55 protein-coding genes and 1 tRNA gene (2 of these 56 only partly in view) are annotated in these 54,748 nt (G+C 73.7%); 22 read left to right on the top strand and 34 right to left on the bottom strand.

The window, feature by feature from the left end; genetic code table 11:
* The 6 genes from QWJ41_RS11930 to miaA form a co-directional block, all read right to left on the bottom strand.
* A protein-coding gene (locus QWJ41_RS11930; RefSeq protein ID WP_302708475.1) for an SDR family NAD(P)-dependent oxidoreductase crosses the window boundary here: on the bottom strand, positions 1-510 show its 5' portion. It extends 267 nt beyond the left edge of the window; the window shows 510 of its 777 coding nt (coding positions 1-510); it begins with the start codon at positions 508-510; the stop codon falls past the left edge of the window.
* A 36-nt stretch (positions 511-546) separates the two neighbouring features.
* Positions 547-1,401: a diaminopimelate epimerase gene (gene dapF / locus QWJ41_RS11925; RefSeq protein WP_302708473.1), complete on the bottom strand. Its 855-nt coding sequence runs from the start codon at positions 1,399-1,401 to the stop codon at positions 547-549.
* Positions 1,401-2,075, bottom strand: a complete 675-nt coding sequence (locus QWJ41_RS11920) for an MSMEG_1061 family FMN-dependent PPOX-type flavoprotein (protein ID WP_336623290.1) — start codon at positions 2,073-2,075, stop codon at positions 1,401-1,403. The genes dapF and QWJ41_RS11920 overlap by 1 nt, the downstream gene beginning before the upstream one ends.
* 23 nt (positions 2,076-2,098) lie before the next feature.
* Positions 2,099-3,958 carry a gamma-glutamyltransferase gene (gene ggt / locus QWJ41_RS11915; protein ID WP_302708472.1) on the bottom strand — a complete coding sequence of 620 codons (1,860 nt, stop codon included), beginning with the start codon at positions 3,956-3,958 and terminating at the stop codon, positions 2,099-2,101.
* 75 nt (positions 3,959-4,033) lie between these two features.
* Positions 4,034-4,570 (bottom strand): dihydrofolate reductase family protein, encoded by a 537-nt coding sequence (locus QWJ41_RS11910; protein WP_302708471.1) that lies wholly within the window; start codon positions 4,568-4,570, stop codon positions 4,034-4,036.
* Positions 4,567-5,550 (bottom strand): tRNA (adenosine(37)-N6)-dimethylallyltransferase MiaA, encoded by a 984-nt coding sequence (gene miaA, locus QWJ41_RS11905; protein WP_302708469.1) that lies wholly within the window; start codon positions 5,548-5,550, stop codon positions 4,567-4,569. Before miaA ends, QWJ41_RS11910 begins: the two co-directional genes overlap by 4 nt.
* Positions 5,551-5,597: 47 nt before the next feature.
* Between miaA and QWJ41_RS11900 the strand changes: the two genes are divergently transcribed.
* The 5 genes from QWJ41_RS11900 to QWJ41_RS11880 are packed head-to-tail and all read left to right on the top strand — an operon-like array spanning position 5,598 to position 7,129.
* Positions 5,598-5,861 carry an antitoxin gene (locus tag QWJ41_RS11900; RefSeq protein WP_302708467.1) on the top strand — a complete coding sequence of 88 codons (264 nt, stop codon included), beginning with the start codon at positions 5,598-5,600 and terminating at the stop codon, positions 5,859-5,861.
* Positions 5,858-6,031, top strand: coding sequence for a hypothetical protein (locus QWJ41_RS11895; protein ID WP_302708466.1), 174 nt, complete (start codon positions 5,858-5,860; stop codon positions 6,029-6,031). The genes QWJ41_RS11900 and QWJ41_RS11895 overlap by 4 nt, the downstream gene beginning before the upstream one ends.
* Entirely contained in the window at positions 6,028-6,588 is a 561-nt protein-coding gene (locus QWJ41_RS11890) for an NUDIX domain-containing protein (RefSeq protein WP_302708464.1), read from the top strand. Before QWJ41_RS11895 ends, QWJ41_RS11890 begins: the two co-directional genes overlap by 4 nt.
* A complete protein-coding gene (locus QWJ41_RS11885) occupies positions 6,585-6,851 on the top strand; it encodes a hypothetical protein (RefSeq protein ID WP_302708463.1) in 267 nt (88 codons plus the stop codon). Before QWJ41_RS11890 ends, QWJ41_RS11885 begins: the two co-directional genes overlap by 4 nt.
* Positions 6,848-7,129 carry a hypothetical protein gene (locus QWJ41_RS11880; protein ID WP_302708461.1) on the top strand — a complete coding sequence of 94 codons (282 nt, stop codon included), beginning with the start codon at positions 6,848-6,850 and terminating at the stop codon, positions 7,127-7,129. Before QWJ41_RS11885 ends, QWJ41_RS11880 begins: the two co-directional genes overlap by 4 nt.
* Before the next feature lie 52 nt (positions 7,130-7,181).
* Here QWJ41_RS11880 and QWJ41_RS11875 read toward each other — a convergent pair whose 3' ends face one another.
* Both QWJ41_RS11875 and miaB read right to left on the bottom strand, forming a co-directional pair.
* The gene (locus tag QWJ41_RS11875; RefSeq protein ID WP_302708460.1) at positions 7,182-8,081 is read right to left on the bottom strand and encodes a hypothetical protein; all 900 of its coding nucleotides are present in this window, start codon (positions 8,079-8,081) and stop codon (positions 7,182-7,184) included.
* Between the two features lie 55 nt (positions 8,082-8,136).
* A complete protein-coding gene (gene miaB / locus QWJ41_RS11870; protein ID WP_302708459.1) occupies positions 8,137-9,636 on the bottom strand; it encodes a tRNA (N6-isopentenyl adenosine(37)-C2)-methylthiotransferase MiaB in 1,500 nt (499 codons plus the stop codon).
* On the opposite strand from miaB, the gene QWJ41_RS11865 reads away from it, so the two are divergent.
* The 5 genes from QWJ41_RS11865 to QWJ41_RS11845 all read left to right on the top strand — a co-directional run bounded on the left by QWJ41_RS11865 (position 9,635) and on the right by QWJ41_RS11845 (position 14,664).
* A complete protein-coding gene (locus tag QWJ41_RS11865; RefSeq protein ID WP_302708457.1) occupies positions 9,635-11,290 on the top strand; it encodes a CehA/McbA family metallohydrolase in 1,656 nt (551 codons plus the stop codon). The two genes, miaB and QWJ41_RS11865, sit on opposite strands and share 2 nt — an antisense overlap.
* A 52-nt stretch (positions 11,291-11,342) precedes the next feature.
* Positions 11,343-12,122, top strand: a complete 780-nt coding sequence (locus tag QWJ41_RS11860; protein ID WP_439117323.1) for an amino acid ABC transporter ATP-binding protein — start codon at positions 11,343-11,345, stop codon at positions 12,120-12,122.
* 47 nt (positions 12,123-12,169) lie between these two features.
* A complete protein-coding gene (locus QWJ41_RS11855; RefSeq protein ID WP_302708455.1) occupies positions 12,170-13,051 on the top strand; it encodes a glutamate ABC transporter substrate-binding protein in 882 nt (293 codons plus the stop codon).
* A gap of 81 nt (positions 13,052-13,132) precedes the next feature.
* Positions 13,133-13,774 carry an amino acid ABC transporter permease gene (locus QWJ41_RS11850; RefSeq protein ID WP_302708453.1) on the top strand — a complete coding sequence of 214 codons (642 nt, stop codon included), beginning with the start codon at positions 13,133-13,135 and terminating at the stop codon, positions 13,772-13,774.
* Complete coding sequence (locus tag QWJ41_RS11845) at positions 13,771-14,664, top strand: amino acid ABC transporter permease (protein ID WP_302708452.1); 894 nt, start codon at positions 13,771-13,773, stop codon at positions 14,662-14,664. Before QWJ41_RS11850 ends, QWJ41_RS11845 begins: the two co-directional genes overlap by 4 nt.
* 27 nt (positions 14,665-14,691) lie before the next feature.
* Here QWJ41_RS11845 and QWJ41_RS11840 read toward each other — a convergent pair whose 3' ends face one another.
* From QWJ41_RS11840 to QWJ41_RS11825, 4 genes are all read right to left on the bottom strand, one after another.
* Complete coding sequence (locus QWJ41_RS11840) at positions 14,692-15,168, bottom strand: hotdog fold domain-containing protein (protein ID WP_302708451.1); 477 nt, start codon at positions 15,166-15,168, stop codon at positions 14,692-14,694.
* 39 nt (positions 15,169-15,207) lie between these two features.
* Positions 15,208-15,567 carry a metal-sensitive transcriptional regulator gene (locus tag QWJ41_RS11835; protein WP_439117322.1) on the bottom strand — a complete coding sequence of 120 codons (360 nt, stop codon included), beginning with the start codon at positions 15,565-15,567 and terminating at the stop codon, positions 15,208-15,210.
* Positions 15,568-15,637: 70 nt separating this feature from the next.
* Positions 15,638-16,024 (bottom strand): VOC family protein, encoded by a 387-nt coding sequence (locus QWJ41_RS11830; protein ID WP_302708450.1) that lies wholly within the window; start codon positions 16,022-16,024, stop codon positions 15,638-15,640.
* Positions 16,024-16,821, bottom strand: a complete 798-nt coding sequence (locus QWJ41_RS11825; RefSeq protein WP_302708448.1) for a trans-aconitate 2-methyltransferase — start codon at positions 16,819-16,821, stop codon at positions 16,024-16,026. The genes QWJ41_RS11830 and QWJ41_RS11825 overlap by 1 nt, the downstream gene beginning before the upstream one ends.
* A gap of 256 nt (positions 16,822-17,077) precedes the next feature.
* Between QWJ41_RS11825 and QWJ41_RS11820 the strand changes: the two genes are divergently transcribed.
* Positions 17,078-17,563, top strand: a complete 486-nt coding sequence (locus QWJ41_RS11820; protein WP_302708446.1) for a MarR family winged helix-turn-helix transcriptional regulator — start codon at positions 17,078-17,080, stop codon at positions 17,561-17,563.
* 114 nt (positions 17,564-17,677) lie between these two features.
* Here the strand turns inward: QWJ41_RS11820 and QWJ41_RS11815 are convergent, their stop codons facing one another.
* The 9 genes from QWJ41_RS11815 to QWJ41_RS11775 form a co-directional block, all read right to left on the bottom strand.
* On the bottom strand, positions 17,678-19,471 hold the full coding sequence (locus tag QWJ41_RS11815; RefSeq protein ID WP_302708444.1) for an ABC-F family ATP-binding cassette domain-containing protein: 1,794 nt from the start codon (positions 19,469-19,471) through the stop codon (positions 17,678-17,680).
* Positions 19,471-20,379, bottom strand: coding sequence for a 4-(cytidine 5'-diphospho)-2-C-methyl-D-erythritol kinase (locus tag QWJ41_RS11810; RefSeq protein WP_302708442.1), 909 nt, complete (start codon positions 20,377-20,379; stop codon positions 19,471-19,473). The genes QWJ41_RS11815 and QWJ41_RS11810 overlap by 1 nt, the downstream gene beginning before the upstream one ends.
* A complete protein-coding gene (gene rsmA, locus QWJ41_RS11805; RefSeq protein ID WP_302708440.1) occupies positions 20,376-21,269 on the bottom strand; it encodes a 16S rRNA (adenine(1518)-N(6)/adenine(1519)-N(6))-dimethyltransferase RsmA in 894 nt (297 codons plus the stop codon). Before rsmA ends, QWJ41_RS11810 begins: the two co-directional genes overlap by 4 nt.
* 124 nt (positions 21,270-21,393) lie before the next feature.
* A complete protein-coding gene (locus tag QWJ41_RS11800) occupies positions 21,394-22,545 on the bottom strand; it encodes a resuscitation-promoting factor (protein ID WP_302708438.1) in 1,152 nt (383 codons plus the stop codon).
* Positions 22,546-22,859: 314 nt separating this feature from the next.
* Positions 22,860-23,753: a TatD family hydrolase gene (locus tag QWJ41_RS11795; RefSeq protein WP_302708437.1), complete on the bottom strand. Its 894-nt coding sequence runs from the start codon at positions 23,751-23,753 to the stop codon at positions 22,860-22,862.
* Positions 23,750-24,598, bottom strand: coding sequence for an alpha/beta fold hydrolase (locus QWJ41_RS11790; protein ID WP_302708436.1), 849 nt, complete (start codon positions 24,596-24,598; stop codon positions 23,750-23,752). Before QWJ41_RS11790 ends, QWJ41_RS11795 begins: the two co-directional genes overlap by 4 nt.
* Entirely contained in the window at positions 24,595-25,446 is an 852-nt protein-coding gene (gene rsmI / locus QWJ41_RS11785; RefSeq protein ID WP_302708434.1) for a 16S rRNA (cytidine(1402)-2'-O)-methyltransferase, read from the bottom strand. The genes QWJ41_RS11790 and rsmI overlap by 4 nt, the downstream gene beginning before the upstream one ends.
* Position 25,447: 1 nt before the next feature.
* A tRNA-Thr gene (locus QWJ41_RS11780) sits at positions 25,448-25,520 on the bottom strand.
* 49 nt (positions 25,521-25,569) lie between these two features.
* Positions 25,570-26,283: an SDR family NAD(P)-dependent oxidoreductase gene (locus tag QWJ41_RS11775; protein ID WP_302708432.1), complete on the bottom strand. Its 714-nt coding sequence runs from the start codon at positions 26,281-26,283 to the stop codon at positions 25,570-25,572.
* 75 nt (positions 26,284-26,358) lie between these two features.
* On the opposite strand from QWJ41_RS11775, the gene QWJ41_RS11770 reads away from it, so the two are divergent.
* A complete protein-coding gene (locus QWJ41_RS11770; protein WP_302708431.1) occupies positions 26,359-28,257 on the top strand; it encodes a glycoside hydrolase family 13 protein in 1,899 nt (632 codons plus the stop codon).
* A gap of 23 nt (positions 28,258-28,280) precedes the next feature.
* Complete coding sequence (locus QWJ41_RS11765; protein ID WP_302708429.1) at positions 28,281-29,585, top strand: DUF4032 domain-containing protein; 1,305 nt, start codon at positions 28,281-28,283, stop codon at positions 29,583-29,585.
* A gap of 141 nt (positions 29,586-29,726) precedes the next feature.
* On the opposite strand, the gene QWJ41_RS11760 is transcribed toward QWJ41_RS11765, so the two are convergent.
* From QWJ41_RS11760 to QWJ41_RS11735, 6 genes are read right to left on the bottom strand one after another with little or no spacing between them, the layout of a single operon-like run.
* Positions 29,727-30,356, bottom strand: coding sequence for a hypothetical protein (locus QWJ41_RS11760; RefSeq protein WP_302708427.1), 630 nt, complete (start codon positions 30,354-30,356; stop codon positions 29,727-29,729).
* Positions 30,357-30,359: 3 nt separating this feature from the next.
* On the bottom strand, positions 30,360-32,189 hold the full coding sequence (locus QWJ41_RS11755; protein ID WP_302708425.1) for a choice-of-anchor P family protein: 1,830 nt from the start codon (positions 32,187-32,189) through the stop codon (positions 30,360-30,362).
* A complete protein-coding gene (locus tag QWJ41_RS11750) occupies positions 32,186-32,893 on the bottom strand; it encodes an ABC transporter ATP-binding protein (RefSeq protein WP_302708424.1) in 708 nt (235 codons plus the stop codon). Before QWJ41_RS11750 ends, QWJ41_RS11755 begins: the two co-directional genes overlap by 4 nt.
* Positions 32,890-33,765, bottom strand: coding sequence for an ABC transporter ATP-binding protein (locus QWJ41_RS11745; RefSeq protein ID WP_302708422.1), 876 nt, complete (start codon positions 33,763-33,765; stop codon positions 32,890-32,892). Before QWJ41_RS11745 ends, QWJ41_RS11750 begins: the two co-directional genes overlap by 4 nt.
* Entirely contained in the window at positions 33,746-35,785 is a 2,040-nt protein-coding gene (locus QWJ41_RS11740) for an ABC transporter permease (protein WP_302708421.1), read from the bottom strand. The genes QWJ41_RS11745 and QWJ41_RS11740 overlap by 20 nt, the downstream gene beginning before the upstream one ends.
* Positions 35,782-37,284: an ABC transporter substrate-binding protein gene (locus tag QWJ41_RS11735; RefSeq protein WP_302708419.1), complete on the bottom strand. Its 1,503-nt coding sequence runs from the start codon at positions 37,282-37,284 to the stop codon at positions 35,782-35,784. Before QWJ41_RS11735 ends, QWJ41_RS11740 begins: the two co-directional genes overlap by 4 nt.
* 296 nt (positions 37,285-37,580) lie before the next feature.
* On the opposite strand from QWJ41_RS11735, the gene QWJ41_RS11730 reads away from it, so the two are divergent.
* Both QWJ41_RS11730 and QWJ41_RS11725 read left to right on the top strand, forming a co-directional pair.
* The gene (locus QWJ41_RS11730) at positions 37,581-39,230 is read left to right on the top strand and encodes a GMC family oxidoreductase (RefSeq protein WP_302708418.1); all 1,650 of its coding nucleotides are present in this window, start codon (positions 37,581-37,583) and stop codon (positions 39,228-39,230) included.
* Positions 39,227-40,780 (top strand): aldehyde dehydrogenase family protein, encoded by a 1,554-nt coding sequence (locus tag QWJ41_RS11725; RefSeq protein ID WP_302708417.1) that lies wholly within the window; start codon positions 39,227-39,229, stop codon positions 40,778-40,780. The genes QWJ41_RS11730 and QWJ41_RS11725 overlap by 4 nt, the downstream gene beginning before the upstream one ends.
* A gap of 114 nt (positions 40,781-40,894) precedes the next feature.
* Here the strand turns inward: QWJ41_RS11725 and QWJ41_RS11720 are convergent, their stop codons facing one another.
* From QWJ41_RS11720 to cysS, 3 genes are read right to left on the bottom strand one after another with little or no spacing between them, the layout of a single operon-like run.
* A complete protein-coding gene (locus tag QWJ41_RS11720; RefSeq protein WP_302708415.1) occupies positions 40,895-42,718 on the bottom strand; it encodes a metallophosphoesterase in 1,824 nt (607 codons plus the stop codon).
* Positions 42,705-43,661 (bottom strand): 23S rRNA (guanosine(2251)-2'-O)-methyltransferase RlmB, encoded by a 957-nt coding sequence (gene rlmB / locus QWJ41_RS11715; protein ID WP_302708413.1) that lies wholly within the window; start codon positions 43,659-43,661, stop codon positions 42,705-42,707. The genes QWJ41_RS11720 and rlmB overlap by 14 nt, the downstream gene beginning before the upstream one ends.
* Positions 43,651-45,093, bottom strand: a complete 1,443-nt coding sequence (cysS, locus tag QWJ41_RS11710) for a cysteine--tRNA ligase (protein WP_302708412.1) — start codon at positions 45,091-45,093, stop codon at positions 43,651-43,653. Before cysS ends, rlmB begins: the two co-directional genes overlap by 11 nt.
* Positions 45,094-45,305: 212 nt before the next feature.
* Here cysS and QWJ41_RS11705 point away from each other — a divergent pair, with 212 nt between their 5' ends.
* Positions 45,306-46,622 (top strand): C39 family peptidase, encoded by a 1,317-nt coding sequence (locus QWJ41_RS11705; protein WP_302708410.1) that lies wholly within the window; start codon positions 45,306-45,308, stop codon positions 46,620-46,622.
* 35 nt (positions 46,623-46,657) lie between these two features.
* Here QWJ41_RS11705 and QWJ41_RS11700 read toward each other — a convergent pair whose 3' ends face one another.
* Entirely contained in the window at positions 46,658-48,238 is a 1,581-nt protein-coding gene (locus QWJ41_RS11700) for a molybdopterin-dependent oxidoreductase (RefSeq protein WP_302708408.1), read from the bottom strand.
* A 136-nt stretch (positions 48,239-48,374) separates the two neighbouring features.
* Here QWJ41_RS11700 and ispF point away from each other — a divergent pair, with 136 nt between their 5' ends.
* From ispF to QWJ41_RS11685, 3 genes are all read left to right on the top strand, one after another.
* A complete protein-coding gene (ispF, locus tag QWJ41_RS11695) occupies positions 48,375-48,845 on the top strand; it encodes a 2-C-methyl-D-erythritol 2,4-cyclodiphosphate synthase (protein WP_302708506.1) in 471 nt (156 codons plus the stop codon).
* Positions 48,846-48,920: 75 nt separating this feature from the next.
* The gene (locus QWJ41_RS11690; protein WP_302708406.1) at positions 48,921-49,835 is read left to right on the top strand and encodes an alpha/beta fold hydrolase; all 915 of its coding nucleotides are present in this window, start codon (positions 48,921-48,923) and stop codon (positions 49,833-49,835) included.
* A 98-nt stretch (positions 49,836-49,933) separates the two neighbouring features.
* Entirely contained in the window at positions 49,934-50,713 is a 780-nt protein-coding gene (locus QWJ41_RS11685; protein ID WP_302708404.1) for an IspD/TarI family cytidylyltransferase, read from the top strand.
* Here QWJ41_RS11685 and QWJ41_RS11680 read toward each other — a convergent pair.
* Complete coding sequence (locus tag QWJ41_RS11680) at positions 50,700-51,395, bottom strand: glycosyltransferase family protein (RefSeq protein ID WP_302708403.1); 696 nt, start codon at positions 51,393-51,395, stop codon at positions 50,700-50,702. The genes QWJ41_RS11685 and QWJ41_RS11680 overlap by 14 nt on opposite strands.
* Before the next feature lie 86 nt (positions 51,396-51,481).
* Positions 51,482-51,967 (bottom strand): CarD family transcriptional regulator, encoded by a 486-nt coding sequence (locus QWJ41_RS11675; protein WP_179615410.1) that lies wholly within the window; start codon positions 51,965-51,967, stop codon positions 51,482-51,484.
* A 235-nt stretch (positions 51,968-52,202) separates the two neighbouring features.
* On the opposite strand from QWJ41_RS11675, the gene QWJ41_RS11670 reads away from it, so the two are divergent.
* The 3 genes from QWJ41_RS11670 to QWJ41_RS11660 are packed head-to-tail and all read left to right on the top strand — an operon-like array spanning position 52,203 to position 54,504.
* Positions 52,203-53,096, top strand: a complete 894-nt coding sequence (locus QWJ41_RS11670) for a UbiA family prenyltransferase (RefSeq protein ID WP_302708399.1) — start codon at positions 52,203-52,205, stop codon at positions 53,094-53,096.
* 41 nt (positions 53,097-53,137) lie between these two features.
* Positions 53,138-53,758 carry a hypothetical protein gene (locus QWJ41_RS11665; RefSeq protein ID WP_302708398.1) on the top strand — a complete coding sequence of 207 codons (621 nt, stop codon included), beginning with the start codon at positions 53,138-53,140 and terminating at the stop codon, positions 53,756-53,758.
* Complete coding sequence (locus QWJ41_RS11660) at positions 53,755-54,504, top strand: phosphoglyceromutase (RefSeq protein WP_302708397.1); 750 nt, start codon at positions 53,755-53,757, stop codon at positions 54,502-54,504. Before QWJ41_RS11665 ends, QWJ41_RS11660 begins: the two co-directional genes overlap by 4 nt.
* A 119-nt stretch (positions 54,505-54,623) precedes the next feature.
* On the opposite strand, the gene phoU is transcribed toward QWJ41_RS11660, so the two are convergent.
* Positions 54,624-54,748 carry the end of a phosphate signaling complex protein PhoU gene (gene phoU, locus QWJ41_RS11655; RefSeq protein WP_302708395.1) on the bottom strand. Its footprint extends 535 nt past the window's final position, so only the last 125 of its 660 coding nucleotides appear in the window; the start codon falls outside the window, past its right edge; it ends in the stop codon at positions 54,624-54,626.

The raw sequence follows: 54,748 nt of genomic DNA, 5'->3' as shown, positions 1-54,748 counted from the left end.
CACGACGCCGCCCTTGGAGGAGGAGTACGCCGCCTGGCCGATCTGGCCGTCGAAGGCCGCGACCGAGGTCAGGTTGGCGATCGCGCCGCGGCAGCCGTCGGCGTCGGGCTCGTTGCGGCTCATCGCGGTGGCCGCGAGGCGGGTCATGTCGAAGGTGCCGATCAGGTTGATCGCGATCACCTTCGTGTACGCCGCCAGGTCGTGCGCCGAGTCGAAGTCGCCGTCGCGCCCGATGGTGCGCTGCGCCCAGCCGATGCCGGCCGAGTTCACGACCGCGCGCAGCGGGGCGATCTCGGCCGCGGCCTCGACGGCGGCCTTGATCTGGTCGGTGTTCGTCACGTCGACCTGGGCGAAGACGCCGCCGATCTCGGCAGCCAGGGCCTCGCCCTTGTCTTCCTGCAGGTCGGCGATGACGACGGTCGCGCCCTTGGCGGCGAGCTGGCGGGCGGCGGCGGCGCCGATGCCCGACGCGCCGCCGGTGACGATGGCAGATGCTCCGGAGATGTCCATGGCGCGCAACCTATCGCCCGGCCCGGCCGTGGAGGGCTAGAGGTCGGTGGTGCCGCGGGCGACGACGACCGCGGGGCCGGTCATCAGCACGTGGCCCTGCTCGTCGAGGGCGATGGTGAGGGTGCCGCCCGGCAGGTCCACCCGGTACGCGCCCGCTGCGGCGTCCAGCGCGCCGTCGGCCTCGGCCGCGGCCACCATCACCGCGCAGGCGCCGGTGCCGCAGGAGGACGTCTCGCCCGAGCCGCGCTCGTGCACCCGCATCGCGACGTGCCGCGGGCCGCGGCGCACCACGAACTCGACGTTGACCCCGTCGGGGTAGGTCCCGGCGTCGTGGCCCGGCGCCTCCAGCAGCGACCCGGCATCGTCGAGGGAGTCGACGAAGGCGACCGCGTGCGGGTTGCCCATGTCGACGTGGCGCGCCGACCAGCTGCGGCCGTCGACGCTGACCTCGGTGCGCCCGACCAGCCGGGGTGCGCCCATGTCGACGGTGAGGCCGTCCTCCGGGGCGCCGCCGGCCTGGGTGACGACCTTGATGCCGTCGCGGCTGCCGACCGGGATCGGCGTACCGGCCTCGACCAGGCCCTCCTGCAGCAGGTGCAGGGCGAAGACGCGCACCCCGTTGCCGCACATCTCCGAGACCGAGCCGTCGGCGTTGCGGTAGTCCATGAACCACTCGGCGCCCTCGGCGAGCGCGGCGGCGTCGGGGTCGGTGGCGGCCAGCGCGGCGGTGCGCACCACGCGCAGCACGCCGTCGCCGCCGATGCCGGCGCGCCGGTCGCACAGGGCGCGCACCCGCTCGACGTCGAGGGCGCCGTGCACGGAGCCGTCGTGGTCGGGCAGCAGCACGAAGTCGTTGCGGGTGCCGTGGCCCTTGAGGAAGGGGTAGGTCATCAGTAGAGCCTCGTGGCGTAGGAGGGGCCGTAGTAGTCCTCGAGCTCGGCGGGCGTGCGCCCGCCGGCCTCGACGGGCGGTTCGGCAGCAGTCGCCAGCACCGCGCGCCGGGGCACGTGCGCCTCCGGCTCCCAGGTGGCCGGCTCCCACAGCCGCGAGCGCAGGAACGCCTTGGAGCAGTGGAAGAAGACCTCCTCGACGTCGACGACCACGGCCAGCACCGGCCGCTGCCCGCGCACCACCAGCGCGTCGAGGAACGGCGCGTCGCGCACCAGCCGCGCCCGCCCGTTGACCCGCAGCGTGTCGCCGCGACCGGGGATCACGAAGTCGAGGCCGACGTGCGGGTTGACCAGGATGTTGCGGTAGCCGTCGGCGAGCCGGTTGCCCGGCCGCTCGGCGATCGCGATGGTCCGGTCGTCGACGACGTGCACGAGGCTGCCGGCCGGGTCGCCCTTCGGCGAGACGTCGCAGCGCCCCTCGGCGTCGGCGGTGGCCAGCATGCAGAACGGCGAGGCGGCCAGCCACGCCCGGTCGACCTCGAGCAGGGCGTGGTGCACCTTGGCGCGCACCACCGCGGTCGGCTCGCCGAGCAGCTCGACGAGCTCATCGATGTCGGCGACCTCGCGCCAGGCGCGGTGGTCGCGGCGGTCGACGTCGAGGGGTGGGCTGCTCACGCCGACACGGTACGCCGCTCCGCTCACGGTCGCGGCTCGAGCACCCGCGCGTCACCCCCGCCCCGTCGCTCCGGCTCGGCCACGGCGGTCAGCAGGCCACCGGGCCCGAAGCCGATCGCGGTCGCGGCCCCGATCTCGGCGGCGCTGGTGAACGCGTCGCCCGCCGGGCGCAGCTCGTGGCCCAGGGCGCGCAACCCCTCGCCGTACGCGTCGATGAACGCGGGCTCGGCGGTGACCGCGGCGGTGTTGCGCTGCGAGCCGCGGGGGTCGGCGACCGCTGCGGGGAGCTCGAGCCCGCGGTCGAGGTGGTCGACGAGCAGCTGCAGCACCGTGGTGATGATCGTGGAGCCGCCGGGCGAGCCGAGCGCGAGCACGGGCGTGCCGTCGGGCTCGGTGACGATGGTGGGCGACATCGAGCTGCGCGGGCGCTTGCCCGGCTCGATCCGGTTGGGGTCGTCGGCGTCGTAGGTGAGGCTGAAGTCGGTCAGCTCGTTGTTGAGCAGGAACCCGCGCCCCGGCACCACGATGCCCGACCCGCCGGTCTGCTCGATGGTCAGCGTGTAGGAGACGACGTCGCCCCACCGGTCGGCGACGGTCAGGTGGGTGGTCTCGACGTTCTCGGTGTCCGGGGCCGTCGCGCCTCGTGGCCGGGCACCGTCGGAGCAGGTCCCGTCGGCCTCGTCGACGTCACCGGCCGCGACCGGCTTGGTGGCGGCCTGCCCGGGGTCGATGAGGCAGGCGCGCTCGGCGGCGTACGTCTCGGAGAGCAGCTGCTCGTCGGGCACGTCGACGAACTCGCGGTCGCCCAGGTATGCCGCCCGGTCGGCGAAGGCGAGCGCGCTCGCCTCGAGCAGGTGGTGCAGCACCTGGGTCTCGCTCATCGACTCCAGGTCGAAGGTGTCGAGGATCTGCAGCGCCTCGCCCACGGTGCTGCCGCCGCTGGAGGAGCCGCCCATCCCGTGCACCCTCAGGCCGCGGTAGTCGGCGGTGACGGGCTCGGGCTGCAGCGTGCGGTAGCGGCGCAGGTCGCGCGGCCTCATGTGGCCGGCCGGCACCGGCAGGTCGGTGTCGCGCACCACCGGCGGCTTGCGGGTGGTCTTCGCGATCCTCGCCGCCAGCCGGCCGCGGTAGAACGGGTCGGTGCCCTTGCGTGCGATGAGCTCGTAGAGCCGCGCGAGATCGGGGTTCTCGAAGACACTGCCCACCGCGGGCGGCTCGCCGCCGGGCAGGAAGAGCCGCCGCGAGCTGCGGAAGGCCGCGAACCGCTCGGCGTTGTCGGCCGTCTGGTCGCGGAAGGTCTGGTCGACCACGAACCCGCGGCGCGCCAGCCTGGCGGCCGGCACCAGCGAGCGGCGCAGGGAGCGGGAGCCCCACTCGCGCAGCGCCGTCTCCCAGGTGGCCAGGGTGCCGGGCACGCCGACCGACACGCCGCTGGTGACCAGCTCGGGGGTGAACGGGTAGGGCTCGCCGGTCTCGGGGTCGATGAACGCCTCGCGCGGCATCTTCGACGGCGCGGTCTCGCGGCCGTCGATGGTCGAGACCTCGCCGGTGCGGCCGTCGAGGTGCACGAAGTAGCCGCCACCCCCGACCCCGGCGGAGTAGGGCTCGGTCACGCCGAGCGCGGCCGCGGTGGCCACGGCGGCGTCGACCGCGTTGCCGCCCTGGCGCAGCACCCGCAGGCCGATCCGGGTGGCCTCGGGGTCGACCGAGGTGACCGCGCCACCAGTGCCGACGGCGGTGGGGTTCTTGTCGGGCGGGCGGGGCTCGACGGCGCCCGAGGGCGCGGCGCCGGCCAGCAGCGAGAGGGGGAGCAGGGCGGCGGTCGAGACCGCGAGCAGGCGGGTGGGTCGCATCGTTCCTCCGAGCAGGACGAGCAGGATCAAGGGCCTCCACGGTGCGCCCCTCCCCCGCCGACGTCAACGCCCGTGGGGGTGCACCGGGGGTGCGGCGCGGGCGCCTCAGCCGGGCGGGCGCACGACGTCGTAGCGGGCACAGGCGAAGTCACCGTTGCGCGCCAGGTCGACCAGGCGCAGGTCGAGCGCCTCGGTGAGCAGCGGCCTCCCGGCGCCCAGCGCCACGGGCGCGATCGACACGATGACCTCGTCGAGCAGGCCGGCGGCCGCGACCTGCGAGGCCAGCGCGCCGCCGCCGACCACCCACACACCGCTCCCGCCGGCCGCCGCGAGCACCTCGGGCCACACCTCGCTGACGTCGCCGCTGGCGAAGCGCACGTCGGCTCCCTCGATGCGCGGCAGGTCGCGGTGGGTGAAGACCCAGCAGGGCTGCTCGTAGGGCCACCCGCCCGGGTCGTGGGTGCGCACCCACTCGTAGGTCGTCGAGCCCATCAGCAGCGCGCCGATGCCGGAGATGAACGCCGGGTAGCCCATCGGGCCGTCGTCGTCGATCTGCTGGCGCATCAGCCAGTCGAGCGAGTCGTGCTCGTCGGCGATGAACCCGTCGAGCGTCGAGGCCACGTAGTACGTCGTGCGGGTCATGGACCGATGCTGCCACCGCTCGCCGACACGCGCTCGACGGCGGCCAGGGCGAGGTCGACGCGGGCCGGGTCGTCGTGGTCGACCCACACGATGCGCGGGTCCTTGCGGAACCAGGAGTCCTGGCGCCGCGCGAAGCGCCGGGTCGCGACCACGGTGCGCTCCATCGCCTCGGCGAGGCCCAGCTCGCCGCCGACGTACGCCGCCACCTCGCGGTAGCCGATGGCGCGCGAGGCGGTGCGTCCGCGGGCCAGGCCCTCACCCAGCAGCCGCTCGACCTCCGCGACGAACCCGTCGGCGAACATCTGCTCCACCCGTTGCTCGATGCGCGCGTCGAGGGTCGGGCGGTCGATGTCGACGCCGACCTGCACGGTGCGCGGGTCGGTGTAGACCAGGCGCGGCAGGGAGGCGCTGAAGGGCCGTCCGGTCAGCTCGACGACCTCGAGGGCGCGCACCACGCGGCGGGTGTTCTCGGGCTCGATGCGCCCGGCGGCCTCGGGGTCGAGGCTCGCGAGGCGGGCGTGCAGCGCGCCGCTGCCGTGCTCGTCGGCCTCGGCCTCGAGGCGCGCGCGCAGCGCCTCGTCGGTGCCGGGGAACTCGAACTCGTCGAGCACCGCGCGGGTGTAGAGCGCCGAGCCGCCGACCAGCACCGGCACCCGGCCGCGCCCGCGCAGCGCGGCGATGCAGCCTCGCGCCACCGCCTGGAAGTGCGCCACGTTGGCCGGCTCGTGCACCTCGAGCAGGTCGAGCAGGTGGTGCGGCACCCCACGCCGCTCGGCGACCGGCAGCTTGGCGGTGCCGACATCCATGCCGCGGTAGAGCTGCATCGCGTCGGTGTTGACCACCTCGCCGCCGAGCCGTTCGGCGAGGTCGAGCGAGAGCCCGCTCTTGCCGGAGGCGGTCGCCCCGACGACCGCGACCACGACGGGCACGGGGGCAGGTGTGTTCCCCATCCCCTCGGGCGTCCCGGCCGACTGCGACATGTGACTAGTGTGGCAACGACCCCAGCCGCACCGACCAGGAGGCCGAGATGGGTTTCTTCGACAAGGGCAACATCGCCAAGCTGCGCGGCAAGGTGACCGAGGCCGTCGACAAGCACGGCGACAAGATCTCCGACGGGATCGACAAGGCCGCCTCGGCCGCCGACAAGCGCACTGGCGGCAAGCACAGCGACAAGATCGCCAAGGGCGTCTCGAAGGCCAAGGACGGCCTCGACAAGCTCGACGGCAAGAACGACGACATGCCGCCCGACAACCCGCCCACCACCTACCCCCGGACGGAGGACACGCCGTGACCGCACCCGTGCCCGAGGAACGCCACGAGAGCCCGCTGCCGACCGAGGAGGACCCGCCCGGCGAGCACGAGGGCGAACTGCCCGGCGACGACGCCGAGCGCCCCGTCGACCCGGCCCCGGCCGAGCACGAGCGCAACGCCGAGAGCTCCGAGGACCAGCCCAGCCAGTGAGCAGCCCCGCGCCCAGCCCCGTCGACACCGACACCGACCCGCACCACGGGCGGTTCGTGGTGGTGCCCGCCGCCTACGTCTTCCTGCTCCGCCAGGGCGACGAGGGGCCCGAGGTGCTGCTCCAGCTGCGCCGCGGCACGGGCTACATGGACGGGCACTGGGCCGCGGCCGCCGCTGGCCACGTCGAGCGCGGTGAGACGGCGTACGACGCGGCGCACCGCGAGGCGCGCGAGGAGATCGGGGTCAGCGACCTCGACCTCGACTTCGTCACCGCCATGCACCGCACCCGCGGTGGCGAGCCGATCGACGAGCGGATCGACTTCTTCTTCACCGCCTCGACCTGGCGCGGCGAGCCGCGCGTGGTGGAGCCGGAGAAGTCCGCCGGGCTGCGCTGGTGCGCCCTCGGCGGGCTCGACGCGCTGCCCGACCCGGTGGTCCCGCACGAGCGGGCGGTCCTGGAGAGCCTCCGCCGGGGCACGACCACTCCCTACAGCACCTTCGGCTTCGACGCCGCCACCCGCGACGCCGAGGCCCCCGAGGAAGGACGCAGCAGATGAACGACGAGAAGAAGGACGGCGAGGTCGATCTCGGCCCGATGCCGACCCCGCACGCCGAGGAGCCGGACCTGGTGCCCGGTGGTGTCGACGCCTTCGGCGAGCTGAGCGACGAGCCGGTGGTCCCCGACCTGTCGGCCAGCGCCAACCCGGCCACCGAGGACGCCCCCGCCGAGACCAGCGAGGGCGAGGACACCCGCACCAAGGCCACCGACAAGGCCGACGAGGCCGACGACGTGGAGCCCACCGAGGAGTCCCCCGCATGAGCAGCCCGACCGACCCGCGCACCGGGCGCGAGCCCGACGACCCGCGCCACTCCAACGACGAGCTCGCCGGTGACATGGGCGTCAGCAGCGAGCGCGAGGGCCACACCGGCCCCGGCCAGCACGCCACCGACGGCGTCAACGACACCTCGCTCTCCGACGAGCACGGCGTCCCCGACCCCGACAAGCCCGAGAAGACCCGGGGCGGCGAGGAGCCCCAGCCCGAGGGGCTCACCCCGAAGGCCGGCTACTCCTCGATCGACCCCCGCAGCAAGGACTGACCGGCGGGACCGTCGTAGTCGCAAGGACCGAACGGTCCGGAGTTGATGCCGCTCAGGCGGCGCCGCAACCCCGCCCGCACCGTTCGGTCCTTCTGGCTACGACGGCTCTCAGCACGGCCACCACTCGCTCGGGGTGCAGCATCACCTCTTCCCACGAAAAGCACAGCACCAGCCACCCTGCCGCCACGAACGCGTTGTAGCGACAGGCATCGCGATGCAGCGCCGCCCGGTCGCCGTGCCACTCGAAGGAATCAGCCTCCAGCGCGACCTTGAGGCGCTCGTCCACCAGGTCGGGGCGTCCCAGCCAGCCGGGGTCTCGCACCGATACCTGGGCCCGCACCACCAGTCCCGGGACGTCGAGGCACAGGGCTCGCAGGACGGACTCGAAGGGATTGGCCGCCAGGCCGGTCGCCTCTGCGGCCACCCGGCGCGCGGCAGACGACCCGGGACCCCGGAGGTCGCGCGTCAGCACTCGCAGCGCCGTGCCCCCGTACCCGTCACGCAGCGCCGAGTCGGCCACCGCCAACGCCTCGGGCAGTGGGAGGGAGCGCAGGCAGTCGACGAGGGTCCGTGCAGGTGTGGTCACGCCGTCGGCGATCTCGCCGACTCCGAGGTCGGTTCGGTGCAGTGTCAGTCCGCGACGTTGCGCCCCTGACAGCGTGCGCCCCTTGGGCAGGGTCACGTCGGGGGCCGTGGGCGGCGTGGCCACCGCCCACCCGTGCAGCAGCGCGGCGCTGCGGTGCGAGACGACCCCGCTGACCCGGTGCGCCGCCGCCCGGGCCTCGTCGGTGGCAGGCAGGGCGTAGCGGCCGCGGGCGAGTGCCACCACGTCGCCGGCGGCGATCGCGGCGTCGACGGCGCGCCGGGAGCAGGCACGCACCAGCACCGCCCGGGTGGCCACCCCACCCAGCGCCGTCAGGACCTCCGCCACGGAGAGGCACTCGTCGTCCACGCACCGAGCATGCGGCGGCGCGACGTCCGGCGCACCCGCTCCTCCACAGGGAGGGTCAGCGGCAGGCGGGGGCGTCGGGGAGCGGGGCGGGCACGCCGACGGTGGGCATGCCGAGGCCGACGCCGGCGGGGGTCGGGGCGGAGGTGCGGGCCTGCCACGCGTCGCCCGAGCGGGTACGCCGCACGGAGACCACGCGATCGGCGACCAGGTGGTGCGGAGCGGCGTAGGTGACCTCGACGGTGACCATGTCGCCGGGGCGCACCTCCTCCTGCGGGGCGACGAAGTGCACCAGGCGGTTGTCGGGGGCGCGGCCGGAGAGCCGCAGCGTCTCGGCGTCCTTGCGGCCCTCGCCCTCGGCGACCATCAGCTCGAGCGTGCGCCCGACCATCTTCTTGTTCTCCGACCAGGCGATCTCGTTGACCAGGTCGACGAGGCGGCCGTAGCGGTCCTTGACGACCTCGGGCGGGACCTGGTCGGGCAGCGTCGCGGCGGGGGTGCCGGGGCGCTTGGAGTACTGGAAGGTGAACGCGGAGGAAAGTCGCGACTCGGCGACCACGCGCAGCGTCTCGGCGAAGTCCTCCTCGGTCTCGCCGGGGAAGCCGACGATGATGTCGGTGGTGATGGCGGCCTCGGGGATCGCCGCGCGCACCCGCTCGATGATGCCGAGGTACTTGGTGGAGCGGTAGGAGCGCCGCATGTCCCTGAGCACCTTGTCGGAGCCCGACTGCAGCGGCATGTGCAGGCTCGGCATCACGTTGGGGGTCTCGGCCATCGCCTCGATGACGTCGTCGGTGAACTCGGCCGGGTGCGGGCTGGTGAAGCGCACCCGCTCGAGGCCCTCGATGTCGCCGCAGGCGCGCAGCAGCTTGGAGAAGGCCTGCCGGTCGCCGAACTCCACGCCGTAGGCGTTGACGTTCTGGCCCAGCAGGGTCACCTCGGAGACGCCCTCGGCGACCAACGCGCGGATCTCGGCGAGGATGTCGCCGGGGCGGCGGTCCTTCTCCTTGCCGCGCAGCGCCGGCACGATGCAGAACGTGCAGGTGTTGTTGCACCCGACCGAGATCGAGACCCACGCGGCGTACGCCGACTCGCGCTTGGTGGGCAGCGTGGAGGGGAAGACGTCGAGGGACTCCAGGATCTCGACCTGGGCCTCCTCCTGCACCCGCGCCCGCTCGAGCAGCACCGGCAGGGAGCCGATGTTGTGGGTGCCGAAGACCACGTCGACGTACGGCGCCCGGTCGGTGATCGTGGCGCGGTCCTTCTGGGCCAGGCAGCCGCCGACGGCGATCTGCATGCCGGGTCGCGCAGCCTTGATCGGCGCGAGGTGCGAGAGGTTGCCGTAGAGCTTGTTGTCGGCGTTCTCGCGCACCGCGCAGGTGTTGAAGACGACGACGTCGGCCTGGTCGCCCGCCTCGGCGCCCTGCTTGTCGAAGGGCGCGTAGCCCGCGTCCTCCAGCAGCCCGGTCAGGCGCTCGGAGTCGTGGACGTTCATCTGGCACCCGTAGGTCTTGACCTCGTAGGTGCGGGGCGCGGCGGTGTCGGGGGTGGCAGTCATGGCGCCTCCAGGGTACGGCGGCGCGGCGGGCCGACCCGAATCCATCACCCGCCCCCGCGCCGCTCGTTGGAGCGGTGTGTGCGACCACTCCTGCTCCCCCGCCCCCACGCCCCGACGAACCGTCCTCGGCGCGGGCCTGGGTGCAGGCCTGGCGGGCGCCTCGGCCGTGCTGGTGCCGCCGACCAGGGCCATCGCTGCTGACGGGGACACCGCGGCCGGGATCGTCTTCCGCGGCCGGTTTACCGGCGTCGGCGACCCCGACTGGCACTACCTGCCGGTCAAGGTGCCGCGAGGCACCACCCGCATCGACGTGCGCTACGACTACGACAAGCTCGAGACCGGCGCGGGTGTCTCCTTCAACATCATCGACATCGGCATCTTCGACGCCTCCGGCAAGGACCTCGGCGACGCGGCCGGCTTCCGCGGCTGGTCGGGCGGGGCCCGCGACTCCTTCAGCATCAGCCGCACCCGCGCGACGCCGGGCTACCTGCCCGGCCCCATCACGGCCGGCACCTGGCACGTCGTGCTCGGCCCCTTCACCGTCGTGCCGCCGGGCGTCGAGTGGAGCGTCACCGTGACCCTGCACCGCGGGTCCCGGGGCCGGCGCTTCCGCCCCCGGCCCGCGCCCCGCCGGGTCCGCGGCACCGGCCCCGGCTGGTACCGCGGCGACCTGCACACCCACACCGTGCACTCCGACGGCCGGCACACCCAGCGCAGCCTGCTGGCGCTGGCCCGCGAGGCAGGGCTCGACTTCCTGGCCTCCACCGAGCACAACACCACCTCCGCGCACCTGACCTGGGGCCGCCACGTGCCCGACGACTTCCTGGTCATCCCCGGCGAGGAGGTCACCACCCGCGCCGGGCACTGCGTCACCCTCGGCCAGCCCGCCGGCGCCTGGATCGACTGGCGCTACCGGCCCGAGGACGACCAGCTGGACCGCTTCACCGAGCGGGTACGCCGCCTCGGCGGCATGTCCGTCGCCGCGCACCCGTTCGTGCCGACGGCCGGCTCAACGTGGCAGTACGGCTACGACGACGTCGACGCGGTCGAGCTGTGGAACGGCCCGTGGACCCTCGACGACCAGACCGCGCTGGCCCAGTGGCACGCGCTGCTGGTGGCCGGTCGCTTCGTGCCGGCCGTCGGCTCCTCTGACAGCCACCACGACGGCCAGCAGGTGGGCCGCGCCCAGACCGTGGTGCACGCCGAGCAGCTCTCGGTGGGCGCGGTCGTGCGCGGGCTGCGCCGCGGACGGGCCTGGCTGGCGGAGTCCTCTCAGGTCGAGCTAGTCCTTGAGGCGAGCATCGACGGACGCACCGCCAGCTGCGGCGAGAGCCTGGGCGCCGCCGCGACCGACCTGGTCGACGTACGCCTCGAGGTGGGCGGGGTGCCCGGCTGCCTGGCGCAGGTGTGGGGCCCGCTGGGTCCGCTGGCGGGGGCGGCGAGCGACGACGAGGGCCGCGCCGAGGTGTCGCTGCAGGTGCCCGCGGGGGTGGCCCCCTTCGTCCGCGCCGAGGTACGCCGCACCGACGGGACACCCGCCGTGAACCCGATCGAGGGCGTGCCCGCGCTGCCCGCGGTGGCCCTCAGCAACCCCGTGTTCCTGGGCACGAGGCCCCGTCGCGTCCCGAAAAGCAATGAAGATGTGACCACCTGAGAGCAGCCTGAGCGTGGCACGAAGGGGCCACAGGTGGCTAGGGTCACTCGGTATGACGGCTGAGCAGACCTCGTCGAGCCCCAGCGCTGCCAGGGGAGAACCGCTGGTCGTGCTCGACCACGTCGACAAGTGGTTCGGTGATCTGCACGTGCTGCAGGACATCCACCTGAGCGTCGCCCGCGGCGAGGTCGTCGTGGTCATTGGGCCCTCGGGCTCGGGTAAGTCGACGCTGTGCCGCGCCATCAACCGCCTCGAGACCATCGACAAGGGCGAGATCTCGCTCGACGGCCAGCCGCTCCCGGCGGAGGGCAAGGAGCTCGCCGCGCTGCGCGCCGAGGTCGGGATGGTCTTCCAGAGCTTCAACCTCTTCGCCCACAAGACGATCCTCGAGAACGTCACCCTCGGCCCGATCAAGGTGCGCGGCATCAAGAAGGCCGATGCCGACAAGCGCGCGATGGAGCTGCTGGAGCGGGTCGGCATCGCCCACCAGGCCAAGAAGTACCCGGCGCAGCTCTCCGGCGGCCAGCAGCAGCGGGTGGCGATCGCCCGGGCGCTGGCGATGGACCCCAAGGTGATGCTTTTCGACGAGCCCACCTCGGCACTGGACCCCGAGATGATCAAGGAGGTCCTCGACGTCATGGTCGACCTCGCCGAGCAGGGCATGACCATGGTCGTGGTCACCCACGAGATGGGCTTCGCGCGCACCGCCGCCGACCGGGTCGTCTTCATGGCCGACGGCGCGATCGTGGAGGAGAACACCCCCGAGGAGTTCTTCACCAACCCGCAGAGCGAGCGCGCCCAGGACTTCCTCAGCAAGATCCTCAAGCACTGACAGCAGCACCAGCACCACCCAGCCACACCGACAAAGGAGATAGAACGATGCGTCTGACCAAGTTCACGGCCGCCTTCGCGGGCGTCGTCCTCGCCGGATCCCTCGCGGCCTGCGGCGGTGACGACAGCAGCAGCGAGCCCGAGGTCGTCACTGACGCGGAGTTCGAGGCCGGCACCACCATGGCCGAGCTGAAGGAGGCCGGCACCATGACCGTCGGCACCAAGTTCGACCAGCCCGGCTTCGGCCTGCTCGGCCTCGAGGACACTCCCGAGGGCTTCGACGTCGAGGTCGCCAAGATCATCGCCGGCGCGATGGGCATCGCGCCCGAGGACATCGAGTGGAAGCAGGCCTCCTCCGACATCCGCGAGCAGGTGATCGAGGACGGCGAGGTCGACATGGTCGTGGCGACGTACACGATCAACGAGGAGCGCGCCGAGCGGATCACCTTCGCCGGCCCGTACTACGAGGCCGGCCAGATGTTGATGGTCAACGCCGACAACGACTCGATCGAGGGCCCCGAGGACATCGCGGACAACCCCGACATGAAGGTCTGCTCGGTCACCGGCTCGACGCCCTCGGAGCAGATCCGCGAGTACCTGGCCTCCGACGACCAGCTTGTGCTCTTCGACATCTACGACAAGTGCAAGGACGCCCTGGGCAACGGCCAGGTCGACATCGTGACCACCGACAACGTGATCCTGCTGGGCTACGTCGACGAGAGCGACGGCGAGTTCAAGCTCGTCGGCGAGCAGTTCACCGAGGAGCCCTACGGCATCGGCATCGAGAAGGGCGACACCGAGTTCTGCGAGTTCATCAACCAGACGCTGCAGGACAACGAGGAGGCCTACCTGGCCGCCTGGGAGTCCACCGCCGGCGAGGTCGAGGGCACCGAGACCCCCGAGCTCCCCGAGCCCGCCCCCTGCGCCTGACGCTCACCTGATGCACCCCTGACCGGTGGGGGCGCGGCTCGCGCCCCCACCGGCTCACCGAGAGGAACCACTGTGGACCCGGTGCTCGACAACCTGGACCTCTACTGGGACGGGTTCCTGCGCTCGCTGAGCATCATCGGCTGGAGCCTCGTGGGCTCGCTGCTGCTCGGCACCCTGATCGCCGCCTTCCGGGTCTCCCCCGTCGCCTCGCTGCGGGCCTTCGGCTCCGCGTGGGTGACCGTGGTGCGCAACTGCCCGCTGACCATCGTGCTCTTCTTCATGGCGTTCGGCCTGCCCGAGCTCGGCATCAACACCAGCTTCTACGTCTTCGGCGTCGGCGGCCTGATCATCTACACCTCCGCCTTCGTCTGCGAGGCGATCCGCTCGGGCATCAACTCCGTCTCGGCCGGCCAGGCCGAGGCGGCGCGGGCCATCGGCCTGCCCTTCACCCAGACCCTGACCCAGGTGGTGCTGCCGCAGGCGCTGCGCGCCACCGTGCCGCCCCTGGGCAGCGTGCAGATCGCGATGTTCAAGAACTCCGCGGTCGTCGGCGCCTTCGGTGTCGGCGGTGACCTGTGGAGCGCCGGCCGCAACCTGACCAGCGCCCAGGGCTACGCCTACATCCCGGTGCTGACCGGGGTCGCGATCGGCTACCTGGTGATCACCCTGACCGGCGGCGCGCTGCTGGCGGTCATCGAGCGCAAGGTGGCGATCGCACGATGAGCCAGACCTCGGTCCTCTACGACGCGCCCGGGCCCCGCGCCGTACGCCGCGCGCGGATCGGCACGGCGCTGGCGATCCTCGCCTTCCTCGGCCTCGCCGTGCTCGTCGTACTGCGCCTGGCCGACCGCGGCCAGTTCGACGCCGAGCTGTGGAACCCCTGGATCAACCCCTCGGACGACACCTTCAGCCAGGTGTGGGAGCTGGTGGGCAAGGGCCTGGCGGCCACGCTCATCGCGGCGTCGCTGGCGATCGTGCTCTCGCTGGTCGTCGGCGTGCTGCTCGGCGTGGCGCGGATGATGCTCGGGCGCGGCTTGCGGGTGCCGGTCGTGGCCTGGATCGAGCTGTTCCGCGGCCTGCCGGTGGTCGTCACCATCGTCTTCGTGTGGCGGGCCATGGTGGAGATCGGCATCGACGTCGGCCCGCTGCCGGGCGAGCCGGCGCTGTGGTACCTGGTCATCGGCCTGACCCTCTACAACTCGGTGATCATCGCCGAGATCCTGCGTGCCGGCGTCGGCTCGCTGCCCAGCGGTCAGCGCGAGGCGGCCCTGGCCGTCGGGCTGACCAACGGCCAGGCGATGCGCTCGATCCTGCTGCCGCAGGCCTTCCGGGTGATGCTGCCCGCGCTGATCAGCCAGCTCGTGGTGGTCCTCAAGGACACCTCGCTGGTCGCGGTGATCGGGCTGGGCTACCTCGAGCTGTTGCGTCGCGGCAACCAGATCTCGCAGAACCTCGACAACCCGATCCAGTCGCTGCTGATCGTGGGCACGATCTTCATCCTGATCAACTACGGCCTGTCCAAGCTCGCCGAGTACGTCGAGCGGCGGATGGGGCGCGCGAGCGTCTCGTCCGCGGGCGCCGACGACCAGGTCCCGGCCGGCCAGGGCGCCTGAGCCCCGGCGCGGCCGCCGGCGTACGCCTCAGGCCTTGGGGGTGACCCAGAGCCGGATGACGCCCTCGACCACGACCGCGCCGTCGTCGCGCACGCCGCGCACCCGCACGGCCAGGTCGGGGTCGTCGGAGGTCCACTGCTCGGGGTCGGTCTCGGCGATGCAGGTGATGTCGCTGGTGGCCTTGGCGGTGTAGGCCACCTCCATCCCCTTGGGGATCCAGCGCTTGTCGGCCGGCACGCTCGCCTCGGCGAGCGCCCCCATCACGGCCTCGAGTCCGTTGCACAGCGCGATCGCGTGCACGGTGCCGATGTGGTTGTGCACCCGGCGGCGCTTGGGCAGCACCAGCTCGGCGTGGTGCGGCTCGATGACGGTGAAGCGCGGGCGGATGGTCGCGAAGTACGGCGCCTTCTGCGCGAAGGCGACGGAGAAGACGCGCGCGCCGACCGTGGAGCCGACGACGGGCAGGGAGGTGGCGCGCTGCCACAGGGCGAGGACGGGGTTCATGGCGCACACATTACCGCTCGGTAACTTGCGGCCACCTGTCTAGGCCAGGGAGAGGAACCAGCGCTCGAGGCGGTCGAGGTCCTCGGCCTGCAGCGTCTCGCCCTCGGCGACCTGGCGACGCAGGTCGGCGGAGATGATCGCGAAGCCGGCGCGGTCCAGCGCGCGGGAGACGGCCTTGAGCTGGACGACCACGTCGGAGACGTCGCGCGACTCCTCCAGCATCCGCAGCACGCCGCCGAGCTGGCCCTGGGCCCGCTTGACGCGGTTCTTGACCGCGGTCATGTCGACCGAGGCCACCGCGGGCGCCTCGACGGGCGCGGCCTCGACGGGCTCGACGACGGGCTCGGTGGGCTGGGCGGGCTGGGCGGCCTCGACGGTCAGGCTGGTGGTCGCACTCATGAGCAGGCCCCTCTGGCTGGCGCACCCCCGGTCGGGGCGTCGTGTGCACAACGCCGCAGGTCGGGCCGGGTTACGCCGGCGCCACCAGCTCCACGCGGTTGCCGTGGGCGTCGCGCACGTGGGCCCGCTCGTGGCCGTCGAAGGTGTGCCGCTCGGCGAGGTCGACCTCGAAGCCGAGCCCAGCCAGCCGGTCGGTGGCCGCGTCCATCTCGGGCACCGAGTCGAGCACCAGCGCGGGGTGCGCCTTGCGCGCCGGGGTGAACGGCTCCTCGACGCCCACGTGCACCTCGGCGCCGACGGCGCCGTGATCGTCGTACGCCCGGAACCAGGCGCCGCCGCGGGCCCGCAGCGCCACCGGCTTGTCGACCTCGGTCATCCCCAGGCCCTCGGCCCAGAAGCGGCGCGCGGCGTCCTCGCCGCCGGGCGGGCAGGAGACCTGCACGTGGTGCAGCCGCATCACCGCGCGGCCTCCGAGCTGGGGGCCGGCTTGTGGGCGACCACGAACACGCGCCGGAACGGCAGCACCACCCCGGCCGGGCCGGGCGGGTAGGCCTCGCGCAGCCGGCGGCGCAGCTCGTCCTCGAAGCCGGGCCGCAGGTCGTCGGGCAGCGCCTGCAGCGTCGGGCGCGCACCGGTGGCGCTGACCCAGGTGAAGACCGGGTCCTCGCCGGTCAGCACGTGCAGGTAGGTGGTCTCCCAGGCGTCGACCTGCGCGCCCAGCCGGGCCAGCGCGTCGAGGTACGTCGCCGGGTCGTGGCTCGAGGGCACCGCCGCGTCGCGGGTGTGCTCGGCGTACGGCGCCTCCGCGGCCAGCTCGGTGCGCAGCGTGTGGCTGGGCTGGTCGAAGTTGCCCGGCACCTGCACCGCCAGCCAGCCGCCCGGCCTGACCCGGTCGAGCAGCGTCGGGAGCAGGTCGAGGTGGCCGGGCACCCACTGCAGCGTGGCGTTGGAGACCAGCACGTCGACGGCCTCTCCCCCGGTGTCCAGCCACTCGCGCAGGTCGGCCTGCTCGAAGTCGACTCCCGCGACGTCGCGCCGGGCCGCCTCGACCATCTCCCGGCTCGAGTCGAGGCCGACCACCCGGGCCCCGGGCCAGCGGGCGGCCAGCAGCGCGGTCAGGTTGCCGGGGCCGCAGCCGAGGTCGACGACGGTGCGCGGAGCCTCAGCCCCGACCCGCGCCACCAGCTCGACGAACGGGCGGCCGCGCTCGTCGGCGTACGTCAGGTAGCGCTGCGGGTCCCAGGTGTGCACCATGGCTGCTCCAAGTCTCTTGACGTCAAGATAGTTTCATCCTGCTCCTGGTTTATCTTGATGTCAAGAGACTTTGTTCGGCTGGTCTGGGTCGTGGTTCGGGTCGTGGTTCGGCTCGTGGCCCGTGGACGCGCCCTGGCGCGTCCCCAGGCACACGACCCAGGCCACGACTCAGGCCACGACTCGGACCACGACCCACGCCAACCAGCCGCAGCAGGTCTCTTGATGTCGAGAATCTCGACAGGCGTAGAGTGCCCCCATGCGGGACGAGGTCGACGAGCTGGTGGAAGCGTGGGCGCGCGAGCGCTCCGACCTCGACCTGGGCCCCGTCGAGGTGTTCAGCCGGATCAGCCGACTCTCGCGCCACCTCGACCTGGCCCGCCGCGCGGCGTTCAGCGCCGAGGGCATCGAGTCGTGGGAGTTCGACGTGCTGGCGGCGCTGCGCCGCGCCGGCACGCCGTACGAGCTCTCCCCGGGCCGGCTGCTGCGCGAGACCCTGGTGACCAGCGGCACGATGACCAACCGCGTCGACCGGCTCGTCGCGCGCGGCCTCGTCGAGCGGTTGCCCGACCCGGCCGACCGGCGCGGCGTGAAGGTGCGGCTGACCCCCGAGGGCAAGAGCACCGTCGACAGCGCCTTCACCGCCCTGCTCGAGGCCGAGCGCGGTCTGCTCGCCGACCTCCCCGACACCGACCGCGAGCGCCTGGGCGACCTGCTGCGCACCCTGCTGAAGCCCTTCAGCTGAAGGCCTCGCCGCTGACGGTTTCCCCGGGTACCCGGGGAAGCTGGATGCGTTGGGGTGAAATTTCACCCCAACGCCTACGGGATCCCCGGGTACCCGGGGAAACCGCAGCCCGGGCTACTCCAACAGCTCGGAGGCCTCGAGCCACTCCAGCTCGAGCTCGTCCTTCTCAGCCGCCAGGGCGCTGAGCTCGGCGCCGAGGGTGGCGACCTTGGCGTGGTCGGAGGCGTGCTCGAGCACCTGGGCGTTGAGCTCGGCCTCGCGGGCGTCGAGGCGCTTGATGGCCTTCTCGACGCGGGTGACGGCCTTGCGCGCGGCGCGCTCCTCGGCCGAGCCGGGCTTGGCCCGCTTCGAGGTCGGTACGTCGCTGCCGCCGGCCCCCGCGCCCGAGCCGGTGCCCGCGCCGGTGGGGGCCATGCCCTGGGCGCGTCGCTCGAGGTACTCGTCGACGCCGCGGGGCAGCATCGAGACCTGGCCGTCGCCGAGCAGCGCCCAGACCGAGTCGGTGACCCGCTCCAGGAAGTAGCGGTCGTGGGAGACCACGACCAGGGTGCCGGGCCAGGCGTCGAGGAAGTCCTCGAGCACCTGCAGGGTGTCGATGTCGAGGTCGTTGGTGGGCTCGTCGAGGAGCAGCACGTTGGGCTCCTCCAGCAGCAGCATCAGCAGCTGGAAGCGGCGCCGCTCGCCACCGGAGAGCTCCCCGATGCGCGCGGTGAGCTTGTCGCCGGTGAACCCGAAGCGCTCCAGCATCGAGGTGGCGCTGATCTCGCCGCCGTCGGTCTTCACGACCCGGCGGTAGGACTCGACCATCGGCAGCACCCGCACGTTGGGGTCGAGGTCGTCGAGCTGCTGGGTCAGGTGCCGCATCGCGACGGTGCGCCCGCGCTTGACCTTGCCGGCGGTGGGCTCCAGGTCGCCGGAGAGCAGCGAGAGCACCGAGGTCTTGCCGGCGCCGTTGACGCCGACCAGGCCGACCCGGTCGCCGGGGCCCAGGCGCCAGGTGGCGCCGGTGAGCAGGGTGCGCTCGCCGCGCTGCAGGTCGACGTCCTCGACGTCGAGCACCTGCTTGCCCAGCCGCTGCGTGGCGAACTTCTGCAGCTCGAGCCGGTCGCGCGGCGGGGGCACGTCCTCGATCAGGGCGTTGGCGGCCTCGATGCGGAACTTCGGCTTGGCGGTGCGGGCCGGGGCGCCGCGGCGCAGCCAGGCCAGCTCCTTCTTGGCCAGGTTGGCGCGCCGCGCCTCGGAGGCCGAGGCCTGGCGGGCGCGCTCGGCCTTGGCCAGCACGTAGGCGGCGTACCCGCCCTCGTAGGCGTCGACGACGCCGTCGTGGACCTCCCAGGTCCACTGGCACACCTCGTCGAGGAACCACCGGTCGTGGGTGACCACGACCATCGCAGAGGCGCGCTTCTTGAGGTGCCCGGCCAGCCAGGCGACCGCCTCGACGTCGAGGTGGTTGGTGGGCTCGTCGAGCACGATGAGGTCGTGGTCGCCGAGCAGCAGCGCGGCCAGCGAGCAGCGCCGGCGCTCGCCACCGGAGAGGCCGAGCACGGGCCGGTCGAGCGCGACCCCGGCGAGCAGCTCCTCGACGACCTCGCGGGTCTTCTGGTCGGCCGCCCACTCGTGGTCCTCGAGGCCGCCGAGCACGGCCTCGCGCACGGTGTGGGTGTCGACCAGCTCGTCGCCCTGGTGCAGGTAGCCCACGTGCAGGCCGCGGCTCATCGAGACCCGCCCGGAGTCGGGCTCCTCGAGGCCGGTCATCACCTCGAGCAGGGTGGTCTTGCCGTCGCCGTTGCGACCCACGATGCCGATCCGCATGCCCTCGCCGACGCCGAGGGAGACCTCGGTCAGCAGCGGGCGCACGCCGTAGGACTTGGAGACCTTCTCGAGGTTCAGCAGGTTCGCGGCGGCCATCAGACGTATTCCACCACGTGCGCGCCGGCGACCGGCGCCGGGACCACCGACGTACGCCGGTGCCCGCGCTCGGCGAGCTCGGCGTCGACGGCCTCGGCCTGGTGCCGGTCTCCGCACAGCAGCAGCACGCTGGGCCCGGAGCCCGAGAGCAGCGCGGCGTGCGCGCCCGCGGCCAGGGCGTCGTCGAAGGTGGCCGAGAGCTCGGGTCGCAGTCGCAGGGCGGGCTCCTGGAGGTCGTTGCGCAGCAGGCGGGCCAGCTGCTCGACGTCGCCGCTGAGCAGCGCGTCGTGGAGGGCGGAGGGGATCTCGGGGGCCGGTACGTCGCGCCCGGCGTGCAGCTCGTCGAAGGCGCGGTAGACGCCGGGGGTGGCCAGGCCGTCGTCGTTCTCGACCACCACCCACCACCAGGAGCCGTTGTCGGCGACCGGGGTGACCAGCTCGCCGTGCCCGCTGCCGACCGCGGTGCCGCCGAGCAGCGCGAACGGCACGTCGCTGCCCAGCCCGGCGGCCAGGCGCAGCAGCTCGTCGTCGGGGGTCTGCAGGTCCCAGAGCCGGTCGAGGGCGACCAGGGTCGCCGCGGCGTCGGCGGAGCCGCCGGCCATCCCGCCGGCCACCGGGATGCCCTTGCGGATCTCGACCTTGGCGGCCCGGTCGATCCCGTGGTGGGCGGCCAGGGCGCGGCCGGCGCGCAGCGCGATGTTGTCGTCGTCGGCGGGCACCTCGGCCAGGTCGATCCGCCCGTCGCCGCGCAGGTGCACCGACCACTCGAGCTGGTCGGAGACCGTGACGTCGTCGTAGAGCCCGACGGCCTGGTAGAGGGTGGCGAGGGGGTGGAAGCCGTCCTCGCCCAGGGGCCCGACGCCGAGGTGGAGGTTGATTTTGGCGGGGGCCCGGACGGTGGTGCTCATCCGGCAGCCTCCTGGGGGTCCTGGGGGTCCTGGCTGGCCAGCGCCTCGGCGATGCGCACGTAGTCCTCCACCGTCAGCGTCTCGCCGCGGGCCAGCGGCGAGACTCCGGCCTGCTCGAGGGCGGCGTCGACCCGCTCGGCGGGTGCCAGCGAGCGCAGCACCCCGCGCAGCGCCTTGCGGCGCTGGGCGAAGGCGGCGTCGACCACGGCGAAGACCTGCTCGCGGGTGGCGGTCGTGGCCGGCGGCTCGCGGCGGGTCCAGGCCACCAGGCCCGAGTCGACGTTGGGCGCGGGCCAGAAGACGTTGCGCCCGATCGCGCCGGCGCGGCGCACGTCGGCGTACCAGGCGGCCTTGACCGACGGCACGCCGTACACCTTGGAGCCGGGGCGGGCGGCGAGCCGGTCGGCGACCTCGCTCTGCACCATCACCAGGCCCCGCTCGAGGGAGGGAAGCAGGGCGAGCAGGTGCAGCAGCACCGGCACCGAGACGTTGTAGGGCAGGTTGGCCACCAGCGCGGTCGGCGGCGGGCCGGGGACCTCGGTGATGCGCATGGCGTCGCCCAGCACCACCTCGAACCGCTCGGCCTGGGCGGGGGCGTGCTCGGCGATGGTGCGCGGCAGCCGCCCGGCGAGCAGGTCGTCGAGCTCGATGGCCACCACCCGTCCGGCGACCTCGAGCAGCGCCAGGGTCAGCGAGCCCAGCCCGGGGCCGACCTCGACGACGACGTCGCTCGCGCCCACCCCCGACTCGCGCACGATGCGGCGCACGGTGTTGGGGTCGATGACGAAGTTCTGGCCGCGCTGCTTGGTGGGGCGCAGGTCGAGCTCGGCCGCGAGCAGACGCACCTCCGCCGACCCGAGGAGTCTCGGGCCGGCGGAGGTGTCAGTCATGGGGTCAGCCTAGGGGTGGGTGTGCGGGGGCTTGTCAGCCGACTCCTGCACTTGTCAGGTGTTGCAACACCCACCCAGTGCAGGAGTCCCCGGCTGGCCGGGGACTCCTGCAGGGGGTCGAACGTCAGCGGGGCAGGCCCAGCTTGGCCGAGCAGGACGGCCAGGCGCCGTACCCGCCGCGGGCGTCACGCAGGCGCGTGGCGACGGCGATCTGGGTCTCGCGGCTGCTGGTGTGGGGGTAGCCCGCACCGCCGTAGGCGCGCCAGGTCTGCAGGTTGAACTGCAGCCCGCCGTAGTAGCCGTTGCCGGTGTTGATGGCCCAGTTGCCGCCCGACTCGCACTGCGCGAGGCTGTCCCAGACCGAGCTGCCGGCCGCGAAGTTCGCGGCGGGGGCGGGCTCGGAGGGGCGCTCCTTGGTGCCGACCTCGACGACCCGGTCGACGGGCTGGCGGGTGACGGTGGCCGTGACGAGCTTGCGCGCCACGACCTGGCCGTTGCGGATGGTGACCGCGTACGTCGCCTCGCGGGCGCCGGCCTTGCCCTCGCGGGCCACCTGCTCCTGGTCCTCGAACATCGAGGAGTCGCTGCGCTGGACGGTCTCGAAGGCGATCGCCTCGGTGACCTTGCGGGTGTCCTTCTTGATGTCGGTGAAGACGATCTTGTCGCCGTCCTCGACGCGCTTGCCGAAGCCGGGCTTGGCCTGGTCGAGCTTGTGCACCTTGACGCCGAGCTCGTCGAGGGCGTCCTCGACGGTCGAGGCGGTCAGCGTCTTCTTGACCGGCTTCTTGCCGGCGATGACGAAGGTGAGCTTCTTGGCGGTCACGACCTCCAGCGACGCGCCGGAGCGGTCGAGGTCGCCACCACGGCTCAGCGACAGCTCGGCGCCGTCGAAGCCGCGGCCGATCTGCTCGAGCGCGGAGTCGACGTCGGTGGCGGTGACCCAGTGCGTCTCGGTCTCGCCGTCGACGGTCAGCTCGAGGGGGCGGCCGTAGCGCACGCTGATCTCGCTGCCCTCCTCGATCGGGTCGTCGAGCGAGGGCGCGACCTGGTCGTGCTCCCCGAGCTCGATGCCCTCGTCGGCCAGGACGTCGCCGACGGTCGCGGCGCGGGCGCTGATCTCGCGCTCCTCACCGTCGACGGTCAGGGTGACGGTGTCGGCCATCGCGGTGTAGCCGAGGGTCGTGCCGGCCACGGCGAGCACCACCACGGCGGTCAACGAGACCATCCAGGCGCGGCTGCGGGCCACGGTCGAGGCAAGGTTGCTGAAACGTCGCACAGTTCTCCAGGGTCGTGATCCCCGGGTCTCGACCCCCACCGGCTCCCGTCGGCACAGCACCTCTACGATCGTGGCGCTGGAGTGACGGGTGTGCAGGACGGCGGCGTTCGAGAGCCGCCTGCGGCACCGGCGGGACCATGGCGATCCCGGCTGTCAGTACTCCACCACACCAGAGGCACCGGCGTCCGCCAAGTCCTCGCCCCCCGACGTGAGCAGGCTCTCGTCGGCGTGATCACCCCTCCTCACCGGGTGTCCGCGCAGGTCATCCGCGGGTTCCGCGCCCTCCCGACCCCCTCACGAGGGCCGTCGCGGATTTACCGTCCGGTCGGCGTGCCGGCGCCCCACGTGCCGCCGAAGGCGGCCTCGGTGGCGGCGTCGATGCCCGCGCAGAGCTCCTCGAGGTCGGCCCCGCGCACCTCGGCCATGGTGCGCACCGTCAGCGGCACCAGGTAGGAGGCGTTGGTGCGCCCGCGGTGCGGGTGCGGGGTCAGGTACGGCGCGTCGGTCTCGACCAGCAGCCGGTCGAGGGGCACCAGGGCCAGCGCCTCGCGCAGCGGGTCGGCGTTCTTGAAGGTCACGGTGCCGGCGAAGGACAGGTGCGCGCCGCGGTCGAGGCAGCGCCGCGCGAAGTCGGCGTCGCCGGAGAAGCAGTGCATCACCCAGCGCTCGGGGGCGCCCTCCTCGTCGAGGACGGCCAGCACCTCCTCGTGGGCGTCGCGGTCGTGGATGACCAGGGTCTTGTCGAGCCGCTTGGCGATGTCGACGTGGCGGCGGAAGGACTCCACCTGCGCGGCGCGGCCCTCCTCGCCGGTGCGGAAGTGGTCGAGGCCGGTCTCCCCCACCGCGCGCACGCCGGGGTGCGCGCCGGCCAGCTGCTCGATCTCGGCCAGCGCCGCGTCCAGCTGGCCCGCGGCGGCCAAGCGTGGCGCCTCGTTGGGGTGCAGCGCGACGCCGGCGACCAGGGCGTCGTACGCCGCTGCCGCCTCGACCGCCCAGCGCGCGCCGGGCAGGTCGCACCCGATCTGCACGACGCGGGTGACCCCCACCGCGGCGGCCGCGGCCAGCGCGTCGGCGACCGGGAGCGCCGCCTCGTCGCCGCGCCCCATGTCGAGGTGGCAGTGGTTGTCGACGACCGGGTGCGGCAGCGGCGCCGGCACCGGGGGCAGGTCGTCGCGCGGCGGGGTCGGCCCCGTGCCCGGCGAGCTCACGTGCCGCTGATCCGCTCGAGGACCGCCTCGGCCGCGGCGTCGGGCGCCTGGGCGGGGATCCAGTGGGTGACGCCGCGCAGCACGACCAGCTCGTAGGGCGCGTCGACGTAGTGCTCGGTGGCCTCGACCCCGCTGCGGTCGAGGAAGGAGTCGCCGTCGGACCAGACCATCGTGGTCGGCACGGTGACGTGGCGCGGCACCTGGCGGCGGTCGAGCAGGCCCAGCGCGCGGTACCACATCAGCCCGCCGCGCAGCGCGCCGTGCTCGACGATGCCGGTGCGGAACTGCTCGACCTCGGCGGCGCTCATCCCGCCGCGGCGCAGGATGCGCGCGGCCAGCGCCGGGCGGGCCAGCACCCGCTCGGCCAGGCCGCGGACCTGGAAGACGCCGACGTACCAGGAGCGCAGCGGCTGCAGCGAGCCGCGCATGGAGCGGGCGAAGGCGCCGGGGTGCGGCACCGAGAAGGCGGTCAGGGTGCGCAGCAGCTCGGGGCGGGTCTGGGCCAGCGACCAGGCCACGATCGCGCCCCAGTCGTGCCCGACCAGGTGCACCGGCCCGCCGACCCGCTCGACGAGGGCGGCCACGTCGGCGGTGAGCAGCTCGAGGCGGTGGTCGCGGCGGCGCGGGGGCCGCGCGCCCGGGGAGTAGCCGCGCTGGTCGGGGGCCAGGGTGCGGAAGCCGTGGGCGTGCAGCCGGGCCGCGACCTGGTGCCAGCTGGAGGCCCGCTCGGGGAAGCCGTGCAGCAGCACGACCACGTCGCCGTCGAGGGGGCCGTCGTCGATGACGTCGAAGACCAGGCCGTCGTGGGTGTAGGAGGAGATCCGCTCCAGCGTGCGCCCGCTCACCGCACGTGCACCAGCTGGTAGACCTCGCGCTTGGGCACCCCGGCCAGCCGGGCCACCTCGGCGATCGCTTCCTTGCGCGTCATGCCCTGATCCTCCCGCTCGGCGACGGCCGCGACGAGGGCGGGGGGCTCGGTGGAGATCGCGGCGCTCGGGGCGGCGCCGGTGACCACGATGGTGACCTCGCCGCGCACCCCCTCGGCGGCCCAGCCGACCAGCTCGCCCAGCGGCCCGCGGCGCACCTCCTCGTGGGTCTTGGTCAGCTCGCGGCACACCGCGGCCACCCGGTCCTCGCCCCACGAGGTCGCCATCGCGGCCAGCGCGGCCTCGGTGCGGTGCGGGGCCTCGAAGAAGACCATCGTGCGCTCCTCGTCGCGCAGCGAGTCCAGGCGCCGCGAGCGCTCGCCGGCCTTGCGGGGCAGGAAGCCCTCGAAGCAGAACCGGTCGACCGGCAGCCCGCTGACCGCCAGGGCCGTCAGCACCGCGCTGGGCCCCGGCACCGAGGTGACCCGCACCCCGGCCTCGACGGCCGCGGCCACCAGCCGGTAGCCGGGGTCGGAGACGCTGGGCATCCCGGCGTCGGTCACCAGCACCACCCGCTCGCCGGCCAGCAGCGCCTCGAGCAGCGTGGGCGTGCGCGCCTGCTCGTTGCCCTCGAAGTAGGAGATGACGCGCCCGCCGAGCTCGATGCCCAGGTCGGTGGTCAGGCGCCGCAGCCGGCGGGTGTCCTCGGCGGCGACCACGTCGGCGCCGGACAGCTCGGCGGCCAGGCGGGGCGGCGCGTCGCCGGCCTGGCCGATGGGGGTGGCGGCCAGCACCAGCACGCCGTACGGGACGGGATGCTCGCTCACGAGCCGGTGACAGGGGTCGAACCTGCGACATCCTCTTTACAAGAGAGGTGCTCTGCCAACTGAGCTACACCGGCGGGGGCGCCCAGCCTAGCCAGGCCCGGCCGTGCGCGGGCCGAGCGGGGCTCAGCTCATGCCGCCGTCGTGGGCCACCACCGCGCCGGTCATCATCCGGGCGTCGCCGGAGGCGAGGTAAACGATGGTCGAGGCGATCTCGTCGGGGGTCGAGGCGCCGCCGGGCAGCATCGCCAGCAGCCGGTCGGAGACCCGCGGGTCGAGGTCGGCGGGGTAGGTCTCGGCGACCCTGGCCACCAGCGGGGTGTCGACGGTGCCGGGGCACACGGCGTTGACGCGGATGCCGTCGGGCGAGAGCTCGAGGGCCAGCGAGCGGGTGAGCTGGGTCAGCCCGCCCTTGGCGACGGCGTACGCCGCGGCGTAGGGCTGCGGGATCCGTCCGGCCACCGACGAGACGTTGACGACGCAGCCCCGGCTGGCGCGCAGGTGCGGCAGCGCGGCCTGGATCAGGAAGAACGGACCGCGCACGTCGACGGCCTGGATGCGGTCGAAGACCTCCTCGGTGACGGTCTCGAAGCGGCCGAACTGCACGATGCCGGCGACGTTGGCCAGCACGTCGATGCCACCGGCCTCGGCACAGGTGGCCACGGCGGCGTCGACCGCGTCCTTGTCGGCGACGTCGCACTTCACGAAGGTGACCCCCTCGGGCACGCTCGTGGCGATGTCGAGCCCGAAGACGGTGTCGCCGAGGGCGCGGAACCTCTCGGCGGTGGCGAACCCGATGCCGGAGGCGGCCCCGGTGACGACGACGACGCGATTGCTCATAGCCGCAACCTAGAACACGTTCTAGTTCCTCGGCAAGGGTGAGGACCTGCGGCCCGACCCTGGGATCATGGCGCCATGGACGCCCCCCTCCTGCACGAGCCGCACCACGACGGCTCCGCGCTCTACCTCGACCCCGAGACCCCCGCGCCCGGCTGGCCCGTGCGGGTGCGGCTGCGCACCTGGGTCGGCGACGAGGTCGAGGCGGTCTGGCTGCGCACGACGTACGACGCCGAGCCGGTCTTCCACCGCTGCGCCGAGATCACCCGCGACGAGACCGGCGACGCCCCCGCCGAGGGCGGCTCGGTGTGGTGGGAGGGCGAGCTGCCGGTGCACAACCCGGTCACCCACTACCGCTTCCTGCTCGCCGGCCCCGGCGGCACCCAGCGCTGGCTGACCGCCGCGGGCGTCGTCGAGCACGATACCCCCGACGCCTTCGACTTCCGCGTCTCCAGCCACGCCGCGCCGCCCGAGTGGGGCCGCGAGGCCGTGGTCTACCAGGTCTTCCCCGACCGGTTCGCGCGCTCCGCGGCCGCCAACGAGCGCGAGACGCCGCCGTGGGCGGTGCCGGCGGCCTGGGACGACGAGGTGGTCTTCGAGGGCTCCGACCCGCGCACTCCCCTGCAGCTCTTCGGCGGCGACCTCGACGGGGTCACCGAGCACCTCGACCACGTCGCCGCCCTCGGCGTGAGCGTGCTCTACACGACCCCGGTCTTCCCCGGCGAGTCCAACCACCGCTACAACGCCTCCACCTTCGACGGCGTCGACCCGCTGCTCGGTGGTGACGAGGCCTACGCCCGGCTCTCGGGCGCGGTGCACGAGCGCGGGCTGCGGCTGCTCGGCGACCTGACCACCAACCACACCGGCGACACCCACGAGTGGTTCCGCGCCGCGCTGGCCGACCCCGAGGGGCCCGGTCGCGGCTGGTACTGCTTCCGCGCCGACGGCTCCTACGAGTGCTGGATGGGCCACCACACCCTGCCCAAGCTCGACCACACCGACCCGGGGCTGCGCGAGGCGATGACCGAGGGGCCCGACAGCGTCGTGGCGCGCTGGCTGCGCCCGCCGTACGACGTCGACGGCTGGCGCATCGACGTGGCCAACATGACCGGGCGGCTCGGCGCCACCGACGTGGCCCACGACGTGGCCCGCACCGTGCGCGCGACCGCGCAGGCCCAGCGGCCCGACGCGCTGGTCATCGGCGAGCACAACCACGACGCCTCGACCGACCTCGACGGCGACGGGTGGCACGGCACGATGAACTACTCCGGGTTCTCGTGGCCAGTGTGGTCGTGGCTGCGCGACGAGGCCTCGCCGGCGCGCGCCTTCGGCCGGCCGCTGCCGGTGCCGCGGCGCGGCGGCGCGCTGGTGGCGCGCACGATGCGCGAGTGGACCGCCCGGCACGGCTGGCGGGCCACCACCTGGTCGTGGAACATCCTGGGCTCCCACGACTCCGCGCGCATCCGCACCCTGGTCGGCTCCCCCGAGCAGCACCGGGTCGCCGCCGGGCTGCAGTTCACGCTGCCCGGCGTGCCGATGCTCTTCGCCGGCGACGAGATCGGGCTCGAGGGCGTCAACGGCGAGGACGCGCGCCGCCCGATGCCCTGGGGCTCCCCCGCGACCTGGGACCGGCAGACCATGGGCACCTACGCCGCGCTCGCGCGGGTGCGCGCCGAGCACCCCGCGCTGGTGCGCGGCGGGCTGCGCTGGGCCCACGCCGACGACGACACCCTCATCTACGTGCGCGAGCACCCCGCCGGCTCGGTGCTGGTCTGCGCCCGGCGCGCGCCCGGCGAGGCGATCAGCCTGCCCGCGGCCGCGCTGGCGCTGCCCGCGCTCGACGGGGCCCCGGCCCGCCCGGTCGGCGACCCCGCGCCGCTGCTGGCCACCGAGGGCGCGCCGGCACCACTCGTCGTACGCGACGGGGAGCTGGAGGTGCCCGCCGGCGGGCCCGGCGTGACGCTGTGGCGGCTCTGAGCGGGCGGGCCTAGGCTCACCGGATGGCCCTGCGCATCGTCGCCAGCCGACCCGACCCCGCGATCATCACCCTGCCCTGGGCGACGCCGCTCGAGGAGTGGGGCGAGGAGCACGTGGTGCCGCTGCCGCGCGGGCTCTCGCGCCACGTGGTGCGCATCGTGCGGCTGCGCGAGCGGGTGTACGCCGTCAAGGAGACCGTCGAGCCGATCGCGTTCCGCGAGTACCGGCTGCTGCGCGACCTGCAGCGGATGGGGATGCCCGCGGTGGTGCCGCAGGGAGTGGTCGCCGGGCGCCTCGACGCCGACGGCGAGGAGCTGCCGGCCGCGCTGATCACCCAGCACCTGCGCTTCTCGCTGCCCTACCGCAGCCTCTTCAGCCACGGCGCCGGGCGCGAGGACCTGCCGCGGCTGGTCGACGCGCTGGTGGTGCTGCTGGTGCGCCTGCACCTGGCCGACTTCTACTGGGGCGACGTGTCGCTGTCGAACGTGCTCTTCCGGCGCAGTGCCGAGGGGTTCGCGGCGTACCTCGTCGACGCCGAGACGGGCGAGCTGCGCCCCAGCCTGTCGCGCCAGATGCGCGAGCACGACGTCACCGTGGCCACCGAGAACGTCTTCGCCGAGCTGCTCGACCTGCAGGCCAGCCTGCCCGAGGGCGGCTCCATGGCCCGGGCCATCGAGCCGCACGAGGTCGTCGAGCTGCTCCAGCGCCGCTACGACGAGCTGTGGAGCGAGCTGACCGGGCACGAGGAGTTCTCCGCCGGCGAGCTGTGGCGCATCGAGCGGCGCCTGGAGCGGCTCAACGACCTCGGCTTCGACGTCGACGAGCTCGACATCGTCACCGACTACGACGGCGACCAGGTGCGCATCCAGCCCAAGGTGGTCGAGGCCGGCCACCACCGCCGCGAGCTGCAGTCGCTGACCGGCCTCGACGTCGAGGACGCCCAGGCCCGCCGGCTGCTCAACGACCTGGCCGCCTTCACCGCCACCTACGACCTGGGCCGCGAGGACCGCCAGCTGGTCGCCAACCGGTGGCTGACGAAGATCTACGAGCCGCTGGTCGCGCTGATCCCCGACGAGGCGCGCGGCAAGCTCGAGCCGGCCCAGTTCTTCCACGAGGTGCTGGTGCACCGGTGGTACCTCTCCGAGCGCGCGGGTCGCCCCGTCGACATCTTCGACACCGCCCGCGACTACATCGACAACGTCCTGGGCTCCAAGCCCGAGGAGGCGCTGGCCGCCGACGAGGACCCCACCTCCGACGACCCCGACCCGGACGAGACGCCCCCCGACCCCGCCGACGCGCCGACCGACGCCGGCGGCGTACGCCGCTGACGCCCACGGGTCAGGTCGGGCCAGGTCCTTGATGTTCCACCGGGTACCCGATGGAACTGGCGTCGCCTGGCTGGATCTTCAGCGTGGTGACAGGAGGTTCATCGGGTACCCGATGGACCTTCGGCCCCGCGCCCAGAGGGGTCAGGGGCGGCAGACGCGGCAGGTGGTGAGGTGGCCGTTGTGCTCGCCGACGGGGTGCAGGTCGCTGCGGTGGGCGATCAGGGCGCAGTCGCGGCGGTGCATGGTGGTGCCGTCGCCAGCGGTGACCGGGAGCGCGGAGACGTCGACCCCGTCGTCGCGGGTGGCCGCGGCGCGCGAGGTCACGTCGGCCAGCACCAGCAGGGTGTCGGCCAGGCGCTTGGAGGACTCGCGGCCGTCGTCGGCGATGCGGGCCAGCCAGGCCCCGAAGTAGAGGAAGCCGCCGCAGAAGGTCAGCCCGAGCCCGAGCAGGCCGCCGGAGACCAGGTAGGAGATCTGGTCGTACTCGTAGGGCGTGTTCGCCGCGCCGTACCAGCCCAGGATGATCACCACGAGGCCCAGCGGGAGCAGCACCGCGCCGGCCCAGAAGAGCACCACCTGCAGCAGCCGGTAGTTGTTGTTCTTCAGCGGCGCCGCGCCGTTGCCGCCGCCGCGCGAGCCGGCCCGGGGCAGCGAGCCGAGCGACGAGGCGCCGGTGCGGGCACCGGAGGCGGGTGCAGCCGGGGTGGCGGGGGTCGCGGGGGCGGCCACGGCGGTGCCGGTCGGGGTGGGTGCGGGGTTGACGGTGGTCATCGCTCAGGCCTTTCGGAGGTCGGGGAGGCCGCTGTCGAGGCCGTGGGGACAGGCGCCGCCGCCCCCGAGGGCCATCACCCCGAGGCGGCGCAGGTAGGAGCCGGCGACCGTGGCGGCCGCGATGGCGCCGAGGAGCAGGGCGCCGGGGATGGAGAAGAGCGGCGGCAGCCCTGCGGCGGGGGCCGCGTCGACCAGGTCGCCGTCGGCGGAGTCGCCGCCGGGCACGGCCGGCTCGCCGGCGGTGCCGGGAGTGCCGGGGGTGCCAGCGGTGCCGCCGCCGGTGCCGGCGCCACTGGTCCCGCCGCCGCCGGTCGGGCTGGTCGGGTCGCCGCCCCCACCGGTGGTGTTGTTGTCGGGCACCTCCCCGATCGGGATGTCGACGGGCTGCGAGGTGTCCACGACGCTGGTGGCGTTGCCGAGCGTGATCACGAACTTCGGCGCCAGGTTGAGCGCGGCGCCCAGCACGCTCTTGAGCTGCCCGGCCTCCTCGGGGATCTGGTTGATCAGGTCGGCGAGCGCGTTGAGCGGCAGCGCGTCGAGCTGGCGGCGCAGCACCCCGGAGTCGATGACGACCTGGATGCCCTGCACCGTGCTGGTCGCCTTGTCGCCCTCCTTCTCGTACGACGGCTGCGGCAGCAGCAGCTGGATGCCCAGCGCCTCGAGCGCCGCGCCCGCCTCGTCGGGCAGGCCCGGCACCGGTGCGGCCTGGCCGGCGGCCTCGAAGCCGTCGGCGCCGAAGCGGAACTTCTGCCCGGCGATGGTCAGCACGCCGTAGTCGGCGCTGCCGCCGGTGGTGCCCTTGGCGCCGTCGCTGCCGGCCACGGCTCGGGCGGTGATGCCCGACAGGGTCACCACGCCGCCCAGCAGGCTGACGTCGCCGACGGCCGAGCGCGAGACCGCGCGCACCTCGGTGGGGTCGTTGGTCACGACCGACTCGGCGGCGTACCCGCCGAGGTCGACGAGCGCGGCGAGCTCCGCGGGGATCTGGCACTCGACCTCCTCGTCCTCGGCACGCTCCTCGGCCCGCGCCCGCGCCCGTGCCGTACGACGCTCGCGTGCGGTGGGGGCGCCGGCGTCGGAGCGCGAGCCGCTCGGCCCGCCGAGCACGCCACCGCCGCCGCCGGTCAGGGAGCCGGCCAGCCCGTCGGTGAGCGAGCCCAGGCCGGGGATGCCGGGCAGGCCCGGGATCTCGGGGAGGCCGGGCAGCCCGGGCGCACCCGGGCCGTCGCCGCCGTCACCTCCGTCGTCGCCGCCGTCCTCACCGGACGCGCCGGGCTCGCCGAGGCGGCAGTCGGTGGAGTAGCCGACCTCGGCGAAGGTCTTGGACTCGGTCGCACGGGTGCGGTTGACGACGCCGGGGAAGGGCTCGTCGGCCTGGCGCTCGGGGCCGGTCGGGTGGTTGGAGTTCACCTGCACGGGGTAGCCATCCTCGGCGAGCGGGGCGACCAGCTCGGGCGGCAGGCCCAGGTTCTCCAGGATGGTCTTGAACCCCTCCCCCACGGCGTCGCCGGGCCACATGAAGCTGGCCCGCCCGCGCGAGGTCGAGGAGTCGGCCTTGACCACGCTGTAGCCGAGGTTGAGCTCGGCCTGCGGGGTGGCGGGGATCGGGATGGTGGGCTCGTAGATCTCGATGCGCACCGGGGTGGCAGTGGTGGTCGCGGCGTACCCGGCGAACGGCGGGTCGCCCTCGGAGGCTCCCACGACGGCGCCGGCCGGGGCGGAGGCCAGCGGCAGCCCGGCACCGACCAGCGCGGTGGCGGCCAGCGAGAGCAGCACGCGGCGGGCCGCGGCGCCCGGGCGGCGCGCGGACGAAGCGGTGGTCTGGCGGCTCATGCCGCACCTCCCAGGATGACGTCGGACATGGTCTCGAGGATCTCGGCGGGCTCGCCGGTGGCCACGACGCGGCCACCGCTCATCACCGCGGCGTAGTCGGAGACCCGCAGCGCGGTGCGGGCGAACTGCTCGATGCACAGGATGGAGACGCCGGACTCGGCGATCTGGGCGACGGTGTCGTAGAGCTCGTCGACGATCAGCGGCGCCAGGCCCATCGACAGCTCGTCGAGCAGCAGCAGCGCCGGGTCGGAGGCCAGGGCCCGCGACATCGCCAGCATCTGCTGCTCACCGCCCGACATGGTGCCGGCGAGCTGGCCGCGGCGCTCGAGGAGGCGCGGGAAGTAGGTGAACGCGGTCTCGAGGACCGCCTCGGCCGAGACCCCGGCGTACGACATCAGGGTCAGGTTCTCGGCCACGGTCAGGTTGGGGAAGACCGAGCGGCCCTCGGGCACGGTGCACAGCCCGAGCCGGGCGAGCTCCTCGGGGCCGGCGCCGTGCACGTTGACGCCGCCGAGGTGCACGTCGCCGGAGGAGGCCGACTTCTGCCCCGAGATGACCTTGATCAGGGTCGACTTGCCGGCGCCGTTGGGCCCCAGCAGCGCCATCACCGCGCCCTTGGGCACCGCCAGGTCGACCCCGCGCAGCACCTCGATGCGTCCGTAGGCGGCGTGCAGGTCGACGACCTCGAGGATCGGGACGCTCATCGGGCACCTCCGGGCAGGGGGCCGGCGCCCACGGGCGGCAGCACGGTCGTGTCGTCGCTGAGCACCGGCAGGTCGGTGCGGGTGCTCTCGGCGGGGTGCTCGGCCGACCCGACGTGGGCCGGCTCGGCCTCGTCCTCGGGCGCGTAGCCGAGGTAGGCCTTCTGCACCGCGGCGTCGCCGCGGACCTCCTGGGGGGTGCCGGAGGCGATCACCGACCCGAAGTCGAGCACGTGGATCTCGTCGCACACGCCCATCACCAGGTCCATGTCGTGCTCCACCATCAGGATCGCGCGGCCCTCGGCGGCCAGGTCGCGCAGCAGGTCGCCGAAGTCGTCGGTCTCGGTCTCGTCGAGGCCCGACGAGGGCTCGTCGAGCAGCAGCAGCTTCGGGTCGCCGGCCAGGCAGCGGGCCAGCTCGAGCAGCCGGGCGGTGCCGGTCGGGATCGAGTCGGCGCGCTCGTCGGCGTACGCCGCGATGCCCACCCGCTCGAGCAGCGCGTCGACCCCGCCCCGGGAGGACGAGCCGAGCCCACGCACCGCGCCCAGCACGCCGCGGTGGATGTCGGCGGCCACCCGCACGTTGTCGCGCACGCTGAGCGACCCGAAGGCCTCGAGGCGCTGGAAGGTGCGGCCCATCCCCCGCTTGGAGCGGCGGTGCACCGGCACCGAGGTCACCTTGCGCCCGTCGAAGCGCACCGCACCGCGGGTGGGCTTCTGCAGGCCGGAGATGACGTTGAAGCAGGTGGTCTTGCCGGCACCGTTGGGCCCGATCAGACCGGTGACCCGGCCCGCCTCGGCGGCGAAGCAGGCCTCGTTGACGGCGGTGACCCCGCCGAACTGGACCACGACGTGGTCAACCTCGAGGAGCGGCATGCGCACCCACCTCCCGGCTGGGGTCTGCGATGAGGGGGACGTCGACCGACCCGTCGGCGTGCAGCCCGACGCTGGTCAGGGACGGCTCGGCGCCGGCGTTGGCCTCGGCCTCCGCGTGCATCCGCCGCTGGGCCTCGCCGGGGGCGGGCAGCACGGGGATGCGGGCGCGGACCTTGGTGCCGAAGCGCCGGTCGAGCAGGCGCCCGAGCTTGAAGAGCTGGTTGGCCAGGCCGTTGGGGTCGCGGCCCAGGGCCACCGCGCCGAAGCCGATGACCGCGAAGATCAGCCCGGCCGCCGAGGGGTTGGAGGACTGGAAGACCGGAAGCAGCATCAGCCCGACCCCGCCGAGGGCGGCGCCGGTCACCGAGGTGACGCCGAAGACCACGGCCAGCAGCAGCAGCGGCAGCGAGTTGAAGTACTGGAACTCCGCGGCCCCGACGGAGCCGCGCAGCCCGGCGTAGAGGGCACCGGCGAGACCGGCCATGCCGGCCGAGAGGCCGAAGAGGCCGACCCGGAACCAGCGGGCGTCGAGGCCGAGGGTGCCGCAGGCCGCCGGGCTGTCGCGCAGCGCGATGAGCATCCGGCCCAGGGTGCCGCGGCGCAACCACAGCAGGGCCAGGCCCATCAGCACGAAGAACAGCGCCATCACCCACACGTAGGCGGCGGTCGAGCCGATCGTGACGCCGAGCACGGAGAGCCGCTCGGCGCCCAGGGTGCCGTTGAAGCCGAAGGCGAACTCGGCCTGGAAGACCATCTTCTCCATGATCACGCCGAAGGCGAGGGTCGAGAGCGCCAGGTAGAGGCCGGTCAGCCGGATCACCGGCAGCGCCACCAGCGCCCCGACCCCGGCGGCGATCAGCGCCGAGAGCGCCAGCCCGACGAGGTTGGCCTGCTCGAGCTTGACGTAGGCCAGCGCGCCGACGCCGGCGAAGGTCAGCTGCGCCAACGACACGTGGCCGCCGTACCCGGTCAGCAGCACCAGCGAGAGCATCACCATCGCGTACGTCGCCGCGGTGCCCAGCAGCAGCAGCTTGGACTCGCCGAAGGCGGTGGCCAGGAAGGCCACCCCCAGCAGCAGCGCGCCGCCCCAGCCCAGCGCCCGGAACAGCGAGGGCTGCGGCGCGGAGACGATGCCCTTGACCTGGCCGATGCGCAGCTGGGCCTGGGGCATCGCGACGATGACGACGAAGAGGAACAGCGCCGGCACCACGTTGCGCACGCTGTTGAGCAGGCCGTCGGTGGGCAGGTAGCCCGAGGCGTAGGAGGTGATCAGGCCCAGCGACATCGCGCCCAGGAAGGTCAGCGGCAGCGACTTCAGGCGCCCGAGCATGGCCGCGGCGTAGGCGTTGATGACCAGCAGGGTCAGCGCGTAGTAGTCGAGGCCGACGGTCGAGACCAGCAGCACCCCGGCCAGTGCGGCCAGCGAGGTGCCGACGGCCCAGGACAGGGCGGCGACCTGCTCGGGCTTGCCGCCGAAGAGCTTGAGCAGCTCGGGGTTGTCGACCGAGGCCCGCATCGCGGTGCCGATGCGGGTGCGGTTGAGCAGCACGTAGAGGCCGACCGCGACCACGCCGGACAGCGCGATCGTGATGATCTGGTGGGCGGTGACGAAGATGCCGAAGAGCTCGACGTCGCTGCCGGGGAAGAACGGCTGCACGCTGCGCGGCTCGGGCGGCCAGATCTGGGTGGCCAGGCCGATGCACCCAACCAGCAGACCGACGGTGACCACCAGCGAGACCGAGACCGGGCCCTCGCCGAGCCCGCGGGTCACGAAGCGCTGGATGAACCAGCCCACCCCCGGCGCGACCACGAAGAGCACCAGGAAGAGCGCCAGCCACAGCGGCATCCCCTGCCGGACGCTGAAGTCCCAGAAGACGAAGGACATCACCATGCCCAGCGCACCGTGCGCGATGTTAAAGACCCGGGTGGTGCTGTAGGTCAGCACCAGCCCGCTGGCCGCGATCGCGTACGCCGCCCCGCTGAACAGGCCGAAGAGCGTGAACGCCAGGAACGAGCTCATCGGACGGTCGTGATCCCGTTGCAGGTGTACTTCGAGCCGCCCACCGGCACCCAGCTGCCGCCCTTGACCTGGATGAAGCGCCAGCACTCGCCGGTCTGCTTGGGCCCCACGACCTGGCGCGAGTGCAGGTCGTTGGCGGTCCAGGCGTTGACCTTGCGCAGCGAGTCGACGAGCGAGGCACGGTCCAGCCGCCCGCCCAGGCCGACCGACTGCTCGACGAAGAGACGGGCCGCCGACCAGGCGAAGACCCCGAAGAAGGTGGGCTCGGCGCCGGGCTTCACCTGCTGCAACCAGCTGAGGTAGAGCTGCGTCTCGGGGTTGGACCCGGCCTCCTCGAAGGGCACGAAGTTGGTGAACACGGTGGCCCCCTCGACAGCGTCGCCGCCCTGCAGGAACTCGCGGGTGTAGGCGGTGGGGTCGAGCATGTAGACGTCGGGCTCGAAGTTCTGCTGCTGCATGGCCTGGGCGAGCTTGGCGGCCTGCGAGGCGGCCCCGATGAACTGCACGTAGCCCACGTCGCGGTCCTTCATCTGCTGCACGTAGGGCGCGTAGTTGAAGTCGGAGACCTCGATGGCCTGCTCGTAGACGAACTTCATGCCGCGCTGGGTCATCGCCCGGAGCTGCAGCTTGCCGTTCTCGGAGGCCGCCCCGGCGTTGATGTAGAGCATCGCGGCCTTCTGCGAGGCGGCCTTGAAGTTCTTCAGGACGTAGTCGGGCACGGCGTTCTGGAACTGGGTGGCCACCGTCGACTGCGCGCCGAAGCAGGTGTCGCAGGCACCGCGGGTGCCGGTGACGGCCGCCGAGCGGATGTCGGGCAGGCCGCACTTCTCGGCCTCGGCCGCGCCGCCGGAGTCGAAGGCCGACATCGATCCGATCATCGCGAAGGTGTTGGAGCAGGCGTCGGCGTAGGCCTGCTGGTTGCCGCCGGAGTCGGTGCGCGAGTCGTAGTTCTTCAGCGCCAGCGAACGGCCGCAGATGCCGTCGGGGTTGGTCTTGTTGTAGAAGGCCACGTAGGCCTTGGTGGCGTCCTGGGCCGCCTCGAAGAGCCCCGGCACCGGTCCGGAGATGTCGGCGGCGTTGCCGATGGTGATGGTGGAGTCGGTGATGCCCGGCCCGTTCTTGAAGCCGTCGCACGACGCGGCCTTGCCGCCCCCGTCGGCCGAGCTCTCACCACCCGGGTCGGTGGTCGAGCCGCCGCTGCCGCCCGAGGAACCGCCGGACGAGCCGCCCGAGGAGCCGCTGGAGCCGGAGCTGCCCGAGCTGCCGCTCGAGCCGTCGGTGCCCGGGACGCCACCGGCGCCCGGGTCGCCGCCGGCGACGGTGCCGTCGTCGCCGACCACTGAGCCGTCGACGGCGGTGCCGCCGAGCGTGCCACCGGCCCCGACGACGTCGTTCGGGTCGAGGTTGGAGCCACAGGCGGCGAGCACCAGGCAGAGCGAGCCCGCCGCGACGGCCGTGGCGGCGCGTCGGACGTCTCGCAGGGACCGTCGAGCGGACACCGGACCTCCAAGAACTAGAACGTGTTACTGATTCTCAACGAGTGTGCCCTACAAAGGTGACGCTGCCCACAGCGAATTGGAACGAGTTTCAGGCGATCCCACCCCGGGAGGGGTTGTCGACACGCGTCAGGTCGTGGGGGAGGTGGCCCCGCGGCACCTCCTGAGGCGCAGGACGGCCCCGCGACGGCGCGTCATCGTCCACCACCGTGGACACCCCGTTGTGACGCGGACCACCCCGACATACCGTCGGCACGGACGCGCAGGGCATCGGGCCCGGGCGCGAGGAGAGAGGGCCGATGAGCGTGCGGGAGAGCTTCGACTACGTGGTGGTGGGCGCGGGCAGCGCCGGGGCGGTGCTGGCCGCCCGGCTGACCGAGGACCCGACCACCACGGTGCTGCTGCTGGAGGCGGGCGGGCCGGCGGAGTCCGACCACATCTCGGTGCCGGCGGCCTTCCCGAACCTCTTCAAGACCCGGTGGGACTGGAACTACCAGACCACCGAGCAGAAGCAGCTCGGCCGACGCGCCTACTGGCCGCGGATGAAGGCGCTCGGCGGCTGCTCGTCGATGAACGCGATGATCTACATCCGCGGCAACGCCGCCGACTACGACACCTGGCGCGACGACCACGGCGCGCACGGGTGGGGCTACGACGACGTGCTCCCCTACTTCCGCCGCGCCGAGGCCAACAGCCGCCACGGCGGGCCCTTCCACGGCCAGGACGGCCCGCTGCACGTCGAGGACCGCCGCTACACCCACGAGCTCACCGAGGCCTGGGTCGAGTCGGCGGTCGTCTCGGGCATGGCCCGCAACGACGACTTCAACGGCGCCAGCCAGGAGGGCGCCGGGCTCTACCAGGTCACCTGCCACCAGGGCCGGCGCTGGTCGACGGCGCGCGCCTACCTCGACCCGGCCGCCGACCGGCCCAACCTCACCGTGCGCACCGGCGCGCTCGCCGAGAAGGTCGTCGTCGAGGGCGGTCGCGCCGTGGGCGTGCAGTACCAGCACGGCCGCGGCAGCCGCACGACGTACGCCGCCGCCGAGGTGCTGCTGTGCGGCGGGGCGGTCAACAGCCCGCAGCTGCTGATGCTCTCGGGCATCGGCCCCGGCGAGCACCTGCGCGAGGTCGGGGTCGAGGTGGTGCTCGACCAGCCCGCGGTCGGCGCCAACCTGCACGACCACCCCGCGCTGCCGCTGGTCTTCGAGACCCGCGGCACCACCGACCTGGCCGAGCTCAACACCCTGGGCACCTTCGCGCGCGCCAAGCTGATGGGCCGCGGCCCGCTGACCTCCAACGTCGGTGAGGGCGGCGGCTTCTGGCGCACCCGCGAGGGCCTGCGCGCCCCCGACCTGCAGGCCCACGTCGCGCCCAGCGGCTTCTGGGACAACGGGCTGCACGAGCCGACCAGCCGCAAGGTCACCGTAGCCCCGACGCTGGTGCACGTGGCCAGCCGCGGCTCGCTGCGGTTGCGCTCGGCCGACCCGCGCTGGCACCCCGACATCGATCCCGGCTACTACGACGACCAGGCCGACCTCGACGCGATGACCGCCGGCGTACGCCGGATGCTCGACGTGGTCGCCACCGGCCCGCTGGCCGAGCTGGTCGCCGGGCCCGGGCTGCCGACGATGCGCTGGGGCACCGACCCCACCGACGCCCAGATCGAGGAGCACCTGCGCGCCGAGACCCAGACCCTCTACCACCCCGTCGGCACCTGCGCGATGGGTGACGACGAGCGTGCCGTGGTCGACCCCGAGCTGCGGGTGCGCGGCATCGAGGGCCTGCGCGTCGTCGACGCCAGCGTGATGCCGATGGTCACCCGCGGCAACACCAACGCCCCCACCATCATGATCGGCGAGAAGGCCGCCGACCTCGTGCGCGGCCGCGTGCCGGTCGGCGCCACGAGCACCGGCAGCCCCGTCGGCACCGCCAGGAAGGACCACCGATGAGCGAGCACACCCAGGAGCAGGACCGGCAGAAGCTGGAGTCCTTCGACCCCGCGACCGGCGACGTGGTCGGCGTCCACGCCGTCGACGACACCGCCTCGGTGGAGGCCGCCGTGGCCCGGGCCCGGGCCTCGGCCGGCTGGTGGGCCGGCATCGGCTTCGACGCCCGCGCCGAGGTGCTGGCCCAGTGGCGCGCGGTGCTGACCCGCCGGATGGCCCAGCTGGCCGACGTCGTGCACGCCGAGACCGGCAAGCCGCACGCCGACGCCCAGCTCGAGATCGGCCTGGCCATCGACCACCTGGCCTGGATCGGCTCGAAGGCCGAGAAGGTGCTGGGGCGCCACCGGGTCTCCTCGGGGCTGCTGCTGGCCAACCACGCCGCGTCGGTGGAGTACCTGCCGCTCGGCGTCGTGGGCGTGATCGGACCCTGGAACTACCCGGTCTTCACGCCGATGGGCTCGATCGCCTACGCCCTGGGCGCCGGCAACACCGTCGTCTTCAAGCCCAGCGAGCTGACCCCCGGCGTGGGGGTCTGGCTCGCCGACAGCCTGCGCGAGGTGGTGCCCGACCAGCACCTGCTGCAGACGGTCATCGGCTGGGGCGAGACCGGCACCGCGCTGTGCCGCGCCGACATCGACAAGCTCGCCTTCACCGGCTCGACCGCCACCGGCAAGTTGGTGATGGCCACCTGCGCCGAGAACCTCACACCGGTCGTGATCGAGGCCGGCGGCAAGGACGCGCTGATCGTCGACGAGGACGCCGACCTCGAGGCCGCCGCCGACGCCGCGGCCTGGGGCGCCTTCTCCAACGCGGGCCAGACCTGCATCGGCGTCGAGCGGGTCTACGTGCACGAGAAGGTCGCCGACGACTTCGTGGCCCGGCTCTCCGACAAGGCGAAGGCGCTGCACGCCGGTGTCGACGCCGACGCCAAGCTCGGCCCGATGACGATGAGCAGCCAGCTCGAGGTGGTGCGCAGCCACGTCGACGACGCGCTGGCCCGGGGCGGGCGCGCCGTCGTCGGCGGGCCCGAGTCGGTCGACGACCGCTACGCCCAGCCGGTGGTGCTGGTCGACGTGCCCGAGGACTCCCTGGCCGTCACCGAGGAGACCTTCGGCCCGACCGTCGTGGTCAACCGGGTCAGCTGCATGGACGAGGCCGTCGAGCTGGCCAACGCCGGCAAGTACGGCCTCGGCGGCGCGGTCTTCTCCGGTCGCCAGGGCCCCGACATCGCCCGCCGGCTGCGCTCGGGGATGACCTCGATCAACTCGGTCATCGCCTTCGCCGGCGTGCCCTCGCTGCCCTTCGGCGGCGTCGGCGACTCCGGCTTCGGGCGCATCCACGGCGCCGACGGCCTCAAGGAGTTCACCTACGCCAAGGCGGTGACCCGCCAGCGGATGAAGCCGGTACTCAACCTGACCACCTTCGAGCGCACCGACGAGCAGGACACCCTCTTCGTCACCATGCTCACCGCGCTGCACGGCCGCGCCAGCCAGATCACCAAGCGCCCGCTGCGCGAGCGGGTGGCGGCGGTGCGGGAGCGCCGCCGGGGCTGAGCCCGGCCGAGGGAGTTTTGTCGGCCGGCCGATGAATCTCCTGGGTGGCCGATGAAGCTTCATCGGCCACCCACCAGCTCTGTCGGCTGGCCGATGAATCTCCCGCGGGCCGGCTCAGCCCTGGTCGATCTGCGGGTCGAGCTCCGGGGCGGTGCCCTCGCCGATCCCGTCGTCGAGGCCGTCGTCGGGGCCGTCGCCGGGGGCGATCGGGCCCGGGGCGGGACCGTCGGTGGGCTGGTCGTCGGGGTCGGGCTCCACGGCCAGCTCGTCGAGCTCGACGTAGTCGTCGACGACCCAGACGCCGTTGGTCTGCAGGTTGACGGTCTGGATGCCGACCGGGCTGCCGTCGCGGTAGGTGATCAGCGAGACCTGCGCCTCGCGGCGGATCTTCGAGCCGAGCGCGATGGCGTACGCCGCCCCGCCCGTGGTGCCCATCGTGAACCGGTAGCCCACCCGCGGCCCGATCTCCTCCGCGCGCTCCTGTCCGCTCTCGTCGTCCGCGTCCGCGTCCGCGCCGGCCTCGGCCCCGGTGTCGGGCTCGTCGGCGGGCTCGTCGGAGAGCTCGTCGGCCACCACCGGGTCGGGGCCCTCCTGCACGTGCAGGTGGCCGCCCACGACCAGGTCGACGCAGCCGCGGCGCAGCGCCTCGGAGGCCAGGTTGGCGTCGTGGACCAGCACCGTGTCGATCGGCTCGTCGGCGGCGCAGGCGGCGTCGGCGAGGCGCTCACCGACGTCCTCGAAGCTCAGCCCGCCTTCGTCGCGCCAGCTGCCCAGCCCGCTGGCCCGGGGGTCGGCGACACCGAGCAGGGTGCCGCCGCCGGGGCCCTCGACGACCTCGCCGTCGAGCATCGTCCAGCCCTGGTCGGCGAGGTACTCGACGACGAAGGTGCCGTTGTCGTGGTTGCCGGCCACGCCCCAGCGCGGCTGGTCCCCGAAGGCGGCCGAGACCGAGTCGAGCGAGAACGCCTCCCAGCTCGAGCCGGTGGAGGTGTCGTCACCGCCGTTGAGCACCCCGCTCGCGCCTGCGCGGTCGCCGACGGCGCGGGCCACCGCGTCCATCTGGATGTTGTCGTGGCGGTCGCTGACCATGGTCACGACCACCTCCCCCTCCTCGGGGGTGCGCAGGTCGAGCTCGCCGGCCGCCTCTGCCGCCTCGGTGTAGAACGTCTGCGACTTGTCGTAGGTGTTGACGGCCGACTCGATCAGGCGCCGCGACTGGTTGGTGGTCAGGTCGGCGCGGATCTCGACGCCGTCGACCTCCTCGGGCAGCGGCACGCCGGCGCCGACGAAGTCGGCCAGCGGCACCCACTCGCGCTCGTCGTCGGCGGCCTCGACCGCGTCGTCGGCGGGGGTCCAGGGCTGCCAGAGGCCCAGCACCATCGCCACCGCCAGCACCGCCGCGAGCACGCCGTACGGCGTGGGCAGCGCCACCAGCAGCTGGCGGCGCCGGTCGCGGCCGAGCAGCAGCCAGACCAGCACCGGCACCGCGCCGATGACCAGGCCGCGCAGCAGCGCGTCGAGGGCCATGTCCTCGATCGCCGAGCGCAGCTTGGCCTGCGGGCCCTCGGGCGCCGAGGCGATCAGCGCGTAGCGCTGCACCAGCTCGTCGGTGCTGGCGGCCTCGGTCTTGCCCAGCTGCACCTGCACGCCCAGCGGCAGGTCGGAGGCGATGCGCAGGTCGGGCAGCACCGGCCCGGTGAGCAGCTCGACCTGCCCGTTCAGGGTCGGGCGGACCACCGACTCGTGGCTCGCCAGGCTGACCTCGCGCTCGCTGCTGAGGAACAGGAAGCCGGCCGCGAGCAGCGAGCCGCCCAGCCAGACCGCGAGGAACCCGAGCACCACCGCGCCGCGCACGGTGTGCCCGAGCAGCCGGCCGCGCAGGCCCCGCTCGGCCGCCGGGTCGGCGACCTGCGGGGAGGCGGGGTCAGGCTCGGGCACGGGCGATCGCGTAGAGGGTCACGCTGGCGGCGACGCCGGCGTTGAGGGATTCCAGCTGGTTGGCCATCGGGATCGAGACCAGCTGGTCGCAGTTCTCGGCGACCAGGCGGGAGAGGCCGTTGCCCTCGGAGCCGACCACGACCACCAGCGGGCCGTCGGCCAGGTCGAGGTCGGGCAGGTCGACGTCGCCGTCGGCGGCCAGGCCCACGACCATGCAGCCGGCGTCCTGGTACTCCTTGATCTGGCGGTTCAGGTTCACCGTCTGCGCGACCGGGATCCGCGCGGCGGCGCCGGCGCTGGTCTTCCACGCCGAGGCGGTCATGCCGGCGGCGCGACGCTCGGGGATGACCACCCCGTGGGCGCCGAAACCGGCCGCGCTGCGCACGATCGCGCCCAGGTTGCGCGGGTCGGTGACCGAGTCGAGCATCACGATCAGGGCCGGCTCGCCCATCTCCTTCGCGCGCTCGATCAGGTCGTGCGGGTCGGCGTACTCGTAGGAGGGGATGCGGGCCGCGAGACCCTGGTGCACCGCACCCTGGGTGAGCCGGTCGAGCTCGCCGCGGCCGACCTCGAGCAGGCTGATGCCCTTGTCGGCGGCCAGCGCGAAGACCTCGCGCAGGCGGCCGTCGCGCTCGGCGCCCTCGGCGACGTACACGCCGGTGACCGGCACGCCCTCGCGCAGCGCCTCGAGCACCGAGTTGCGCCCGGCGATCCACTCGGCGTCGCTGCTGCCGCGGCGCTTCTGCGAGCCGCCCTTCGACTGCGAGCGGTTCTTCTCGGCGCGCTTGGCGGCCTTGTGCGCCTGGTGGTACTCGCGGTCCTTGGCCTTCGGCGTCGGGCCGCGGCCCTCGAGGCCGCGCTTGACCCGGCCGCCGGAGCCGGCGGTGGGGTTGCCCTTGCCGGACTTCTTGATCGCGCCCTTGCGCTGGGAGTTACCGGCCATTGATGAGGCTCCACTTCGGTCCGTCGGGGGTGTCCTCGACCTCGATGCCCGCCGCCTTGATCTGGTCGCGGATGGCGTCGGCAGCGGCGAAGTCCTTCGCCGCGCGCGCCTGGGCACGCTGGTCGAGCAGGCCGCGGACGAGGGCGTCCACGGCAGAGGTGAGCTGGTCGTCGTGGCCACCGGCCGGGCCCCACGCGGGGTCGGCCGGGTCGAGCCCGAGCACGCCCAGCATGGCGCGCACGGAGGCCGCGTTGCCGCGCAGCGCGGCCGAGTCGGCCCCGGCCCCGGCCCCACCAGCACCGTCGGCGAGCAGCTTGTTGCCCTCGCGGACGACGTCGAAGACCGCGGCCACCGCGGCCGGCGTACCGAGGTCGTCGTCCATCGCGGCCACGAAGTCGGCGCAGTGCATGCCGGTCGCGGGGACGTCGCCGACGACGGCGCGGGCGCGCTCGAGGTAGGCCTCGATGCGCCGGAAGCCGACCGCGGCCTCCTCGAGGGCCTCGAAGCTGAACTCGACGTGGCTGCGGTAGTGGGCCGAGACGATGTAGTAGCGCAGCTCGATGCCGCGGAAGCGCTGGAGCACCGACGGGATCGTCAGGCTGTTGCCCAGCGACTTGCTCATCTTCTCGCCGGCGGTGGTGATCCAGGCGTTGTGCATCCAGTACGACGCGAAGCCGTGCCCGGCCGCGCGGCTCTGTGCCTGCTCGTTCTCGTGGTGCGGGAAGCGCAGGTCGACGCCGCCGCCGTGGATGTCGAAGGCCTCGCCGAGGTACTTGCCGGCCATCGCCGAGCACTCGATGTGCCAGCCGGGACGACCCGGGCCCCAGGGGCTGGGCCACGACGCGGTCGCGGGCTCGGAGGACTTGCGGCCCTTCCAGAGCGCGAAGTCGCGCGGGTCGCGCTTGCCGCGGGGGTCGGCGTCCTCGGCGGGCTCCATGTCGTCGAGGCCCTGCCGGGTCAGCTCGCCGTACGCCGGCCACGAGCGCACGTCGAAGTAGACGTCGCCCGAGCCGTCGGCCGCGGCGTAGGCGTGCCCCTTCTCGACCAGCTGCTCGATGAGCGTGACCATCTCGGGCACGTGCCCGGTCGCGGCCGGCTCGTAGGAGGGCGGCAGCACGTTGAGGGCGGTGTAGGCCCGGTCGAGCTCGCGGGACATGTCGTAGGCCAGGTTCCACCACGGGCGGCCCTGCTCGGCCGACTTGGTGAGGATCTTGTCGTCGATGTCGGTGACGTTGCGGATGAACGTCACCTCGAGGCCCTGGTGGACCAGCCACCGGCGCAGCACGTCGAAGTTGACCGCCGAACGCACGTGGCCCACGTGCGGCTCCGACTGCACCGTCAGCCCGCACACGTACACGCCCGCCCTGCCCTGCTGCAGGGGGACGAAGTCGCGGACGTCGCGCGTGGCGGTGTCGTAGAGCCGGAAAGTCACGGCCCAAGTGTAGGAGCGAGCCGACCCGCGCCCCGCATCCCCGCCCGGGCCGGGCCGCCGGTCCTCCACAGGGAGTTTCATCGGCCGGCCGACGAACCTGGCGGGTGGCCGATGAAACTTCATCGGCCACCCAGGAGTTCCATCGGCCGGCCGATGAAACTCCCGTCGGCCGATCTGTGACGCAAGTGACTGCTGTGACGTATCGTCGCCGAGTGCTGCGAACCCTCCTTCCCGCCACCGCGCTCGCGCTGGTGGCCACCGCGCTGGCCCCCGCCCCCACGACGTACGCCGCCGACGGCGGCGACGCCGCCACCTCGAGCAGCGCCTCGGCGCGCGCCGCCACCGCGGAGCGCAGCGCCACCAGCCGCAAGATCAACCACCAGGGCTGGGACGGCTCGGCGCAGTGGAAGAAGGGCCGGCTCGACTCGGCGCGGATCAAGCGCGGACGGGTCTTCCACCAGCCGGCGGCCGCGACGGCGCGCCGCGAGCTGGGCGGCACGACGTACACGACCGCGCGCTGGAACGGCCCGTGGCACCGCCCCGGGTTCGCCTTCACCGAGCTGATCGCGTCGTGGGAGGCCAAGACCCCCGGCGACAGCTGGATCGAGGTCGAGGTCAAGGGCCGCGCCGCCGACGGGCGCCGCTCGTCGTGGGACCTGATGGGCCGGTGGGCCGCAGGTGACAAGTTCGTCGAGCGCACCACCGTCTCGGGGCAGAGCGACGACCTGGCCTCGGTCAACGTCGACACCTGGAAGGCCCCCGCCGGGCTGGTCGCCTACCGGCTGCGGGTCACCCTGGGCCGCCGGGCCGGTGCCGGCAGCAACCCGCCGAGCGTGGGGGCGGTCGGCGCGATGGCCTCGCGACTGCCCTCGGGCTCGGTGCAGGCCTCGGCGCCCGGCGTGGTGAGCAAGGCCGGCGGCAAGGTCCTGCCCGTGCCGACGTACAGCCAGATGATCCACCAGGGCCACTACCCGCAGTGGGGCAACGGCGGCGAGGCGTGGTGCTCGCCCACCTCGACCTCGATGGTGCTCGGCTACTACGACGCGCTGCCCGCGGCCAAGGACTACTCCTGGGTGCCCGCCGGCCACCCCGACCCGTGGGTCGACCACGCGGCGCGGATGACCTACGACCACGGCTACGACGGCACCGGCAACTGGCCCTTCAACACCGCGTACGCCGCCCGCCAGACCGGGTCGGCCTTCGTGACCCGCCTGCGCAGCATGCGCGAGGCCGAGGTGCTCGTGGCCGCCGGCATCCCGGTGGTCATCTCGATCGCCTTCGACCGCGGCCAGCTCACCGGCGCGCCGATCAGCGCGTCCAACGGCCACCTGATGGTCGTGGTGGGCTTCACCGCCAACGGCGACGTCGTGGTCAACGACCCGGCCGGCGCCTCCAACGGCGCGGTGCGCCGCACCTACGACCGCGGCCAGCTCGAGAACACCTGGCTGCCCCGCTCAGGGGGCACGGCGTACGTCATCACCGACGCCGACCGCCCGCTGCCCTCGCCCGAGAAGCACTCCAACTGGTAGTCGGCAGACGGTAGCCGGCCGGCGGGCGCCGGCGGCTACTCGTCGGGCGTCGAGGTGTCGGTCGCGCTGAAGTCGACCTCGTCGAGCCCGGTGGCGCCGTCGGGCAGCACGTCGCGCTCGACGTCGGTCTGCACGTTGCCGGCGGCGTCGGTGGCACGCACCCGCACCCGGTGGTCACCGGGCGCGACCTCGGTGGTGCCGGCCCACTGCACCCAGGTGTCGGCGCTGGGTACCCGGCCCAGGTCGGCGGCGACCCACTCGCCGCCGTCGACGGAGAACTCGACGGCCGCGATGCCGGTGCCCTGCATCCAGGCGACGCCGCCGAAGGCGACCCGGCCGGCGGGCACGTCCTCACCCGAGCGCGGCACGTCGATGCGCGAGGCGATCTTGACCGGGCCGCGCTCGCCCCAGCCGCGCTGGGTCCAGTACGCCGAGAAGTCGGCGAAGCGGGTCACCTCGAGGTCGACGACCCACTTGGTGGCCGAGACGTAGCCGTAGAGCCCCGGCACCAGGGTGCGCACCGGGAAGCCGTGCTCGATGGGCAGCGCCTCGCCGTTCATCGCCACCGCCAGCATCGCGCCGCGCGCGTCGGTGAGCGCCTCGAGCGGGGTGCCGCAGGTCCAGCCGTCCTCGGAGGTCTGCAGCACCGCGTCGGCGCCGGGCAGCACCCCCGCCTCGGCGAGCAGCTCGGAGGTCAGCACGCCGGTCCACAGCGCGTTGCCGACCAGGTCGCCGCCGACGGGGTTCGACACGCAGTTGAGGGTCACCCACGCCTCGGTGCGCTCGCGGGCGAGCAGGGCGTCGTAGGTCAGCTCGATCTCGCGCTCGACCATGCCGTGGATGCGCAGGCGCCAGTCGACGGGGGCGATCGCAGGGACCACCAGGGCGGTGTGGATCTGGTAGAAGTCGTCGTTGGGGGTCTGCCACGAGGCGATGTCGTCGACGCCGAGGCTCGAGCCGCGCGGCGGCGGGGTCTGCCCGGCGCCCTCGATGCGCAGCAGCCGGCGGGTCTCCTCGACCGCCCGGCGCCCGGTGCCCAGCACCCGCCCGGCGCCGGCGACCACGACCGCGGCACCGCCCACGAGCGCCGCGCGCACCAGGAACGTACGCCGACCGTGCGCCCCGGCCCGCTCGTCGGCGGCCACCGGTGCGGCCGCGGGATCCTGCGCGGCGCGGGGCCGCTCGAGGCGGCGCAGCGGAGCGGTCAGCAGGCCGAGCACCAGCAGCCAGGTCAGGTAGCCGATGACCACCGGCAGCAGGTCGGCGGTGCCGGAGGCGCGCTGCAGCAGCACCGCCGCCGCGGTGACCAGGGCCAGCACCGAGTAGCCGGCCAGCGGCACCCACCAGCGTCGGCGGGCCGCGGAGCCGAGGGCGGCGAAGACCAGCGAGACGATCAGCAGGATCATCACCAGGAGCAGCGCCTTGTTGCCCGAGCCGAAGAAGCGGATCACGAAGTCGGCGACCGGGCCGGGGGTCAGCCGGATCACGCCCTCGGCGATCGCAACGACGGGCGACTCGCGGATGGTGAGCACCATCGCGGCGGTGTAGCTGGTCGCGAGACCGGCCAGCCCGGCCACCAGGCCAGCCAGGCGCCACAGCCCCGCACGCTCCTCCACCTGTCGATCATCCCCCACACCCCCTCAGCGGCCCGCGCTCGGGCATGATCGCGACGTGATCGGCGACGCTGAGCAGACCCCCGACCCCGCTCCCCCGACCAGTCCCGCCTCGGGCCCCGCACCCGGCCTGGGCGGGCTGCGGGTCGGGATCGGCACCGACGTGCATCGCCTGGTGCCCGGCGCGCCGATGCACCTGGCCGGGCTGGCCTGGCCCGACGAGGAGCTCGGCCTCGAGGGGCACTCCGACGCCGACGTGGCCGCGCACGCCGCCTGCGACGCCCTGTTCTCCGCCGCCGACCTGGGCGACCTGGGCTCGCACTTCGGCACCGCCGAGCCGCAGTGGGCCGGCGCGTCGGGGGCCACCCTGCTCGCCGAGACCGCCCGCCGGGTGCGCGCGGCCGGCTTCGAGGTGGTCAACGTCGCGGTGCAGGTGATCGGCAACCGGCCGCGGCTGGGCCCGCGCCGCGACGAGGCCCGGGCCGCGCTGTCGGCGGCGACGGGCGCACCCGTCTCGGTGTCGGCGACGACGACCGACGGGCTGGGCCTGACCGGCCGCGGCGAGGGGGTCGCGGCCATCGCGACGGCCCTGGTGGTGGCCACCGGCTGAGCCAGGGGGTTCCCGTACCGAGGGTACGTGTGACATCTTGTCGCACACACCATCCTCGACCTCCGGAGCCCCCGCATGCCCGCCACCGCCGACCTGCACGTCGACGACCTGCACGTCAGCACGCACGGGCGCCCCGACGCGCCGGTGACGGTGCTGCTGGCGCACTGCTGGACCGCCGACGAGACCGACTGGCACTACCAGGTCCAGGCGCTGCTCGACCGGTTCGGCCACGAGGTCCGCCTGGTCACCTGGGACCACCGCGGCCACGGCCGCTCGGCGCGGGTGCCCGAGAGTGCGTGCACGATCGCCGACCTGGCCCGCGACCTGGGTCGGGTCGTCGACGCGCACGCCGCCGCGGGCCCGCTGGTGCTGGCCGGGCACTCGATCGGCGGGATGTGCCTGATGGCGCTGCCCGAGGAGCGCCCCGACCTGGTCGAGCGGGTCGCCGGGCTGCTGCTGGTCTCCACCTCGTCGGGCCGCCTCGACACCGTCACCCTGGGCCTGCCCGACACCGGCCGCGTGGTGCGCGCCCAGATCCCGCGGCTGCTCGCAGCCCGGGCCCAGCTGCTCTCGCGCCGCCGGCGCCGGGGCAGCCCCTCGGTCGAGCGGTGGGTGGTCAACCGGTTCCTCTTCGGCAGCCCGCTGCGGCTGCGCGACGCCGGCCTGGTGCTCGACCAGCTGATCAGCTGCGCGCCCGCCACGATGGCCGGCTTCTACCGCGACTGCATGCGCCACGAGCGCACGGCCGCGCTGGCGGCGTACGACGACGTGCCGACCGTGGTGATGGTCGGCTCGGCCGACGTGCTGACCCCGCCGGCGCACGCGCAGCGCACCGCCGCCGCGATCCGCGGGGCACGGCTGGTGGTGGCGCCCGGCGCCGGGCACTACCTGCCGCTGGAGCGTGACGAGCTGGTCTCCGAGCACCTCGTGGCCGCCGTGGAGCAGGCGCTGGCCGACGCGCACCCGCAGGCGCACGCCGCCGCGGGCTGACCCCCTGCCCTTCCCTGCCCCGCGGAGGTCATCACCTCCGCACCGACGGACGTCCCGCCCGTATGACGTCCCGGCCGGCGGCTGGGTACGGTCACCGCGTGCCCGACCAGCCCACCGCCCCCGCTCCCCCGCCCATCGAGTCGCCCGACCAGTCGCAGGCCTCGGTCAGCGTCGTGGTGCTCGGCGCCGGCTCCGGCTCGCGAGTGGGCGCCGGGGTCAACAAGGTGCTGCTGCCGCTGGCCGGACGACCGGTGCTGGCCTGGTCGGTGCTGGCCGCGCTGGCCACCCCTGGGGTCACCCGGGTGCTGGTGGTGGCCCATCCCGACGAGCTCGACGAGGTCGCCGAGGCGCTCGCGCCGCACCTGCCTGACGACAGCCCTGGCGGCGGCGAGGGCCCGGGCGCCCCGGAGGTCGGGCTGGTGGCGGGCGGGCCGACCCGGCACGCCTCCGAGGCGCGGGCGCTGCGCACCCTGGCCGACGACGTCGAGGCCGGCCGCACCGACGTGCTCGTCGTCCACGACGGCGCCCGGCCGCTCGCGCCGGCCGCGCTCTTCACCGCGGTCGTCGAGGCCGCGCGGGCCCGCGGCGGGGCGCTGCCCGGCGCCCCGGTCGCGGGAGTGCTGACCCGCGCACTGCAGCGGGTGCCGAGCGACCTCGTGGGAGTGCAGACGCCGCAGGCCTTCCGCGCCGGACCGCTGCTGGCGGCGTACCGGCGCGCCGACGACGACGGGTTCGAGGGCACCGACACGGCCGCGTGCTTCGCGCGGTACGCCGACCTGCCGGTCGTCGCGGTCGCCTCCGGGCCGGCGAACCTCAAGGTCACCTGGCCCGAGGACCTCGCCCTGGCCGAGGAGCTGCTGGGCCTCAGCGGGCGGTGAGGGCCTCGAGGACGGCGACGTCGTCGACCCCGGCGACCCGGCGCCCCTCGGGCGGGGCCTGACGGGTCAGCACCGGGAACCGCTCGGCCAGCCACGAGACCAGCACCCCGAAGTCGTCGGAGGGCAGCTCGTCGAGCGCGGCGACCACCCCGGCGGGCAGCACCACGGGCGAGGTCACCACCACCAGGTCCTCGCGGTCGGGACCCATCCCCACGACCGGCAGCCCGGCGGGGCCCTGCTCGTCACCCACCTCGACGTCGGAACCGTCGGTGGTCTTGACGGTGTCGGTGACCGGCCGCACGCCCACGACGACGGCCTCGCGGGCCACGGCCTCGCGCACGCACTCGGCGATGAAGGCCGCCGGGGTCATCGGGCACAGGCAGTCGTGCAGCACCACCGGCTCGCCGGACTCCGCGAGGCCCTCCCACTCGGTGCCGATGTCGACGGGGGTGACGCCCGACTCGCCCAGGCCCCAGGCCGCGACCGCCACCAGCGCCTCGCCGTGCAGGAGCGCGAAGGGCAGCGACCCGCGCCCGGTCTCGACGACGGTGCCCAGCGCCGCGGGCTGCTCGTCGTCGTCCTCGAGGCCCGACCAGTCGGACCAGTCGGGGGTGTCCTCGGAGGCGCCGGGGCTGGTGTCGGGGTTGCCGGGGCTGCTGTCGTGGCTGTCGGGGGAGGTCATGGTGCCTCCAGCCTAGGACGCACGACGGCCCCCGGGTGGTCACCCGGGGGCCGTCGAGACACTGCTGCGTGAGGAGCGTGCAGCCTCTAGGAGGCGAGCACCTCGTCGAGGATGACCTCGGCCTTGTCCTCATTGGTCTTCTCGGCCAGGGCCAGCTCGGAGACCAGGATCTGGCGCGCCTTGGCCAGCATCCGCTTCTCGCCGGCCGACAGGCCACGGTCGCGCTCGCGGCGCCACAGGTCGCGCACGACCTCGGCCACCTTCATGACGTCGCCGCTGTGCAGCTTCTCGAGGTTCGCCTTGTAGCGACGCGACCAGTTGGTCGGCTCCTCCACATGAGCGGCCCGCAGCACGTCGAAGACGCGGTCGAGGCCCTCCTTGTCGACGACGTCACGCACGCCGACCAGGTCGAGGTTGCAGGCCGGGACGCGCACGACCAGGTCCTGCTGGGCCACGATCCGCAGCACCAGGTACTGACGGTCCTCACCCTTGATGGTCCGCATCTCGATGTCCTCGATGACAGCGGCCCCGTGATTGGGATACACAACCGTTTCGCCGACGGTGAAAGTCATATGTCAGGTTCCCCTTCCTAGGCCGCCATCTTAACACGGATCTCCCAGCACTCCTCATCGTTTGTGCAGGTCAGAGGGGCAATGCGGTCTTGACAGATCCTCGGGGGCTGTGGTGGCGGCCGCTGCGCGGGGCGTGACGCACCCCACTGCCGGCCACCCGCGCGCCGACCGAAAAGTGCCTCCTACCTGCGCGGACCTCCCGCGGAGCGACCCCGCGGCAGGGATACTGCCGAGCATGGTCCGACCTCACCTGCCCCGCCGCCGCAAGGCTGCCCCGCAGCCCGCGGGACCACCCCTCCGGACACCCGCCCCGGCATCCGCGACGACCCCGGCGTCCACCCCTGCGTCCACCCCGGTCGGCACCGACGTGGTCGAGCCGCCGCCGGTCGCGCCGCGCGAGCGGCGTACGGGCCCGGCGCGGGTCCTCGACACCACGCCGGTGCTGCTGGTGCAGGCCGCCCACCCGCGCCAGGCGGTGCTGACTGCGGTGCTGATGACCGTGGTAGCGGCGCTGGCCGACCGGCCCACCCGCGAGCTCGGGCTGGTGCTGCTGACCGTACTGGTGGGCCAGGCGATGCTCGGCTGGCACAACGACCTGGTCGACCGGCGCCGCGACGCCGCGCACGCCACCAGCGGCAAGCCGATCGCCGACGGTCGCCTCGACCCCGGCACGGTCTGGTTCGCGCTGGCCTGCGCGGTGCTGCTGCTCGTACCGCTCGCGGTCTCCCACGGCACCACCGCGGGCCTGCTCTACCTGGGCTCGGTGCTGATCGGGCTGCTCGGCAACCTGACGCTGCGCACCGGGGTGCTCTCGTTCGTGCCGTGGGCGGCGGCGTACGCGACCTACCCCGCTTTCCTGTCGTACGGCGGCTGGGGCGGCGTCGGCACCGGCGAGGCGCCGGAGCCGGCGATGGTGCTGCTGGCGGCGCTGCTGGGCGTCGGTGTGCACCTGCTCACCGCGCTGTGGGGCCTGGTGGCCGACCACGAGGACGGGTGGACCTACCTGCCGCTGCGCCTGGGCCTGCGGCTGGGCGCGGCCCGGCTGCTCGCGGTCGCCGCGGTCTACCTGGGCCTGGTCGCGGTGGCGATGGCGTTCGTGGGCACCACCAGCGGACTCAGCGCCGGCTGACGCTAGGCTGGGCCCGGCCGGCCCCACGACGAACCGAAGGCATGAGACCCACGATGCTGATCCGCCGCAAGCTCGCGCTCGCCACCAGCGCTCTCGCGCTCGCCCTCCCGCTCACCTCGTGCGGTTTCGACTACGCGACCGACCGGCCCTACACGCCGGCCGCCGGGGCCAACGAGCGCGACGCGAGGGTCGACGTGCTCGGCGCGGCCATCGTGGCCAGCGCCGACGGCGCCGGCACCTTCATCGCCGGGCTCGCCAACAACTCCGCTAGCGAGGCGGTCACCTGGGAGACCCTCGACAGCGACGACGGCCAGCTCAGCGCTGACGTCGACGCCCGCGAGATCCCCCCGCTGGGCTTCGAGAACCTCTCCCAGGAAGGCAACGGCGTCGCCGTGACCGGCGACTTCGCCGCCGGCGACTACCTCGCGCTGCGCCTGGGCTTCGACAACGGCACCACCGTGGCCATCAAGGTGCCGGTCGTGACCAACTGCGACGAGTTCGAGGGCTTCGACCACGCCACCGAGGACGGCGACGGCGGCGAGACCTACGACTGCGAGCCCCTCGAGCCGGTGCGCGACTACGGCCCGGGCGAGGAGGGCCTCGAGGGCGACGAGCTCGAGCCCGAGGGCGGCGCCGAGTCGGAGCCGGAGAACACCCAGTGAGCGCGCTGGGCACCCTGGTCCTGCTCCGCCACGGCGAGAGCACCTGGAACGCCAAGAACCTCTTCACCGGCTGGGTCGACGTGCCGCTGACCGAGAAGGGCGAGGCCGAGGCTCGCCGCGGCGGCGAGCTGATGCGCGAGGCCGGGCTGCTGCCCGACGTCGTGCACACCTCCCTGCTGCGCCGCGCGATCTCGACCACCGGCCTGGCGCTCGACGCCTGCGACCGGCACTGGATCCCCGTGCACCGCTCGTGGCGGCTCAACGAGCGCCACTACGGGGCGCTGCAGGGCAAGGACAAGAAGCAGACCCTCGAGCAGTACGGCGAGGAGCAGTTCATGGCCTGGCGCCGCTCCTTCGACGTGCCGCCCCCGCCGATCGACGACGCCGACGAGTTCTCGCAGGCCGGCGACCCGCGCTACGCCGACCTGGGCGACGACATGCCGCGCACCGAGTGCCTCAAGGACGTCATCGAGCGCTTCCTGCCCTACTGGGAGTCGGCGGTCGTGCCCGACCTGCGCGCCGGCAAGGTGACCCTGGTCGCCGCGCACGGCAACAGCCTGCGCGCGCTGGTCAAGCACCTCGACGGCATCGGCGACGACGAGATCGCCGGGCTCAACATCCCCACCGGCATGCCGCTGGTCTACGAGCTCGACGACGACCTGTCCCCCACCGTCCCCGGCGGGCGCTACCTCGACCCCGACGCCGCCGAGGCGGCCGCCGCGGCCGTGGCCTCCCAGGGTCGCTGACCCGGCCCGTATCTCACGCCGACCCGGCCCGAACTTCGCGCTGAGCCGGCCTGAAATGACCGGACGCCGGCCCCTCCCGCAGGAGGAGCCGGCGTACGACGGCCTGGTGGGCGGGCTGCTCAGAGCTCGCCGCCGCGGTACACCTTCTCGCCGGTGACGACGAAGACGACGCGGTTGGCGATCGAGACCGCGTGGTCGGCGATGCGCTCGTAGTAGCGGCCCAGCAGGGCCACGTCGACCGCGG

The organism is Nocardioides cremeus (assembly GCF_030518195.1).
GTDB lineage: Bacteria > Actinomycetota > Actinomycetes > Propionibacteriales > Nocardioidaceae > Nocardioides > Nocardioides cremeus.
The sequence above is the reverse complement of the archived record's forward strand: the minus strand, read 5'-3'. Positions and strand labels throughout refer to the sequence as shown.

Excerpts from the sequence above, each read along its gene's own strand:
- dapF (WP_302708473.1), bottom strand. The coding sequence starts at position 1,401 with ATGACCTACCCCTTCCTCAAGGGCCACGGCACCCGCAACGACTTCGTG.
- QWJ41_RS11910 (WP_302708471.1), bottom strand. The coding sequence starts at position 4,570 with ATGACCCGCACGACGTACTACGTGGCCTCGACGCTCGACGGGTTCATC.
- miaA (WP_302708469.1), bottom strand. The coding sequence starts at position 5,550 with ATGTCGCAGTCGGCCGGGACGCCCGAGGGGATGGGGAACACACCTGCC.
- QWJ41_RS11900 (WP_302708467.1), top strand. The coding sequence starts at position 5,598 with ATGGGTTTCTTCGACAAGGGCAACATCGCCAAGCTGCGCGGCAAGGTG.
- QWJ41_RS11885 (WP_302708463.1), top strand. The coding sequence starts at position 6,585 with ATGAACGACGAGAAGAAGGACGGCGAGGTCGATCTCGGCCCGATGCCG.
- QWJ41_RS11880 (WP_302708461.1), top strand. The coding sequence starts at position 6,848 with ATGAGCAGCCCGACCGACCCGCGCACCGGGCGCGAGCCCGACGACCCG.
- QWJ41_RS11865 (WP_302708457.1), top strand. The coding sequence starts at position 9,635 with ATGGCGCCTCCAGGGTACGGCGGCGCGGCGGGCCGACCCGAATCCATC.
- miaB (WP_302708459.1), bottom strand. The coding sequence starts at position 9,636 with ATGACTGCCACCCCCGACACCGCCGCGCCCCGCACCTACGAGGTCAAG.
- QWJ41_RS11860 (WP_439117323.1), top strand. The coding sequence starts at position 11,343 with ATGACGGCTGAGCAGACCTCGTCGAGCCCCAGCGCTGCCAGGGGAGAA.
- QWJ41_RS11855 (WP_302708455.1), top strand. The coding sequence starts at position 12,170 with ATGCGTCTGACCAAGTTCACGGCCGCCTTCGCGGGCGTCGTCCTCGCC.
- QWJ41_RS11845 (WP_302708452.1), top strand. The coding sequence starts at position 13,771 with ATGAGCCAGACCTCGGTCCTCTACGACGCGCCCGGGCCCCGCGCCGTA.
- QWJ41_RS11840 (WP_302708451.1), bottom strand. The coding sequence starts at position 15,168 with ATGAACCCCGTCCTCGCCCTGTGGCAGCGCGCCACCTCCCTGCCCGTC.
- QWJ41_RS11835 (WP_439117322.1), bottom strand. The coding sequence starts at position 15,567 with ATGAGTGCGACCACCAGCCTGACCGTCGAGGCCGCCCAGCCCGCCCAG.
- QWJ41_RS11830 (WP_302708450.1), bottom strand. The coding sequence starts at position 16,024 with ATGCGGCTGCACCACGTGCAGGTCTCCTGCCCGCCCGGCGGCGAGGAC.
- QWJ41_RS11825 (WP_302708448.1), bottom strand. The coding sequence starts at position 16,821 with ATGGTGCACACCTGGGACCCGCAGCGCTACCTGACGTACGCCGACGAG.
- QWJ41_RS11820 (WP_302708446.1), top strand. The coding sequence starts at position 17,078 with ATGCGGGACGAGGTCGACGAGCTGGTGGAAGCGTGGGCGCGCGAGCGC.
- QWJ41_RS11815 (WP_302708444.1), bottom strand. The coding sequence starts at position 19,471 with ATGGCCGCCGCGAACCTGCTGAACCTCGAGAAGGTCTCCAAGTCCTAC.
- QWJ41_RS11810 (WP_302708442.1), bottom strand. The coding sequence starts at position 20,379 with ATGAGCACCACCGTCCGGGCCCCCGCCAAAATCAACCTCCACCTCGGC.
- rsmA (WP_302708440.1), bottom strand. The coding sequence starts at position 21,269 with ATGACTGACACCTCCGCCGGCCCGAGACTCCTCGGGTCGGCGGAGGTG.
- QWJ41_RS11775 (WP_302708432.1), bottom strand. The coding sequence starts at position 26,283 with ATGAGCAATCGCGTCGTCGTCGTCACCGGGGCCGCCTCCGGCATCGGG.
- QWJ41_RS11770 (WP_302708431.1), top strand. The coding sequence starts at position 26,359 with ATGGACGCCCCCCTCCTGCACGAGCCGCACCACGACGGCTCCGCGCTC.
- QWJ41_RS11765 (WP_302708429.1), top strand. The coding sequence starts at position 28,281 with ATGGCCCTGCGCATCGTCGCCAGCCGACCCGACCCCGCGATCATCACC.
- QWJ41_RS11760 (WP_302708427.1), bottom strand. The coding sequence starts at position 30,356 with ATGACCACCGTCAACCCCGCACCCACCCCGACCGGCACCGCCGTGGCC.
- QWJ41_RS11755 (WP_302708425.1), bottom strand. The coding sequence starts at position 32,189 with ATGAGCCGCCAGACCACCGCTTCGTCCGCGCGCCGCCCGGGCGCCGCG.
- QWJ41_RS11750 (WP_302708424.1), bottom strand. The coding sequence starts at position 32,893 with ATGAGCGTCCCGATCCTCGAGGTCGTCGACCTGCACGCCGCCTACGGA.
- QWJ41_RS11745 (WP_302708422.1), bottom strand. The coding sequence starts at position 33,765 with ATGCCGCTCCTCGAGGTTGACCACGTCGTGGTCCAGTTCGGCGGGGTC.
- QWJ41_RS11740 (WP_302708421.1), bottom strand. The coding sequence starts at position 35,785 with ATGAGCTCGTTCCTGGCGTTCACGCTCTTCGGCCTGTTCAGCGGGGCG.
- QWJ41_RS11730 (WP_302708418.1), top strand. The coding sequence starts at position 37,581 with ATGAGCGTGCGGGAGAGCTTCGACTACGTGGTGGTGGGCGCGGGCAGC.
- QWJ41_RS11725 (WP_302708417.1), top strand. The coding sequence starts at position 39,227 with ATGAGCGAGCACACCCAGGAGCAGGACCGGCAGAAGCTGGAGTCCTTC.
- rlmB (WP_302708413.1), bottom strand. The coding sequence starts at position 43,661 with ATGGCCGGTAACTCCCAGCGCAAGGGCGCGATCAAGAAGTCCGGCAAG.
- QWJ41_RS11690 (WP_302708406.1), top strand. The coding sequence starts at position 48,921 with ATGCCCGCCACCGCCGACCTGCACGTCGACGACCTGCACGTCAGCACG.
- QWJ41_RS11680 (WP_302708403.1), bottom strand. The coding sequence starts at position 51,395 with ATGACCTCCCCCGACAGCCACGACAGCAGCCCCGGCAACCCCGACACC.
- QWJ41_RS11675 (WP_179615410.1), bottom strand. The coding sequence starts at position 51,967 with ATGACTTTCACCGTCGGCGAAACGGTTGTGTATCCCAATCACGGGGCC.
- QWJ41_RS11670 (WP_302708399.1), top strand. The coding sequence starts at position 52,203 with ATGGTCCGACCTCACCTGCCCCGCCGCCGCAAGGCTGCCCCGCAGCCC.
- QWJ41_RS11665 (WP_302708398.1), top strand. The coding sequence starts at position 53,138 with ATGAGACCCACGATGCTGATCCGCCGCAAGCTCGCGCTCGCCACCAGC.